General features: G+C 46.3%; 51 protein-coding genes (1 of these 51 running past the window's edge). 22 read left to right on the top strand and 29 right to left on the bottom strand.

From position 1 onward, the window contains the following. The 11 genes from RWM02_RS01680 to RWM02_RS01630 form a co-directional block, all read right to left on the bottom strand. A protein-coding gene (locus tag RWM02_RS01680) for an energy transducer TonB (RefSeq protein WP_314068717.1) crosses the window boundary here: on the bottom strand, nt 1-67 show its beginning. The gene continues 707 nt to the left of window position 1, outside the view; 67 of the gene's 774 nt are visible here — the first part of the coding sequence; its start codon is at nt 65-67; its stop codon lies beyond the left edge, outside the window. Beyond that, the gene (locus RWM02_RS01675) at nt 67-888 is read right to left on the bottom strand and encodes an ABC transporter substrate-binding protein (RefSeq protein WP_314068716.1); all 822 of its coding nucleotides are present in this window, start codon (nt 886-888) and stop codon (nt 67-69) included. The genes RWM02_RS01680 and RWM02_RS01675 overlap by 1 nt, the downstream gene beginning before the upstream one ends. A 31-nt stretch (nt 889-919) precedes the next feature. After that, the gene (locus RWM02_RS01670; RefSeq protein ID WP_314068715.1) at nt 920-1,687 is read right to left on the bottom strand and encodes an ABC transporter ATP-binding protein; all 768 of its coding nucleotides are present in this window, start codon (nt 1,685-1,687) and stop codon (nt 920-922) included. 1 nt (nt 1,688) lies between these two features. Further along, nucleotides 1,689-2,669 carry a FecCD family ABC transporter permease gene (locus tag RWM02_RS01665; protein WP_314068714.1) on the bottom strand — a complete coding sequence of 327 codons (981 nt, stop codon included), beginning with the start codon at nt 2,667-2,669 and terminating at the stop codon, nt 1,689-1,691. Continuing rightward, a complete protein-coding gene (locus tag RWM02_RS01660) occupies nt 2,659-4,728 on the bottom strand; it encodes a TonB-dependent receptor (protein WP_314068713.1) in 2,070 nt (689 codons plus the stop codon). Before RWM02_RS01660 ends, RWM02_RS01665 begins: the two co-directional genes overlap by 11 nt. 50 nt (nt 4,729-4,778) lie before the next feature. Next, entirely contained in the window at nt 4,779-5,201 is a 423-nt protein-coding gene (locus RWM02_RS01655; protein ID WP_314068712.1) for an ExbD/TolR family protein, read from the bottom strand. Further along, complete coding sequence (locus tag RWM02_RS01650) at nt 5,179-5,808, bottom strand: MotA/TolQ/ExbB proton channel family protein (protein WP_002949594.1); 630 nt, start codon at nt 5,806-5,808, stop codon at nt 5,179-5,181. Before RWM02_RS01650 ends, RWM02_RS01655 begins: the two co-directional genes overlap by 23 nt. 175 nt (nt 5,809-5,983) lie before the next feature. Next, nucleotides 5,984-6,403: a TonB-dependent receptor domain-containing protein gene (locus RWM02_RS01645; protein ID WP_314068709.1), complete on the bottom strand. Its 420-nt coding sequence runs from the start codon at nt 6,401-6,403 to the stop codon at nt 5,984-5,986. Beyond that, the gene (locus tag RWM02_RS01640) at nt 6,390-8,075 is read right to left on the bottom strand and encodes a TonB-dependent receptor (protein WP_314068707.1); all 1,686 of its coding nucleotides are present in this window, start codon (nt 8,073-8,075) and stop codon (nt 6,390-6,392) included. Before RWM02_RS01640 ends, RWM02_RS01645 begins: the two co-directional genes overlap by 14 nt. A gap of 289 nt (nt 8,076-8,364) precedes the next feature. Then, the gene (locus tag RWM02_RS01635; RefSeq protein ID WP_002949591.1) at nt 8,365-8,634 is read right to left on the bottom strand and encodes a DUF2470 domain-containing protein; all 270 of its coding nucleotides are present in this window, start codon (nt 8,632-8,634) and stop codon (nt 8,365-8,367) included. A 55-nt stretch (nt 8,635-8,689) separates the two neighbouring features. Further along, a complete protein-coding gene (locus RWM02_RS01630; RefSeq protein WP_314068706.1) occupies nt 8,690-10,273 on the bottom strand; it encodes a cyclic peptide export ABC transporter in 1,584 nt (527 codons plus the stop codon). Nucleotides 10,274-10,369: 96 nt separating this feature from the next. Between RWM02_RS01630 and RWM02_RS01625 the strand changes: the two genes are divergently transcribed. Further along, complete coding sequence (locus RWM02_RS01625; RefSeq protein ID WP_314068704.1) at nt 10,370-10,990, top strand: IMPACT family protein; 621 nt, start codon at nt 10,370-10,372, stop codon at nt 10,988-10,990. Between the two features lie 562 nt (nt 10,991-11,552). Further along, a complete protein-coding gene (gene msrA, locus RWM02_RS01620) occupies nt 11,553-12,665 on the top strand; it encodes a peptide-methionine (S)-S-oxide reductase MsrA (RefSeq protein WP_314068703.1) in 1,113 nt (370 codons plus the stop codon). Between the two features lie 287 nt (nt 12,666-12,952). Here the strand turns inward: msrA and RWM02_RS01615 are convergent, their stop codons facing one another. Both RWM02_RS01615 and RWM02_RS01610 read right to left on the bottom strand, forming a co-directional pair. Then, nucleotides 12,953-13,201, bottom strand: a complete 249-nt coding sequence (locus RWM02_RS01615) for a chemotaxis protein (protein WP_314068702.1) — start codon at nt 13,199-13,201, stop codon at nt 12,953-12,955. Between the two features lie 315 nt (nt 13,202-13,516). Further along, entirely contained in the window at nt 13,517-15,106 is a 1,590-nt protein-coding gene (locus tag RWM02_RS01610) for an ABC-F family ATP-binding cassette domain-containing protein (RefSeq protein WP_314068701.1), read from the bottom strand. Nucleotides 15,107-15,254: 148 nt separating this feature from the next. Between RWM02_RS01610 and RWM02_RS01605 the strand changes: the two genes are divergently transcribed. The 5 genes from RWM02_RS01605 to RWM02_RS01585 all read left to right on the top strand — a co-directional run bounded on the left by RWM02_RS01605 (nt 15,255) and on the right by RWM02_RS01585 (nt 19,407). Continuing rightward, entirely contained in the window at nt 15,255-16,421 is a 1,167-nt protein-coding gene (locus RWM02_RS01605; protein ID WP_314068700.1) for a GGDEF domain-containing protein, read from the top strand. Continuing rightward, nucleotides 16,411-17,478, top strand: coding sequence for a GGDEF domain-containing protein (locus RWM02_RS01600; protein ID WP_314068698.1), 1,068 nt, complete (start codon nt 16,411-16,413; stop codon nt 17,476-17,478). The genes RWM02_RS01605 and RWM02_RS01600 overlap by 11 nt, the downstream gene beginning before the upstream one ends. Next, nucleotides 17,462-17,590: a hypothetical protein gene (locus RWM02_RS01595; protein ID WP_314068697.1), complete on the top strand. Its 129-nt coding sequence runs from the start codon at nt 17,462-17,464 to the stop codon at nt 17,588-17,590. Before RWM02_RS01600 ends, RWM02_RS01595 begins: the two co-directional genes overlap by 17 nt. A 123-nt stretch (nt 17,591-17,713) precedes the next feature. Beyond that, entirely contained in the window at nt 17,714-18,571 is an 858-nt protein-coding gene (locus tag RWM02_RS01590) for a radical SAM protein (protein ID WP_314068696.1), read from the top strand. Continuing rightward, complete coding sequence (locus RWM02_RS01585; RefSeq protein WP_314068694.1) at nt 18,568-19,407, top strand: alpha/beta hydrolase; 840 nt, start codon at nt 18,568-18,570, stop codon at nt 19,405-19,407. Before RWM02_RS01590 ends, RWM02_RS01585 begins: the two co-directional genes overlap by 4 nt. A gap of 137 nt (nt 19,408-19,544) precedes the next feature. On the opposite strand, the gene RWM02_RS01580 is transcribed toward RWM02_RS01585, so the two are convergent. From RWM02_RS01580 to thiC, 6 genes are all read right to left on the bottom strand, one after another. Further along, nucleotides 19,545-22,814, bottom strand: a complete 3,270-nt coding sequence (locus RWM02_RS01580; protein WP_314068693.1) for a S8 family serine peptidase — start codon at nt 22,812-22,814, stop codon at nt 19,545-19,547. A gap of 362 nt (nt 22,815-23,176) precedes the next feature. Beyond that, nucleotides 23,177-23,869 carry a cytochrome-c oxidase gene (locus tag RWM02_RS01575; RefSeq protein ID WP_314068691.1) on the bottom strand — a complete coding sequence of 231 codons (693 nt, stop codon included), beginning with the start codon at nt 23,867-23,869 and terminating at the stop codon, nt 23,177-23,179. A gap of 110 nt (nt 23,870-23,979) precedes the next feature. Further along, on the bottom strand, nt 23,980-25,317 hold the full coding sequence (locus RWM02_RS01570; RefSeq protein ID WP_295144131.1) for a PFL family protein: 1,338 nt from the start codon (nt 25,315-25,317) through the stop codon (nt 23,980-23,982). 9 nt (nt 25,318-25,326) lie between these two features. Next, nucleotides 25,327-25,593: an ACT domain-containing protein gene (locus tag RWM02_RS01565; RefSeq protein ID WP_004321567.1), complete on the bottom strand. Its 267-nt coding sequence runs from the start codon at nt 25,591-25,593 to the stop codon at nt 25,327-25,329. A gap of 77 nt (nt 25,594-25,670) precedes the next feature. Then, nucleotides 25,671-26,771 carry an Mrp/NBP35 family ATP-binding protein gene (locus RWM02_RS01560; protein ID WP_314068689.1) on the bottom strand — a complete coding sequence of 367 codons (1,101 nt, stop codon included), beginning with the start codon at nt 26,769-26,771 and terminating at the stop codon, nt 25,671-25,673. Then, complete coding sequence (gene thiC / locus RWM02_RS01555; RefSeq protein ID WP_314068688.1) at nt 26,761-28,095, bottom strand: phosphomethylpyrimidine synthase ThiC; 1,335 nt, start codon at nt 28,093-28,095, stop codon at nt 26,761-26,763. The genes RWM02_RS01560 and thiC overlap by 11 nt, the downstream gene beginning before the upstream one ends. A gap of 99 nt (nt 28,096-28,194) precedes the next feature. Between thiC and RWM02_RS01550 the strand changes: the two genes are divergently transcribed. The 4 genes from RWM02_RS01550 to RWM02_RS01535 all read left to right on the top strand — a co-directional run bounded on the left by RWM02_RS01550 (nt 28,195) and on the right by RWM02_RS01535 (nt 32,502). Continuing rightward, nucleotides 28,195-29,325 (top strand): bifunctional 2-C-methyl-D-erythritol 4-phosphate cytidylyltransferase/2-C-methyl-D-erythritol 2,4-cyclodiphosphate synthase, encoded by a 1,131-nt coding sequence (locus tag RWM02_RS01550; RefSeq protein ID WP_314068686.1) that lies wholly within the window; start codon nt 28,195-28,197, stop codon nt 29,323-29,325. 17 nt (nt 29,326-29,342) lie between these two features. Further along, nucleotides 29,343-30,269 carry a response regulator gene (locus RWM02_RS01545; protein ID WP_314068684.1) on the top strand — a complete coding sequence of 309 codons (927 nt, stop codon included), beginning with the start codon at nt 29,343-29,345 and terminating at the stop codon, nt 30,267-30,269. After that, entirely contained in the window at nt 30,247-31,431 is a 1,185-nt protein-coding gene (locus RWM02_RS01540) for a sulfate adenylyltransferase (protein ID WP_314068682.1), read from the top strand. Before RWM02_RS01545 ends, RWM02_RS01540 begins: the two co-directional genes overlap by 23 nt. A gap of 573 nt (nt 31,432-32,004) precedes the next feature. Then, on the top strand, nt 32,005-32,502 hold the full coding sequence (locus tag RWM02_RS01535; RefSeq protein ID WP_314068680.1) for a phosphatidylglycerophosphatase A family protein: 498 nt from the start codon (nt 32,005-32,007) through the stop codon (nt 32,500-32,502). 147 nt (nt 32,503-32,649) lie between these two features. Here the strand turns inward: RWM02_RS01535 and RWM02_RS01530 are convergent, their stop codons facing one another. From RWM02_RS01530 to RWM02_RS01520, 3 genes are all read right to left on the bottom strand, one after another. Beyond that, entirely contained in the window at nt 32,650-33,081 is a 432-nt protein-coding gene (locus RWM02_RS01530) for a fatty-acid--CoA ligase (protein WP_314068678.1), read from the bottom strand. Next, entirely contained in the window at nt 33,081-36,158 is a 3,078-nt protein-coding gene (locus RWM02_RS01525) for a cytochrome c biogenesis protein CcsA (RefSeq protein WP_314068676.1), read from the bottom strand. The genes RWM02_RS01530 and RWM02_RS01525 overlap by 1 nt, the downstream gene beginning before the upstream one ends. 85 nt (nt 36,159-36,243) lie before the next feature. Then, nucleotides 36,244-36,807, bottom strand: a complete 564-nt coding sequence (locus RWM02_RS01520; RefSeq protein ID WP_314068674.1) for an RBBP9/YdeN family alpha/beta hydrolase — start codon at nt 36,805-36,807, stop codon at nt 36,244-36,246. 300 nt (nt 36,808-37,107) lie between these two features. On the opposite strand from RWM02_RS01520, the gene phsA reads away from it, so the two are divergent. From phsA to RWM02_RS01495, 5 genes are all read left to right on the top strand, one after another. Then, on the top strand, nt 37,108-39,396 hold the full coding sequence (gene phsA / locus RWM02_RS01515; protein WP_314068673.1) for a thiosulfate reductase PhsA: 2,289 nt from the start codon (nt 37,108-37,110) through the stop codon (nt 39,394-39,396). 10 nt (nt 39,397-39,406) lie between these two features. Next, a complete protein-coding gene (locus RWM02_RS01510) occupies nt 39,407-39,976 on the top strand; it encodes a 4Fe-4S dicluster domain-containing protein (RefSeq protein WP_122871089.1) in 570 nt (189 codons plus the stop codon). Then, the gene (gene nrfD, locus RWM02_RS01505; RefSeq protein WP_004321539.1) at nt 39,969-40,940 is read left to right on the top strand and encodes an NrfD/PsrC family molybdoenzyme membrane anchor subunit; all 972 of its coding nucleotides are present in this window, start codon (nt 39,969-39,971) and stop codon (nt 40,938-40,940) included. The genes RWM02_RS01510 and nrfD overlap by 8 nt, the downstream gene beginning before the upstream one ends. Nucleotides 40,941-41,064: 124 nt before the next feature. After that, complete coding sequence (locus RWM02_RS01500; protein ID WP_314068672.1) at nt 41,065-41,733, top strand: response regulator transcription factor; 669 nt, start codon at nt 41,065-41,067, stop codon at nt 41,731-41,733. Beyond that, nucleotides 41,717-42,841, top strand: coding sequence for a sensor histidine kinase (locus RWM02_RS01495; RefSeq protein WP_314068671.1), 1,125 nt, complete (start codon nt 41,717-41,719; stop codon nt 42,839-42,841). Before RWM02_RS01500 ends, RWM02_RS01495 begins: the two co-directional genes overlap by 17 nt. On the opposite strand, the gene RWM02_RS01490 is transcribed toward RWM02_RS01495, so the two are convergent. Both RWM02_RS01490 and RWM02_RS01485 read right to left on the bottom strand, forming a co-directional pair. Then, nucleotides 42,838-43,689: a cache domain-containing protein gene (locus RWM02_RS01490; protein WP_314068669.1), complete on the bottom strand. Its 852-nt coding sequence runs from the start codon at nt 43,687-43,689 to the stop codon at nt 42,838-42,840. The two genes, RWM02_RS01495 and RWM02_RS01490, sit on opposite strands and share 4 nt — an antisense overlap. Then, a complete protein-coding gene (locus RWM02_RS01485; RefSeq protein ID WP_314068667.1) occupies nt 43,682-44,053 on the bottom strand; it encodes an HIT family protein in 372 nt (123 codons plus the stop codon). The genes RWM02_RS01490 and RWM02_RS01485 overlap by 8 nt, the downstream gene beginning before the upstream one ends. A gap of 131 nt (nt 44,054-44,184) precedes the next feature. Between RWM02_RS01485 and RWM02_RS01480 the strand changes: the two genes are divergently transcribed. Further along, nucleotides 44,185-45,021, top strand: a complete 837-nt coding sequence (locus RWM02_RS01480; RefSeq protein ID WP_314068665.1) for a tetratricopeptide repeat protein — start codon at nt 44,185-44,187, stop codon at nt 45,019-45,021. A gap of 301 nt (nt 45,022-45,322) precedes the next feature. On the opposite strand, the gene RWM02_RS01475 is transcribed toward RWM02_RS01480, so the two are convergent. The 5 genes from RWM02_RS01475 to RWM02_RS01455 form a co-directional block, all read right to left on the bottom strand. After that, on the bottom strand, nt 45,323-46,381 hold the full coding sequence (locus RWM02_RS01475; protein ID WP_314068663.1) for a hypothetical protein: 1,059 nt from the start codon (nt 46,379-46,381) through the stop codon (nt 45,323-45,325). 83 nt (nt 46,382-46,464) lie between these two features. Next, the gene (locus RWM02_RS01470) at nt 46,465-47,604 is read right to left on the bottom strand and encodes a cytochrome C (RefSeq protein WP_314068661.1); all 1,140 of its coding nucleotides are present in this window, start codon (nt 47,602-47,604) and stop codon (nt 46,465-46,467) included. A 101-nt stretch (nt 47,605-47,705) separates the two neighbouring features. After that, a complete protein-coding gene (locus tag RWM02_RS01465) occupies nt 47,706-48,128 on the bottom strand; it encodes a DUF6678 family protein (RefSeq protein WP_314068659.1) in 423 nt (140 codons plus the stop codon). A 145-nt stretch (nt 48,129-48,273) separates the two neighbouring features. Beyond that, nucleotides 48,274-50,109 carry a glutamine--fructose-6-phosphate transaminase (isomerizing) gene (gene glmS / locus RWM02_RS01460; RefSeq protein ID WP_314068657.1) on the bottom strand — a complete coding sequence of 612 codons (1,836 nt, stop codon included), beginning with the start codon at nt 50,107-50,109 and terminating at the stop codon, nt 48,274-48,276. A 2-nt stretch (nt 50,110-50,111) separates the two neighbouring features. Beyond that, a complete protein-coding gene (locus tag RWM02_RS01455; protein WP_314068655.1) occupies nt 50,112-52,568 on the bottom strand; it encodes an HD domain-containing protein in 2,457 nt (818 codons plus the stop codon). Nucleotides 52,569-52,679: 111 nt separating this feature from the next. Here RWM02_RS01455 and mqnE point away from each other — a divergent pair, with 111 nt between their 5' ends. The 5 genes from mqnE to RWM02_RS01430 are packed head-to-tail and all read left to right on the top strand — an operon-like array spanning nt 52,680 to nt 57,405. Then, entirely contained in the window at nt 52,680-53,750 is a 1,071-nt protein-coding gene (gene mqnE / locus RWM02_RS01450; protein WP_314068654.1) for an aminofutalosine synthase MqnE, read from the top strand. Between the two features lie 10 nt (nt 53,751-53,760). Next, on the top strand, nt 53,761-55,053 hold the full coding sequence (locus tag RWM02_RS01445) for an NCS2 family permease (RefSeq protein ID WP_314068653.1): 1,293 nt from the start codon (nt 53,761-53,763) through the stop codon (nt 55,051-55,053). Between the two features lie 9 nt (nt 55,054-55,062). Then, nucleotides 55,063-55,503, top strand: coding sequence for a phosphoribosyltransferase (locus tag RWM02_RS01440; RefSeq protein ID WP_314068651.1), 441 nt, complete (start codon nt 55,063-55,065; stop codon nt 55,501-55,503). Nucleotides 55,504-55,518: 15 nt separating this feature from the next. Further along, complete coding sequence (locus RWM02_RS01435) at nt 55,519-56,718, top strand: glycosyltransferase family 39 protein (RefSeq protein WP_314068649.1); 1,200 nt, start codon at nt 55,519-55,521, stop codon at nt 56,716-56,718. A gap of 12 nt (nt 56,719-56,730) precedes the next feature. Further along, complete coding sequence (locus RWM02_RS01430; protein ID WP_122862775.1) at nt 56,731-57,405, top strand: prepilin-type N-terminal cleavage/methylation domain-containing protein; 675 nt, start codon at nt 56,731-56,733, stop codon at nt 57,403-57,405. The last annotated feature ends 266 nt before the right edge of the window (nt 57,406-57,671 follow it).

Raw genomic sequence — 57,671 nt, 5'->3', positions numbered from 1 at the left:
GGCGCGAGTTTAACGGCAAAAAAAGCAGAGCTAAATTTAAGACGAGCGAGACTAGAAAATAGCGCATTATTTGCTTAGCATCTCGTAAAATTTATCTACGGCTTCGCCTATGCGAGGCGTTCCTCTAAGCAGCAGCGAGGAGGGCACGGTGAGCACTTTGCCGTTTTTGGCGGCGTTTGTTTTTTTAAGCACCGGATTTTGTTTTAGGAAATTTTCGCCGTTGCCGCCCATGCCGCCGATAACGACGATGAAGTCCGGATTTTGCGACAAGATAAACTCGGTCGAGACGATCGGAGTCGAGCCCTCTACGCTATCGGCGATGTTTTTTAGCCCGAGTTTGGTAAAGATATCGCCCGGTAGCGTCTTTGAGCTAAAGCCCGTAAGCGGCGTCGAGGAAAATACCGCTAGTATCTTTTTGCCCTTTACCTCGCTGTTTGCAAAAGAGTCGAGTTTGGATTTTATCTCGCTTACGACTTCGCTCGCTTTTTGCTCTTTGCCCGTTACTTTGCCGATTTCTTCGATATTTTTGTAGATATCGCCGACGCTATCGGCTTTTAGCGTGAGGGTTTTTAGGTTAAATTTAGCAAGGCTCTCGTTTACGTTTGCCGAGTGAAAGCTAGTGACGACGAGATCAGGCTTTAGCTCGACGATCTGCTCGATATTTGGCTTCGTGTAGGTGCCCACGCTTTTTAGCTTTACGGTTTGATCCTCGGGCCAAATTTTAGAAAACTGAAGCGTAGCGATGGCCGCTAGCTGATCCTGTGCGCCTAGCATATAGACTATCTCGACGACCGAAGGGTCTAGCACGACTAGCTTTTTGGGCGCGTTTGCGGTTAAATTCGTCAAAAGACAACTGATAGCGAGTAAAAATGCCGCGACTTTTTTCATAGAAAATCCTTTCAAATTTTGATTTATAAATTTATCTCTTTACGGGCACTACGAACGGCATGCCGTCGTGTTCTAAAATTTCGCAGTTTAGCCCGTAAATTTCATATAAAATTTCTTTCGTATAAAGCTGCCTTGCCGTGCCTGCGTAGCGTATCTCGCCGTCTTTTAGCATCACGAGTTCGTCGCAAAACATAGCGGCTAAATTTAGATCGTGCAGCACGGCTACGGAGAGTAAATTTAGCTCTCTAGTTAAATTTTCGCAGATCTTTAGCATCTGAACCCCGTAGTTTAGATCCAGCGCGCTCGTAGGCTCGTCAAGAAGCAAAATCTTTGGCTCGCTAACTAGCGCTCTAGCTAGCAGAACTCGCTGAAATTCGCCGCCGCTTAAAGAGTGGGCGCTGCGTTTGGCAAACCGCTCTACGTCAAGTAGGCGCATGATCTCGTAGGTTTTTGCTACGTCGTTTGCGTCGTATCCGCTAAACTGGCTTTTTAGATGGCAAAAGCGCCCCGTTAGCACGATGTCCTCGACCGTAAGAGGCATGCTTAAAACCGTTTTTTGCGGCACGAAGCCTAAAATTTTAGCTAGCTCTTTTAGCGAATAATCCTCCAGCTTTTTGTTTTCCAGGGTTATTACGCCGCTATTTGGCGATAAAATTCTTAGGATATTTTTTAAAAGAGTGGATTTGCCGCAGCCGTTTGGGCCCAAAATCCCTACGAACCGACCGTTTTTGAGGCTTAAATTTACGTTTTTTAGTATCTCTTTTTTGCCGTAGCTAAAGCATAGTTTTTCTACTTTCACCTTATATGCTCCTGCTTGAACGGATAGCTAAAAATAGAAAAAACGGAGCGCCGAAAAACGCCGTAACTACGCCTATAGGCACCTCGGTCGGGCTTAGGACGCTTTTACCTATCGTGTCGCAGGCTAGCAGGAAAAACCCGCCCGCAAAGGCGCTAATCGGTATCAAAACGATGTTGCTCGAGGTTTTTAGTATCATGCGTAGCGTGTGCGGGATGATGAGCCCCACAAAGCCTATCATACCCGTAAACGCAACCGAAAACGCCACGGCCAAAGACGAGACGATGAGCAGGCGTTTTTTCATCTTTTCGACGTCCACGCCTAGGCTTTGAGCCTCTTCGTCGCCGCTTAGGATGACGTTTAATTCAAATCGCTTAAAGTAAAAATACGCCATAGATAGCACGAGGGGAGCGCTGATGTAGGCGATCTTTTCCCAGTTGGCAGAGCCTACGTAGCCCATCATCCACGCTACTATCTTAAAGCTATCCTCGCCGATGAGGTAGGTAGCAAAGCTCGTAAATGCGCCCAAAAACGACGAAAACGCGATACCGATGATAAGAAGCGTGGCGATGGATTTGCCTTTTTTAGAGAGTTTAAAGATCAGCACCGAAAGTATCGCCGCGCTAAAAAAGGCAAACACTCCGTAGTAAAAATCGGGCAGCTTTAAAAGATAAGCCGCCACGGCGCCAAAGGTCGCGGCGGAGGCGATGCCGATGATGTAGGGATCGGCTAGCGGATTTAAAAACACGCTTTGCACGACGACGCCAGAGCTTGCTAAAAGCATGCCGATTAAAAAGGCCATTATGACGCGCGGCAAGCGGATTTCTAGCAGGATCGTTTCCTTTATCTCGTCTATCTCGCTGCCGCTTGCAAATTTGATTATATCTTGCCACGAGATATCGGCTCCGCCGAGACTAAGCGAAAATATAAAAAGCAGCGCCGTAAGCACCGCCAAAACCGCCGTAACTCCGTTTTTAGTAGGCATACTTAAACTCTACGTAGTAGTTTCTCTCGTCGGCGGGCTCGTATATGTCCTCTAGCACGCTTTGGTAGGCGTTATATTTTTTGTTGAATAAATTTTTAACTCCCGCAGAGACCGAAAATCCGCCTTTAAATTTATACTTCGCCCCAAGATCCACTAGCGTTCTAGACACGGTTTGCGTCTCGTAGCCCGAGATATCGGTCACGCCCGAGTAGATCGCTCTTTTTAGCTTTGATAGGTATTTGACGTCAAGGAGTAAATTTAGATCCTTGATCGGCTCGTAGTCGAGGCTAGCGACAAATTTGCTCTTTTGCACGGTCGGCACCTCCATGCCTTTGTTGCTGCCTTTTTTAAATTCGGCTTTTACGTAGGAGAAGGTCTGGCTGGTTTTTAGGTTGTCTAAAATTTGCTGTTCGGCGTAGAGTTCGGCTCCGTATCTCCTGACGTCGTCTAAATTTATAAAAAACCAACCGTCGGTTATGTTGTTAGTTAGCGTCCTAGTGTAGATTTCGTTTTTGGTATCGGTTAAAAATACGGTCGCGCTTACGAAGCTATCATAGATCATATCTCTAACGCCAAGCTCGTAGGTTTGGTAGGTTTCGGATTTTAGATTGTTTACTACGTAGTCGGTTCTGTTTGGCTTATCTACGAACTGAACGGGCGATGGCGAGACGAAGCCGCGTTCAAATTTAAAATAAACGTTGCCGGTGTCTGAGTACTTAAAGCTAGGCGTTATCTCAAAGGCGTGGTTGTCCGAGTTTTTCTTGCCTTTAAAGGACGAAGCGCTAGTTATCGTTCGGCCGGGCGTCATGATGGCGGATTTTGAGCGCCTATCCATATCGTTTCTAGCTAGCTCGAATCTATACCCCGCGCTCAAAGAAAACTGATCGGTGAAGTCGTGTTTTTCTAGCACGTAAAACGAATGCGTTTTCTTTTCTACGTCAAATTTGGTCGTGACGTCGGCGCTTACCGTGATAGGGCCGCGTCTGCTCGTAGATTTTGAGTGTATAGATCTTTTGGCCTCTTGCCTTAAAAAGTCGTAGCCGAATATAAAATCTCCGCTGCCGTAGCCGTATTTGCCCTTAAATTTAGCCCCGGCTTGCTTGTCGGTTAGCCCTAGCGCTCCGCTGCCGCCGTCTTTGTAGGCGCTATACGAGTCCATAGTTAGCTTTTGATAATAAGGCGATAGATTAAACGTCAGCGCGTCGTTTAAATTTATAGAGTAGTCGGCGTTTACGCTAACTCTTTTGTTTAGAAAGTCGGTTTTGCTTGATCCCGCTTGCCTTCTGTCCTGCTCTAGCTGAGCTTTGCTTAGAGCGCCGGTGGTGCGGCTTTTGTCTTTAAAATAGCTTGAGTCGATAGATAGCGCCTGATCGTCCGTTATTTGATAGGTTAGGCCGCCCGAGACGTAGTCCTCTTTGATTTTATCCCCGCGTCTATATCCGTTTGAGTCCGATTTTTTCGCGTTTAGTTTTAAAGATAGCGCGTCGGTTACTCCGCCGCCGACGTTTAGGGCTACGTCTTTATACGAGTAGGAGGCGAGCTTGCTAGAGACGCCGGCGTAAAATTTCTTTTTGCTCTTTTTGGTGATGATATTTATCACGCCTCCCATTGTGCCGCTGCCGTATAGCACGGTGCCGCCTCCCGGGACTATCTCTATCCTATCTACGTCCTCGATAGGTATCATATCTACGGGGATTCTAGTAGGCGTAGTGTCGATCATGTTTAGCGCGACGCCGTCCACCATCACCTTTACGGTTGTGGTCGATCTAGCCGACGAGCTCCTTCTGGAGCCTTGTCCTCGCATATCTACGTTGTTGCCGTTTAGGCTGACGCCCGGAGCTTTTTCTAGGGCTTCTTTGATATCGCGGTATCCTCTATCCTCTATCTCTTTGGCGGTTATTACCGTTACGTTTCTAACCTCGTCTTTTAGCGCGCTCTCAAAGCCAGTCGTGGTTATGACGGTGGCGTTTAGTCTAGTGGAGCTATCCTCCGCGGCGTATAAATTTAGACTTGCTATCAGCGAAAGCGCGATAGCTCCTTGGCTTGATTTAGCAATCATAGTTGTTCTCCTTGGTTAAATTTACAGGGAGATAAAACTAGGCTCATTTTCTATCCTTTGGGCTTTTTCTTGATATTTAGTTCGACGTTTTGCGTGCCATTATCTTTTAAAATAGAGATCAAATTTACGACCTCGCCGTAGTTTATCGCTTCATCTGCGTTTAGTTTGACGCTCTCTTTTTGCTTTGGGGTCAAATTTGCTATTTGAGCGGCTAGATCCGCCAAATTTAGGCTCTTTTGCTCGCCGCCAACGCTTAAAAGCACCTCGCCGTTAAGCAGATAAAAAACCTCGACGTTTTTAGTATCTTTTTCGTCTAAATTTGACGCGCTTTGGGGTAGGGCGATGTCGATGTGGGCAAATTTATTAAAAGAGGTCGTAACCATAAAAAACAGCAAAAGCACGAATATCACGTCGATCAAATTTAGCATCGAGATGCCGGCGTATCTGGCTTTATCTCTGCGGACATACTTCACAGCTTCTCCTTTCAAAACTGCGTCCAAATAGGCTCATAATGCGGTTTAGATCGTTTAGGATGAAATCTATCTTTTTGCTAATCATGAGAAAAAATATCACGCAAGGAATCGCCACTATGAGCCCAAAAGCCGTCGTATAAAGCGCCTCAGAGATGCCGACTGCTACGAGCGGAGCGTCCACGCCGCCGCTAAGTCCGCTAAAGGCCTTTATCATACCGACTATCGTACCAAGAAGTCCAAGCTGCGGGCTCGCGCTAGCGCAAAGACCCAGTATCCACGTACGCCGCTCAAGCGAGGTTAGCTGCATGGATACGGCCTCCTCGGCGATGTAGTCGATCTGCGTTTTGCTCGCGCCTTCGCCCAAATTTTCCGCGACGAAAAGCGCGGTTTTGGCAAGCGAGTTTTTGTAACCTTTGCAAAATTCTTTGATTTTTGCGTAGTCGCCTTCTAAAATCAGATTGCAAAGCTTGATCTTAAACGAACTCGTCGCGTCTATCTCGGTAAATAAAAAATACGCTCCCTTTTCAAGAAGCACCGCAATACCGAGCACCGAGAGGCAAAATATCGGCCACATAAATATGCCGCCGACTTCTATATACTCAAACATTTTAATCCTAATATTAATTATCAAAAGCTGTTTATTATATCGCCGCTATCATTAATCGGTAATAAAATTCGGCAAGATTTCATAGCGTTAGATAACAAAATCCAAATAACGTTTCGCAGAAAAGTAGAGCGTCCAAAAAGGCAAATTTAGGGCATAAAGCCCTAAATTTAGCGGTTTAGTAAGTGTATTTAAACTCTACGTAGTAGTTTCGCTCGTTTGCCGGGCTATACTCGTAGATGCCGGTTTGGCTGTTTTTGCCTTGATAGTCGTAGTATTTTTTGTTAAAGAGATTTTTTACGCCACCGGTTATGCTAAGTCCGTTTTTAAATTTATACGAAACGCCTGCGTCCACGATGCTGCGAGAGGAGATGTCGTCGTAGTTTAGGTCCTTTTTCTTGGAGTAAAATTTATAGTCCGCAAACAGGTGCAAGTCGCTCACGATCTCGTAGTCCTCGCCGAATATAAATTTGTGTTTTGAAACGTAGGGCACCTCTTTGCCCGCGTTATCGCCTTTTTTGATCGTCGCGTTTACGTAGGCGTAGGACTGGCTTAAAATCAGCCTATCAAAGACGTTTTGCCTGCTAAAAAAACTCAAATCCGTAGCGTCTGGTTTTTGCGATGTTGTAGTATTTCCAAGCGTCTCCGTGATTGGCCCCTAGCTCGGCGTAGGCTATCTCGTCGCTAGTATCGGTTAAAAACACGGTAGCGTTTACCGGCATGCTTGCGACGTGATCTTTTAGTCCGATCTCGTAGGTGTTAAATTTCTCGGATCTTAGGTCGTTAAATTTGTACTGTTTGGTCACCTGATCCTTGTCGGTTAGCTGAGAAGGCGAAGGCGAGATGTAGCCGCGCTCAAATTTAAAATACACGTTTCCCGTGTCTGAGTATCTGAAATTGGGCGTAAACTCAAACGCGTGGTTGGTAATATCTCTGCCGTCGCTTATGGCGTTGTAGCTAGTCATCGGAGGAAAAGGCATGCCGTTTCTAAAGCCCTTCATATCAGAAACTCTGCTCGCCTCGTACTGCGCGAGCTCAAATCTATACCCAAAGCTTAGATCGAAAAGTTTGGTAAATTTATGCTTTTCCATAAAATAAAACGCGTGCGTGGTCTTTTCTAGATCGAGCGTCGTATCGTGCTTCATACTCATCACTGGCGGCATTTTCACGGCATAGTGCGACTCTCTTTCGCCCTTGTTTTGCTCGTAGTCGTAGCCAAAGATAAACTCGCCGCTACCGTAGTCGAGCTTGTTTTTAAAATTTATGCCGTATTTTTTATCGCCGAAAAGTCCCTCCATCGGATAGCGCACGCCGCGAGCCAACTCGGTCGATGAGGTTTTGATTTTGATTTTTTGATAATACGGCATCAAATTTACCGAGTAAAAGTCGTTAAATTTGCCCTCATAAACAGCGTTTACGTCGATTTTTTCGTTTTCAAAAAGCTTTGTTAGGCCGTTGTTGGCGTTTTGTCTGCGGTTTTGCGAAGCTTGATCCTGGGTTAGAGTGCCTGGATCGTTTCTTTTTGATTTAAATATGCTAGGCGTCAAATTTAGCGAGTGAGAGTCGTTAAATTTGTAGTTTAGTCCGCCGCTTAGGTAGTATCCGCGCTCCTTGTAGTCGTGTCTGTAGCCTTTTTGACCGAAGGCCTTGCCGCTAAATTTTAAAAACAGATCCTCGCTCGCGTTTCCGCCGACGGTTGCTGCGGCGTCGCGGTAGCTATATGAGCCGATTTTTGAGCTTACGTTTGCGAAAAAATCTCGCGGTCTTTGCTTGGTGATGATATTTACCACGCCGCCTCTAGTGCCGCTGCCGTATAGCACGGCTCCGCCTCCGGGCATCACTTCGACCTGCTCGACGTCCTCGATGGCTATCATCTCAAGCGGTATGATGCCGTGCGCCGCATCGACCATATTTATCGGCACTCCGTTTAGCATGATTTTTACGGCCATAGTAGGCGTCGCGCCGTCTCCGCGCATGCCTTGTCCGCGCATATCTATGTTTTCTCCCAGGCTTGAAGTGCTGACGAAATCGACGCTAGGGATCTTTTCTACGAGCTCTTTTATCGTGCGGTAGCCGTAGGCTTCGATGTCTGTTTTGGTTACGACGAATATATTTCTGGTCTCTTCTTTTAGCGCGCTTTCAAAGCCCGTCGCCGTTACTATGGCGGCGTCAAGCGTGACGTTTTGGGTTTGGGCGTTTAGGCTCGCGGCTGCGGCTAGCGACAAAAGTATAAATTTGACGCCTTGTGCGTTTGATCTTTTTTTACTCATTTGAACTCCCTTCGATTTTATCATAATTAATAATGATAAAAATTCTCGTTACCTTACTATTTTTGGTATTAATTAATAATTAAAATCAGTTTTTATAATTTTGATTTATTAATGCGTAAATTCGAGCGGGATTTCGGGTTTAAATTTGCAGACGATTTTGCGCGTTTAAAGCGTAAAATATAAAAGGTTTTAAAATAAATTTGACGCGAAGTAAAATTTGAGGGTTAAATTTGGCGTAAAAGTAAGCAGACGCGGTAAATTTGCGCTCCTGCCAATGAGCAGAGGAGGTTTACCCCTCCATGCTGTTTACGATGTTTATGACCTCGTCGCGTAGGCTCTCGACCGTTAGTTCGGCTTTTTTCTCAAACGGTACAAACACCTCGCCCTCGTCGCAGGCGATATGCATGCCGTCCTCGGTGATATCGGTCATTTTGACGTTTTGCGGGTTCGTAAAGCCGCCGAATTTTGCACACATATCCTCTGTAAGGCCGATGAAGTTATCGTTCATCATGCCTAGCGCCATCTCTTTAGCTTCTCTTGCTTCCTCGCTCAGCTGCATTATGTCTCCTTATTTAAAAATGATATCCGTTATTTTAACCATCTTTAGCTGAATTTTATCCCTTAACGAGTGCGATCTGCCCGTTTCGTATCTCGTAAATTTTATCCGCCGCGTCAAAATACGCATCGTCGTGGCTGATCGCAAAAATCGTGTATCCTTGCGCCTTTAACTCAGGCAAAAACTCTACGTAAAAATGCCGTCTAAACTCCGGGTCTTGATCGGCTGCCCACTCGTCAAGGATCAAAAATTTGCGCCTTTCAAGTAGCGCCGCGACCATAGCGAGGCGTTTTTTCTGGCCTTGAGAGAGATTTAGTGTGCTAAAAATCCCGTCTTTGACGCTTACTTTGTTTTCTATCGACATCTTTTTTAGCAGCACCTCTATCAGCGCCTCATCGTCGCTCATTACCTCGTCAAAGAGATAAAAGTCGCTAAACACCGCGCTGATCGTGTTTGCGTAGCTTTTTAAATTTGACTCGGTGATTTTGACGTCATCTGCAAACATCTCGCCGCTTTTTGGCGCTAGAAGTCCTGCTAGAATCATAAATAGCGTGCTTTTACCGCTGCCGTTTTTGCCGATCAAAAACACCGTCTCGCCGCGCTTAATCTCTAAATTTATATCCTTTAGAGCAAATTCGCTCCCCTCGTCGTAGGCGAAATTTATATCTTTTAGGCGTAGTTTTTGCCAAATTTGCGGAGCCGTCTCGCCCAGCGTAAATTCAGGCTCAAAGGGCGCTAGGTCTAGCTTTTTTAGCCGCTCGTAAGCGATGCGCGCGCGAAATACGCTAGGCACCGAGTAAAGCAGCATCATGAGAGGCGCTCGCAAAAAAAGTATCGCTAGCGCAACCGTGATCGCGTCTTGCAGGCTCGCAGCGTCGTAGGCTAGGCAAAAATATATCTCGATACCCACGGCGCCTAGCATCACGGTGTTTAGCCAGTTACTCATAAAGGACTGATGGATCTCGGCTTTTACGATATTTTCGCGCAGGCTTTTTGCGTTTGGGATAAAGCGGTCCCAAAAAAGCCGCTTTGCGCGGGCTAAATTTAAGCTAAGCTCCCTATGCCCCTCGATGCAGGTCTGATAGTCGCGATATAGCGCATCCTCGCCGTTACGGCATTGTTCGTAGTATTTGTGGATATTTTTGATGAAGTATCGGCAAATCCATGTCGCCGCGCTCATCCAAAGCACCAAAAACACGAAAATCTCGGCTGAGATATAAAGCACGTAAGCGCCCGTAGCGCCGATGATGAGCACGCCTTGGATAATGCTTGGCACCTGCATAAAGCCGTCGGTTAGGCTACGCACGTCGCTTGAGAGCGAGGCGATCAAATTTGACTTGCCCGCGGCTACGATTTTTTGGTTTGAGGTATCGAGTATTCTTTTTATCGTTTTGGCTCGCAGCTCGTAGACAAAATCGTTGCCGATCACGCTAAGAGCGATGCGCGAGAGCACCGAAAAGCCCAAAAACAAAATCAAAAGCGCGAAAAACGCGAGCAAAATTTGAGCGTCTTGTTCTTTTAAATTTAAGAGGTATTTGTTGATAAAGGCTAGTATTAAGATCCCAGAGCCGCTAAAAACGGCGCTAGATACGATCATAGCGATGATTTGCCAAAGCATTTTTTTTGAGATTTTTTTAAACATTTTCATTCTTTTTGAGAGCTTATTTCATTTTAGCCGCCATTTTATAAGAATATTTTTAAAATTTCGCTAAAATCGGGCTTTATTTAAAGGAGAAATTTGCAAACGGTTTTGCAGGTCGTATCGACCAAAACTGAAGCCAAAAAATCGACGTTTTTATGTTTTTTGTGTCCTATTTGCGAGTTTAAGGCCTTGCACGAGCGCCTAAAGGCCGAGCATCCAAAGGCCGCGCACGTCGTGTGGGCGCTGCGCGAACGAAACGGCTACGGCCAGATAGTAGAAAATCAAAGCGACGACGGCGAGCCAAAGGGCACGAGCGGGCAACCCTCGCTAAACGCGCTTAGAGGCGCCCAGCTCGTAAACGTGGGCGCGCTAATAGTTCGGTATTTCGGCGGGATAAAGCTAGGCACGGGCGGACTCGTGCGAGCTTACGGCGCAGCGGTAAACGCGGCGATAGAGGAGGCTGCGGATTGCGGTGTGCTAGTTAAATTTGAGATAAAATCGCTTTGCGTGTTTTTTACGCCATATACGCTGGGATCGCGCTTTGAGCACTATTTTGAAAAGCGAAATTTAAGCTTTGAGCGCGAATTTAACGAAGAGGGTGTGATCTGGCGAGCGGAGTTTAACAGCGCCGAATTTGAGGAATTTCAGGCATTTGCGAGCGGGTTTGAGCAGGAGGGGTTTAAGTTCTACGCCTTGCCGTTAGTCGCGAAAGGGTAAGTTAAGAGGCGAAATTCACGTTGGGTTTATGTTAGACGGTTATAATTTCGCCGATTTTGGCTAAGGCTTGTCTCGCGAGCGCTTTTCCGAGATTTCGCAAAATTTTCGCTCCGCAGGCTATATGCCTAGCGCACGCTCAATTTTGCTTCAAAACTTGAAAAATCATCTCACGATACTTCGCCTTATCTTTTTTGCGATCAAATTTGAAGTCAAATTTGTAAATTTTACCCACCGAGATCTGCATCTTGAAAATGCAAATTTAAAATTTGAAGCGCGTAAGCGCTGAAATTAAACCTGCACGTAGTGCAGCAACCTCTCACGTCGTAGGGGTTGGGGGATCCGTTAAGGGGGAAGGGAGCGACTTCGTAATTCAAGCCCCTTCCCCCTTAACAAGAAAGGTTAATTTACGCAAGGAAGCCAAACTCGCAACGCTAAATTTAACCAAACCAAATTTAGCATTTTCAAGATGCAGGTCTCGGTGCGTAAAATTTAAAACCGTCAAATTTGAAGTCAAATTTGCCAGAATCAAATTTAGTCTAAATTTAAGCCACAAGGAGCGAAAATGCTTGGCAAAACGTTAAAAACAGCAGGAATAGTCGGCGCTTTGGCGCTATTTTTAGGTATATTTTTAAATTTACAAGGAGAACAGATGAATCATAAAGCAAAAGAGTCTGCGACCGCGAACAAAACGATCGTGCTAGCGGGCGGGTGCTTTTGGGGTACGGAGGCCTATCTCAAGCAGCTTCCGGGCGTAGTTAGCACCTACACGGCCTACGCGAACTCAAAGGTGCCAAACCCTAGCTACGAGCAGGTCTGCACGGGCGACACGAACGCCGCCGAGGCCGTCTGGGTCGAGTACGACGAGTATGTGATTGATTTGCCGCATTTGCTCAAATTTTATTTTAACACCATCGATCCCACCAGCCTAAATAAGCAAGGCGGCGACCGCGGCACGCAGTACCGTACGGGCATCTACTACACCGATACAGCGGACGAGCCGGCGATCAGAGCCTTTATCGCCGAACAACAAAAAAACTACAAAGCACCAATCGTAACCGAGATCGCGCCGCTAGAAAATATCTACAAAGCCGAGGAGTATCATCAGGACTATCTGGACAAAAATCCGCACGGCTACTGCCACGTGACCTTTGAGAGCCTGCCTAAAAAGGGCGAAATTTTGAGCAACAAAAAGCGCGATATGAAGCAAAATTTGCAAAACTACAAAAACAAAGACGACGCGGCGCTAAAAAATGAGCTAAGCGCCATCTCATACGACGTTGTAAAGCACGCCGCGACCGAGCGCCCGCACAGCAGCGAGCTAAACGCCGAGGAGCGCATCGGCATCTACGTCGATATCACCAACGGTCAGCCGCTTTTTAGTTCGTATGATAAATTTGACGCGGGCTGCGGTTGGCCAAGCTTTACTAAGCCGATAGATGCTAGCCTGATCGCCGAAAAGTCCGATCTATCGCACGGCATGGTGCGCACCGAGGTCAAAACCGCGATGTCGGACTCGCACTTGGGGCATGTATTTGACGACGGTCCGCGCGATAAAGGAGGGCTAAGATACTGCATAAACGGCGCTGCGCTGAGGTTTGTGCCAAAGGAGGAGATGGGGGAGCAGGGGTATGGGTATTTGATACCGTATCTCGACGCGCAGTATTCTAAAAAATAGAGGCTTGTCTTTTTGCCCTATACGTCGTTACTTTTAAATTTGGCTCGGTCATTACCGATTAGGTAACTCCCGTCGCCAAATTTAAAAGTGCCTCGTCTAGAACAAAAATACCTCGCCTTAACTTTTACTATTCAAATTTGAAGTCAAATTTGTAAATTTCGGCTTCAAATTTTACTCGCCGAGACCCGCATCGCAAAAACGTTAAATCTTGTTTTTATTCCTTATTGTGAGTAAAATTTTTCTCGTCCTTAAAGAAAGAATTTAAGAGATTTAAATTCGGCGGAAGTTTATTCTTTATGCTCTTTTAGTGCTTTTATTCCCTCGCACTCTTTTAGTTCCGCAAAATCAGCGTGTAGTTTTTCGTGGATTTTAAAAATTTGCACGCCGACGTCGGTAAAATCGCGGTAATAATCCTTAAAATTGGGGTCGCTTTTTGATAGCTCGATAAAATTTTTAACCAGCTCGCCCGCCTCTTTTACCATATTTACTATCAGTTCATCGCTTTTTTGTAGTAAATTATTTACGCTTTCACCCATTAGCATTCTCTCCTTGTGCTGCTACATTCGCATCTATTTGCTTTTATATTTGGCTGTTTTTTCGCAGTAGTAAATGATATAGATAAATGTTATCATAGAAATATTTATCTCATTCTTAAGAAACGATACGCGGCAGTAAATTTGAAAAATATGTCGGCATTTTCGTAGCGCAAGCCTTATAAATAGTCGCTAAAAAGATAAGCGGTAAAATTTAAATCCAAGCAGTAAAACGGAGTTAAATTTGCCGCTTGGTTTTACTCTCAAATTCGGCGAGCATCAAATTTGCCCGCCAAATCAAAAGCCAAAATCAAAAACTTAAGCCGTCGCCCCTTCGTTCATCGCGGCGTATTCTTCAAAGGTTCCCTTAAAATCGACGACCTCGCCGTTGCCTTTTAGGTGGATGATGCGGTTAGCAAAGGCGTCGATGAGCTCTCTGTCGTGGCTCACGCAGATGACGTTGCCGCCGAATTTATACAGCGCCTCACCTAGGGCGATAATGGCTTCGAGGTCGAGGTGGTTGTTTGGCTCGTCTAGTACGAGCAGATTGCCGCGCTCTAGCATCAGGCGGCTTAGCATCAGGCGGTGTTTCTCGCCGCCGCTTAGGCTGCCGACGGATTTTTCCTGCTCGGCGCCGCTAAATAGCATCCTGCCTAGGCACTTGCGGATCTCGTCTAGGTCCTTGTTGTTTTCGTCTTGCAGCCACTCGTAGAGCTTTAGCTCGCCGGTGATTTTATTCGTCGTGTCCTGCGCAAAATAGCTAGGCTCTATCGTCGCGCCCACGTGCACTTCGCCGCTATCTGGAGCGACCTCGCCGATGATGATTTTAGCCAGCGTGCTTTTGCCTACGCCGTTTGCGCCGATGATAGCGACTTTGTCGTTCTTTTCGAGCTTGAAGCTAAAATTTTCAAACAAAACCTTGTCGTATGTTTTGCTGATGCCGCGCACCTCTAGGATCTCGTTGCCGATGTCGCGCTTGGTGCGGAAAAGTATGCTAGGATCGCGTCTGCTTGATACTTTGATCTCCTCGATGTCGAGTTTGTTTAGCTGCTTTTGGCGGCTTGTGGCTTGGCGAGCCTTGCTCGCGTTTGCCGAGAATCGCGCGATAAATTTCTCCAGCTCTTCTTTTTCTTTTAGCTTTTTGTCGCGCTCCATCTCGTGCTGTTTGGCAACCAGCGTCGAGGCGATGTACCAGTCGTCGTAGTTGCCCGCAAACTGCCTAATTTTCTTAAAATCCACGTCTAGTATGTGCGTGCAAACCGCGTTTAAGAAGTGGCGGTCGTGGCTGATTAGCACCATCGTTCCCTCGTGGCGGTTTAGCTCGTTTTCTAACCACTTTATGCTATCGATATCAAGGTTGTTGGTGGGCTCGTCAAGGAAAAGAATGTCCGGCTTTGGAAATAGTACTTGAGCGAGCAGGACTTTAAATTTATCCGAGTTTTCGACCTCGCTCATCGGCTTTTCAAAGTCGCTAAAGCCAAGCGAGCTTAGGATTTTTTCGATGCGTACCTCGTACTCGTAGCTAGGATCCTCCTCGGCGCTTATCATCTCAAGCTGCGCCAGACGGTCGTTTACGGCGTCGGTAAACTCTTCGCTCATATAGAGGCGCTCTTTTTCTTTTACTGCGTCGTAGAGGCGTTTGTTGCCGTATAGCACGGCGTCTTTGACGCTAAAGTTTTCAAACGCAAACTGATCTTGACCTAGTACGCCTACTTTTAGCCCGTTTTCGATGACGATCTCGCCGCTGTTTGCTTCGATCTCGCCTGCAAGGATTTTTAAAAACGTCGATTTTCCCGCGCCGTTTGCGCCGATGAGACCGTAGCGGTTGCCGCGAGTGAGCTTTAAATTTACGTCCTCAAATAGCAACTGCGCGTTAAATCTCATTAATAAATTTTTGACTTCAAGCATATTTACCCTTAAATTTTACTTTTAAAATTCTAGATTGTGCCAAAAAATCGTTTAAAATTAGTATAAACACTTATCTAAGATCAAAAAACTTTTAAACAAAAATGTGATAAAATGAGCAAAAATTTATAGAAACGGAGCTTTTTTGCTTATGGCCGAAACGGCGCGAAAAATCTTGCGAAAAAATTCGCATGACGAGAGAGAGTGCGAAAAAAACGGTAGCAGATTTAAAGAGCTAAAAGCTCGGATACAGATGGCGAAATTTGAGCAAAGCGCCGAGCAAAAGGCGCTTGCGGCGATTGCTCTTCCTCTACTTAGATTTTTTACTTGCTTGCAGATTTTTTTACTATTTTTCGCTATTTATGCGCGAGTGCCGGCGCCGTTTTTGGCTGCTTATATTTTCTTGGCGACGGTTAGCATTTACGTGGTTCTTTGTTATGGCGATGATCCGAGCTTTGCGGCAAATTTTATCCATCTCACGGTCATATGCCACGGATTTTTGGGGGTATTTTTATACGGCTGGGGTTGCGGCAACGAAAATTTCTTTATTTGGGGCATCGCGACTAGCTATTTGATTTTTATCGGTAAAAACCGAACCGTGCTTGCCATCATCATCGCCGAAGCCGCAGCTTACGCGGTTTTGTATATCTTAAGGGACAAATTCGGTATCGTAAATTTAGGCGCTAGCGGAGGCGTAATGTTCGTGGTGACGTTTGCGGCAATATTCGTATCATTTTCGCGCCGCACGAATACGCTAAACTCGGTTTATGCCAAAAGTATAAACGAGGTCGCCTCGCAAAACGATAAACTCGAGTCCGCATGCAAATTTGACTTTCTAACCGGCCTTGACAATCGCCGTTACGCACAGGAGCAGTTTGACGAGATAGCGGAGCATTTTCCGTATGAAAAGGTGCTGGTCGCGCTTGGCGATATAGATGATTTTAAGGTGATAAACGACACCTTCGGGCACGACGTCGGAGACGAGACACTAAAAGAGATTGCGCAAATTTTACGCGAAAACTCGCGCGGCGAAAAAGATATCCTGTGCCGCTGGGGCGGGGAGGAGTTTTTGCTCGTGGCTTTAGTGCACGACGACGTTTCGGCGCAAGAGATGGTAAAAAGAGTTCTCAAAAATGTAAATACCCTCACTGCTCCAAACGGCAAAAAAATAGGCATAACATTTGGCGCTGCGGTGTTTGAAAACGCGCGCGCGATGAGTCTAAACGAGATGGCAATCGTCGCGGATAAGCTTTTATACGAGGGCAAGAGAAGCGGTAAAAACTGCGTAAAATTTAAGGGATGCGGCGATGCTGCTTAACCTTTTTGCGAGGTACGGCTTTTACGTCAAGCTTCGCGCGATGTTTGCTGCGTTTGGGCTCTTTCACGCGGTATATTTGGCGCTGTTTATCTACATAGATCAGCCTTTACTCGCATGCTTAAATATCCTTAGCGTCGCTCTTTATGCCGCTTGCGTCTATGCGGCGAAGGATCTAAAAACGGCCGCCATAGCCGTAGCGGCGGTTAGGATTGAGATATTTGCTCACGCTTTTATCTGCACGCTCGTTCTTGGCTGGGATTACGGGTTTCAAAATATCATCTTAGCCCTCATGTCTATCGTGTTTTTCTCGAGTTTAGCGACAAAGGGCGTAAATAACTTTTTTGCGTATGCCAAAGGTGCGGCGTATTTGTTTTTGTATTTTTACGCAAAGACTCCGCCGCAGCTTGCCGGAACGCAGGCAGAGTTTTTTTATGTTTTAAATTTTATCATCATTGCTACGATTGTCATCGTTTTGGTTATTGATTTTTCTAGAACATTTAGCGCAAAACTGCGCCAAGATATGCTCGAGCGCCAAGAGAGGCTAAGCGAACTAGCCAACAAAGACCCGCTCACCGGCCTTTTAAATAGAAACGCATTTTACGAATTTGCCGTGCCGCGCATGCAGTTTTTGAGCTGCGATACCAGCATCGTGCTGTGCGATATCGACGACTTTAAAAAACTAAACGACGCCCACGGGCACGCCTTTGGCGACGAGGCGCTAAAGATCATCGCACACGCGATAAAAAGCAGTCTGCGCGAGGGCGATCTGGTGTATCGCTGGGGCGGCGAGGAATTTTTGATATTTTTATCGGATATAAATCTCGAAAACTCGGAGCATACTTTTGAGCGTATCAGGCGTAAGATCGCCGAGACGGAGCTAGAGTTTGAAGGCAAAAGCGCTAAAACGTCCGCGACCTTTGGGCTAGTTAACTTTAACGTCAAATCCGTAAAAGACGTAGATACCGTGATAAAGCAGGCTGATAAACTGCTCTACGAAGGCAAAAATAGCGGCAAAAATAAGGTCGTCGCTCGGGCTTTCGGTGGAGATTATCTTTAAAAACCTACGCCGGGAGCGGATCAAATTTAAATTTTTATCGTTTGGACTAATCAAATTTGAGTCAAATTTAGCGGTCAAAGTCAAATTTGACGAGTTTAAATTTGACCGCTGAAGGCAAAAACCTAGCTTTCAAAATTCTTTCGTAGCCGCTCAAATTTGAACAAATTTGAGTTGAGCCCATAAAATTTCGCTAAAATCCCTCATAAAATCCACGCAATCAAAGGCCGAAACAAAAATGCGCATCGCAAAAATCCGCGCCAAAAATATCCTCTCGCGCTCCAAAATCGGCAGCGGAGGCTACGCGATCAACCCGTACGTAGGCTGCCCGCACGGCTGCATCTACTGCTACGCCGAGTTTATGCGCGGCGTCACCGGGCACGAGGAGGTGTGGGGCGAGTTTTTGGACGTGAAGGATTTTGATACGGCGAGCCTGGTTAAATTTGCGAGCTCGTACGGCGGCGAGCGCGTATTTATGAGCTCGGTTACGGACTGCTACAACCCGTACGAGGCGCGCTTTGGAGCTACGCGTAAAGTCCTTGAAGCGGTTGCGGGCTCGGATATAAACCTGCAAATTTTAACCAAATCAAACCTCGTGACGCGCGATATAGACCTGCTGCAAACCACGCCAAACGTCCGAGTGGGCGTAAGTTTGAGCGTGATAGATGAAAAACTGTGCCGCACGCTGGAGCCTCGCGCAAGTTCCGTCGCGGCACGGATCGCGGCGATAAAAAAGCTGCGCGCCGCGGGAGTGAAAACATATATCTTCGTCGCGCCGATTTTCCCGCAGATCACGCCCGTTTTTGATATCATATCCCGCTACGGCGATGCGGCGGACGAGATGTGGTTTGATAGGCTAAATCTCTATCCAAATTTTAGGGATAAAATTTTAGCTTTCATCGGGCGAAATTTCCCCGCGTTTTTGCCGCTTTATAAGCAAATTTATCTTTTCGGCGAGGACGATTATTTTAAGCGGCTAGCGGATGAGATCAGGCTGGCGGCGCGGGAGAAATTCGGAAGCGAGAGCGGCGAGAGAGTTAGGATATTTTTTGAGCGGAGAAAATCCGGCGCAGATAAATTTGAAAGGCGAAAATGAACGTAATTTTACGGCTCGGCATTATAGTTTTGATCCTATATATCGCGCTTTTGGCGCTGCTTTATTTTTTTCAAGGGCGGCTGATATTTTTCCCGAGCAAGCTAGAGCCAAACCATGATTTTAGCTTTGATCAGCCGTTTGAGGAGATAAGACTAGACGCGGATGGCACGTGGATAAGCGGGCTAAAATTTTTAGCGCAGAGTAGGGGCAGCGAGCAAATTTATAGCGACGCGAACGGTGAACGTAAGGCAAAAAACGGCGCGGCGATATTTTTCCACGGCAATGCGGGCAATCTGCAAGGCTGGGGCAATTATGCGCAGCATTTTACGGATTTGGGCTATGATTTTTACCTGTTTGACTACCGAGGCTACGGCAAGAGCGGCGGCGAGATAGGCTCACAGGAGCAGCTTTATGCGGATGCGGACGCGATGATGCAGCTGGTTTTGCGGGAGTATGACGCGGGCGAGGTCACGGCGGTCGGCTATTCTGTAGGTAGCGGGCTAGCGGCTCGCGCGGCGCAGAAATACCGCACTAAGCGGCTAGTTTTGATCGCGCCTTATTTTAGCCTAGAGGAGCTAGCGCGGGAGAAAATGCCTTTTGTGCCTAAATTTTTGATCAAATACAAAATCCCTACTTTTGAATTTGTCGGCGGTTTTAGCGGGCCGGTGACTATATTTCACGGCGAGCATGACGAGCTAATCGGCGTGAATAACTCGCGCTGGTTGCTTAAATTTCTAAAGCCTGGAGATAAAATTTATGAGCTAAACGCCGGACACAACGATATCCTAGGCCTAAGCGAGCTTTGGGAAAAATTAGCGCAGAAGCTTAGCGAGTAGGGCGGGGCTGCAGATAATTTATTGGTGCCGATTAGGCGATGTTTCGCAGGACATCATGCACTGCGGCGAGGATATGAGTATTGAAATACTTTAGCTTAAGTTATCCGCCAAAAACTTTGACGGATAACTTGTTAAAATTAAAATGAAATTTCAATCTTGGCGTTTACGCTATTTGATTTTACGTCGTTTCCGAATGCACCGATGTATGATAGCCTTAGGCTTGTGTTTTTAGATATCATAGTTTCCACGCTGGCACCCACGGTGGTGAAATCTTTAAGCTCTTTGCCTTCCAGATCCACATATCCAGCACTCGCGACGTTTACTCCTGCGCCCGGTCTAGTGTCGCCGAAAAATCTATTATAGGCTAGATCAAACTGTGCAGACGAATTCATGTTGCCTATTTTAAACGGCACGCTCGGACTAATGCCCGCTGTTAGGATATTCATATTTCTAGATTTTTTGTCCGTGCTCATCACGAACGGACCCACGTTTTCGCTCATGCCGCCCGCTCTAGCATAGATACGGGAAACACCTAGATACGGATTTATCTCAAAATTTTCGCCGTTAAAGCCGCCGTATGTCGCGCTAGCAAACATGTTGACAAGTTTTTCGTTGCTTTTAGCGGCATTGTTTGCCGTGTATTGAACTATCGTAGAGCTGCCGGTTTTTTTGCGCTTTATGTCCGTATATACGGCACCTAGATCAAATTTGACAGATTCTAGGCTAATTTGCGCATAAAGACCAACGTGTTTATTTGTATGGTCAAACTCCTTACTGCCGTCTTCTTTGGTCTTGCTTTTTCCTGCACCCAGCACGGCTCCCAGCCTTAAGCTTTCATTTAGCGCACCATCTAATCCGAAAAGTTGCGTCACGGATGTGGATTTAAATTCTCCGCTTCCTTCGTCTGAGTCAAATTTCATGACGTTTCCTGCGGTGTTCGACCAGAAGTTAATTCCCGTCTCTTTATCGTCCATGTTTAATGCATTAAAGTCTCTTTTGCGGTTTAAAACGGCGTTTCGGATCAATATATTATCAATCACGGCTGCGTTTTGAGCGGCAAAATTTGCTTCGTTTGCAAATGTTTTGAGTGTATCGGAGGCTTGCTGCGGCGTAGCGAAGATGAAATTTCTATACAGATCGCTCGTTAGTACTGCAGGCCTACTTCTAAAGGCGCTCAATAGGGCAGGTTGATTACTTGAGCCTTCGATTGCGGCGGCGATAAGTTTTTGATTTTTACTCTTTGCGAAATCCACCATGCCCTTACTGCTCTTCTTGACGGTGAGCTCTAGTTTGGAATCGTTAAAATTTTTAACTAAATCAAAAAACGCATATTCTCTTAATATCGTTTGATCATAGCCTTGGAAGCTACCTTCAACCCAATATTTCTTTGATTTTGTAGGATCCTTATACATCTTTTGTGCGTCTTCAAAAAGAGGATTTTCTAGATCTACGATAGAGTTTTTTTCAAACGTAAGGTTTAAATTCGTAGCTCCTGCCGAAGACATGCCGACTATGCCGGGATGTGATATGACGTATCTGCCGCCTTGCTTTATCGTCGCCGTGACGGTATCTGAAGTAGCGGCTCTAGTTTTGTTTATGAATTCTTTCGGCTTTTGGAGCATATCGGTTTTGACCTCTTGGACGGTTAGGCTCTTTTTTATCTTTAAAGCGCCGCCGTTTTCTACTATCACTTTGCTATTTTTTAAAGACTGATTTAGCGCCGTGATCTGCCCATCTTTTATGACGGTGTCGCCGCTATAGGTGTTATCGCCGGCAAGCGTAAGCGTGCCGCTACCTCTTTTTATAAGCATTCCTTTATAGCCCTCCGCTGCCCTATATGCTCTTGCTTGTTCTCTGGCTAGCTCTACGTTGTATTCGGCTCTTTCTTCTGCGGTCAAATTTCCACCCTTGGCATCGAGCTGTGCTTTGCGCGCCGCCCAAACCGCCGCATCCACATCGTCCTCGGTTTTTCTAAATTTTATAGCTTTATCAGAGATGTCGTTAGACCAGACATCATCTACGTCCATATTTACGTCAAATTTACCTAAAAACTGACCTGGTCCAAACATTGCTCTACCGATATCTACTATGCCCCAACCCCATCTCTTATCAGGTACTCCATGCTCGCTCGTCCAGCCCGAAAGCTTGCTGGTATCATTCTTTTTGAACGAGTACTTTGTTTGTCTTGCCGTCGTTAGTAAGACATCTCTTGCCTGCTCGTTGGTCATGTAGCTATATCTAGACATTATGACGCCCAAAGCTCCCGTTACATGGGGCGCTGCCATCGACGTACCGCCCCAGGAGTCATATCCTGCCTTGCCGGTTTTTACGTCTACGACAGGTGATTTTATCTTTGTTCCGGGTGCTGCTATAGTCCACCACTTGGAGTGTCCAGCAGTGTTAAACCTTTGAGTGCTGTTCTCAGTTTGTCCTGTTACGTTTAGCCATAGTTTTTCAGCATCGGGGCGAAAATACGGCAGCATCGCTCTTGTGTAGGATTCTTCCATACCGTCTCTGTTACCTGCGGTAAAAACTTGGATTATTCTGTATTTTTTTGCTACTTCGTATGCGGCGTCCATAAAATTTTTTTGGCCGTCCGCTACGAACTGATAATAAGCTTTTTTGGCTGCATTTAGATCTCTTAAATATAGATGATGTTTAGGCTCAGTAGGATTTGTTGCCGTGCCGGGGGTGCCGCTGTAGCCCTCTGCTCCAGGGTAGGAGGAATTTACTCTTCTGTTTGACCCCCAGCTATTATTTATCGCTCTTACGCCTGATTTAGCAAGCTCGTTATATACGGCATAGAAGTATCCGTAGCCTTGATTTGGGCCGTAGGTCATGCCGTCGTTTCCGCCCGTATTTCCAGAGTATAATCTTGATTCCCATGCTACTCCATGCGTGCCGCTTCCGTCGCGGTTTGCAGCTATCGTACCTCCTACGTGCGTGCCGTGAGAGTCATTTACGCCCGCTATCCAATCCCCGTTGGTTTCAAATTTTTGCCCTTTTTTAAATTCACCCTTATTTGTCCTATCTTTTTCATCGCTATTTTTTTGTTTAAAGGGCGCGTTGCCGTATTCTGCATCTGGATAACGCATACCGTTTTTGGAGTATTCGCCCTTCGCGGTCGTTCCTGTAATCCTGCCGCCTGCGAATTCTTGATGGCTTAGAAGCATACCAGAATCTACCACTCCTAGTTTTACTCCTTTGCCAGTGGCGCCTTTGGCGTAGGCTACCGATGCGTTCATGCCACCTAGACCCCAGTACGCTTTATACTCGTCTGTTTCCCAACTTTTTATGTCGCCTATTTTACCAGGCTCTATATATTGCGCTTCGCAAATACTTGGTAATAAAAGGCCGCATGTTACCATCGAGAGCACAAATGCCTTCTTAAAATTAGAACAATACATCTTACTCCTTTGTATAAAAGTATGAAATTATAAAATGTTTAAACTAAAATATTAATTAAATATTTAAGATTATTATTATATTGTATTAAATATATAAGTATTTGTTAATAAAAGTAGATTTGATATAGTCAATAGTAAATATAATTTTTAAATGTAGCCTTATTGAGTTTGATTAAGTATTTATATGCAGGTATTGAGTATTGTTTTGATTATTTATACGGCTTTGGTATTGATGGTGTTGGGGTGATATATTGCGGTCAATTGAGGCGATTTGTGATAGTTTGGCGTAATTTGTTTAAACAGACTATAGAGGCAGTCAACATACAAATCTGTGCCGTTTTAGTAAAATCTAAAACGGCTTTTTAAAAACAAAATCTCTCGTCGGTTCTATTTTGCTTGCGTATGGCTTTAAATTTAGCCAAATTTTCCTCGTCCAGAAAATAATCTTTTTCTTTTTGCGCGCGTGCCTCTAGGGCTTCTATTGCTTTTGCAAGAGCTGCTTTTCTATCTGCGTGAGGCGACGCAAACTCCGGTAAAAACATAGCTTCATAGGCGTTTGCCTTGCTCCACTCTAGCGATTTTGCGGCGATATCTTGCTGCTTTTTGATATCGCAAAACGCGTATGGATTTACCACGTCGCCAACTAGCTTGATAAACGCTCCTATCGCACTTTTGACCTCAAAAAATCTACCGTCGTCCAAATTTATAATCTCTCTTAGTAAGATCGCGCGATTTTTGGCGTTGTAAAACCAAAACACCGCCTCATCGCGCAGGCCAAGATCGTAAGCGCGAGCCGAAAGTACGAAAAGAGTCATCGGCGTAACCATCTGCGGAGCGTCCTGCACGATCTTTTCTGCGCTTTTAAAGTCTTCTAGCGTGCCGCTTTTTAGTAGGCCGTCGATCTTGTCGTAAACCTTTACATGTTCAGCCTTGCCGGCATTTGCCGAGTAGTACGGCGTCACGTAAATATCGATGCTCGTTACCTTGTCGTCACCAGCCGCCGATGCTACCGCCGCGCCAAAACAAAGCGCCACTAAAAAACGTAAAATTTTCATTTATAGATCCTTGACGTAAATTTTCGATGTTATTTTAACTAAAAGTTATTTAAACGTCGCGTATAAATTTGAAAGTATAAAGTCCGCAAATTTGAGCGGACTTTATAAATTTAGTTCTTAAAACTATGAATAGGCGCGGGTATTTGGCCGCCGCGGGCGATGAAGTCAGCCGATGAGTTTTTATTTACGCTCATCACGGGCGCGCTACCGAGCAGGCCGCCGAATTCCAGCGTGTCGCCCTCTTTGCCTTTTGGGATGATGCGCACAGCGGTCGTTTTTTGATTTATCACGCCGATCGCGGCCTCGTCGGCTATGATCGCGGCGATCGTCTGCTCGGGCGTATCCTGCGGGATCGCGATCATATCGAGCCCCACCGAGCAGATCGCAGTCATCGCTTCGAGCTTTTCCAAATTTAGCGATCCTGCGCGCACCGCGGCGATCATGCCCTCATCCTCCGAGACGGGAATAAACGCGCCGCTAAGCCCGCCTACTTGGTTGCAGGCCATCACTCCGCCCTTTTTGACCGCGTCGTTTAGCAGTGCCAAAGCCGCAGTCGTGCCGTGCGTACCGACGCGCTCTAAGCCCATCTCCTCAAGCACGCGCGCGACCGAATCGCCCACGGCAGGGGTCGGAGCTAGCGAGAGATCTACGATGCCAAATTTCACGCCCAGCCGTTCGGAGGCCATTTGACCGACGAGCTGTCCGATGCGCGTGATCTTAAACGCCGTCTTTTTTACGGTCTCCGCAACCACGTCAAAGCTCGCTCCGCGCACCTTCTCAAGCGCGCGCTTAACGACGCCGGGGCCGCTGACGCCCACGTTTATGACGACCTCGGCCTCGCCCACGCCGTGAAATGCGCCCGCCATAAAGGGATTATCCTCGACGGCGTTGGCAAATACGACGAGCTTTGCCGCGCCAAGATCGGAAAGCCGCGCCGTCTCTTTGATCACGCGCCCCATGTCGGCGACCGCGCTCATATTTATGCCGGTTTTGGTCGAGCCGATATTTACCGACGAGCAGACCTTTTGCGTCGCGGCGAGCGCGGCAGGGATGGAGTCGATTAAAATTTTATCGCCCTTTGCGTAGCCCTTTTGCACGAGCGCCGAAAAGCCGCCGATAAAGTCGATACCGACCTTTTGCGCCGCCTCGTCCATCGCTCTAGCAAGCGGGACGTAGCTCACGGCATCCGTCGCAGCGCCGATGATGGCGATAGGCGTTACGCAGACGCGCTTATTTACGATCGGGATACCGAGCTCTGCTGAAATTTCATTACCGACCTTTACTAGATCGCGCGCCTTATCGGTGATCTTGGCGTAAATTTTCTCCGCTGCCTTGTCAATATCGGGATCGATGCAGTCAAGCAGGCTGATGCCCATTGTGATCGTGCGGATGTCGAAATTTTGCTCCTCGATCATCGCGATCGTTTCGGTTACGTTTTTGATGTCCATATCGGCGCCTTAGATGTTGTGCATGGCGTCAAATATCGCCGAGCTTTGGATGTTGATCTTTACTTTTAGCTTTTCGCCTAGCTCGTTTAGCTCCCCCTTTAGAGCCGTGAAGTCCTGCTTTTCCTCGCTGGAAACCACCGCCATCATCGTAAAAAACTCATCCAAAACCGTCTGGCTGATGTCGTCTATGTTTAGCCCAAGCTGCGCGAGCTTAGCCGAAACGCCCGCCACAATGCCAACCTTGTCCTTACCGATCACCGTTACGATCGCTTTCATCGTCGTTCTCCTAAATTTGTAAATTTGCGAGAGTTAAAGCCCAAATTTGAGTAAATTCGGGCTTTAGATTTTAAATTTTACTTCGAGCAAGCGCTCTTGCCGTCCATCACGGGCTGGATAGACGAGTTGTCCGCGCCGCCGTCATCGTTGATATTTTCGATTATCTCCCATAGCCTAGCCGCCGCTTTTTCGTAGCGTTTAGCCGTGACCGAGTTTGGCTCGTAAAAGCTCACCGGCTTGCCGCTGTCACCGCCCACACGAACAGCTGGCTCGATAGGTATCTCGGCTAGCACCTCGGTGCCATAGGCTTTTGCCACTTCCTCGGTCGTACCTTTGCCAAATATATCATACTCCTTGCCGCTTTCAGGGCAGATAAATCCGCTCATGTTTTCCACGATGCCGGCGATCGGGATGTGTAGCTTTTCAAACATATCTAGCGCTCTTTTGCTGTCATCAAGTGCGACTACTTGCGGCGTTGTGACGCAGACACCTGCAGTTACCGGCACGCTTTGAGCTAGAGTTAGCTGCGCGTCGCCCGTTCCCGGAGGCATATCGAGGAACAATACGTCCAGTTCGCTCCAAAATACGTCTTTTAGCAGCTGCTCGATAGCTTTCATGATCATCGAGCCGCGCCAGATGAGGCTCATGCCTTCTTCCATTAGCACGCCCATACTCATCATCTCGACTCCGTGAGTTAGGATCGGTTTTAGCTTGTTGCCGACGACTTGGGGCTGCGTGCCCACTTCGCCGAGCATTCTAGGGATATTTGGACCGTAGATGTCGGCGTCTAGGATGCCTACTTTTTTGCCTAGTTTTGCCATAGAGATAGCTAAATTTAACGTCGTAGTGCTTTTGCCCACGCCGCCTTTGCCCGAGCTTACCATTACGAAATTTTTGATCTGCGGAGCGATGTTTTTACCGCTTTGGCTGTTGCTTTTTTCCTCTGGGATTTTTGGTTGGATGATATTGATGACGCACTCGTTTGAGCCCATCACGCGCTTTATGTCGGTTCGCAGCTCGTTTGCTACGTCCGGATTTGAGCTTACGATCTCGACCTCGATTAAAATTTTCTCGCCGATTTCGACTTTTTTTACGAATCCAAAGCTCACGATATCTTTCTCAAAGCCCGGATATATCACGCCTTTTAGTCTATTTAAGACATCCTCTTTAGTTAGCATTTTTCTCCTTCATTAGATTTTTTGAAATTTTATACGCGCAAAATTTAGGCCCGCACATCGAGCAAAATTCCGCCTTTTTAAACGACTCTTGCGGCAAGCTCTCGTCATGCAACTCGCGTGCTCTTTCTGGATCTAGGCTTAGCTCAAACTGCTTGTTCCAGTCAAAAGCGTATCTAGCGTCGCTCATCGCGTGATCGCGCTCTATCGCGCCTGCCTTGCCTAGCGCAACGTCGGCTGCGTGAGCGGCGATTTTATGCGCTACGATGCCCTCTCTGACGTCGTTTGCGTTAGGTAGGCCCAGGTGCTCTTTAGGCGTCACGTAGCACAGCATCGAGGCTCCGTAAAAGGCCGCCATCGTCCCGCCGATAGCCGAAGTGATGTGATCATACCCCGCGCCGATGTCCGTAGGCAGCGGCCCTAGCACGTAAAAAGGCGCGCCGTGGCACAGCTCGCGTTCGATTTTCATATTATACTCTATTTGGTTTAAAGGAATATGACCCGGCCCCTCGATCATAACCTGCACGTTTTTCTCCCATGCGCGTAGCGTTAGCTCGCCTAAAACCCGCAGTTCGCTAAGCTGAGCCTCATCAGTCGCGTCGTATAAGCAGCCAGGACGCAACCCGTCGCCAAGAGAGAGCGCGACGTCGTGAGCGGCGCAAATTTCTAAAATATCGTCAAAGGCTTCGTAAAACGGGTTTTCTTTGTGATGGTGCATCATCCAGCTAGCAGTTAGGCTGCCGCCGCGGCTAACGATACCCATCTTGCGTTTTGCGACTAGCGGCATAAATTTGAGCAAAAAGCCCGCATGTATAGTAAAGTAGCTAACGCCTTGGCGCGCCTGTTTTTCGAGCGTTTTTAGGATGTCATCCGTCGTCAAATTTTCCACTTCTTTTATATCGTGAATGATCTGATACATCGGCACGGTGCCTATGGGGACGCTCGAGTTTGCGATTATAGCGCTTCTAATCGCATCTAGATCGCCGCCCGTGCTTAGATCCATGACCGTATCGGCGCCGTATTTTAGGCAAATTTGCAGCTTTTCAAGCTCTGCGCAGATATCGCTGCTTAGGCTTGAGTTGCCGATATTTGCGTTGATTTTGGTTTTTGCCTCTCTGCCGATCGCCATCGGGAGCAAATTTTCGTGATGGATGTTGGCGGGGATTATCATCTTGCCCTCGGCGACCTCGCTTCTAACGAGCTCGGGATCTAGCATTTCAGCTTGCGCTACGTAGTTCATCTCGGGCGTTATAACACCCTTTTTAGCGTAGTACATCTGCGTCGGAGTTTTGTCGGCGGAGTCAAATTTGACCCGAAATTCTTTCATGTTTCGCTCCTTAAAATTTTGGTTCTAATCTTACTCAAAAAAGATAAAAACAAGCTTTTAGGATGTATAATATCGTAACACTTTGCCAAAGGAGAAATTTTGCTAGACGTTACGCTGATAATGCTCGGAGCTGGAAGCTCTAGCCGTTTTGAGATGCCCGTTAAAAAGCAGTGGTTGCGCGTCGGAGGCGATCCGCTATGGCTCTTTGCCGCTAAAAATTTAAGCTCGCATTATGCTTTTAAAGAGATAATCATTGCCTCAAACGAGGAAAAATATATGAGCAAATTTGCCCCAACGTATCGCTTCGTAAAAGGCGGTGCGACCCGTCAAGAGAGCCTAAAAAATGCTCTTAAACTCGTCCAAAGCGAGTATATTTTGGTTAGCGATATCGCTCGTCCGATGATTAGCGCCGAGCTTTTTTCTCGCATAATAGGTGGCATACAAAACGCCGACTGCGTCGTGCCTACGCTAAAGGTGCCCGATACGGTTTATCTGGGTGCGGGTGTCGTAGATAGAGAGCAGATCAAGCTCATCCAAACTCCGCAGCTCTCGCGCACGGCGATGCTAAAAAGCGCGCTTGAATCAGGTCAAATTTACACCGACGATAGCTCGGCGATAGCGGCTGCGGGCGGTAAAATTTGGTACGTGCAAGGCGATGAAAACGCTAGAAAAATAACGTTTAAAGACGACCTAGCCAAAATTTGCGGCCTTGGCGCGCCGTCAAGCGAAATTTACGTCGGCAACGGTTTTGACGTGCATGCCTTTGAAGAAGAGAGAAAAGAGGGAAGTTTCGTAACAATCGGCGGCGAAAAAATACCTTTTGAAAGAAATTTAAAGGCCCACTCCGACGGCGACGTGGCCATCCACGCGCTCATAGACGCAGTGCTAGGAGCGGCCGGGCTAGGCGATATAGGCGAGCATTTCCCAGACACCGACGATAAATTTAAGGGCGCTGACTCGGCTATGTTACTAAAAGAAGCATATAGGCTCGTTCAAAGCGTCGGTTTTGAGCTTATAAACGCCGACGTCACCGTTATCGCCGAGCGGCCAAAGCTTAGTAAATTTAAATCCGCGATGGAAATAAACATCGCAAATGCGCTAAATTTAACCCCGAGCCGCATAAACGTAAAGGCCACGACGACCGAGAAGCTAGGCTTTACGGGGCGGGGCGAGGGCATAGCCGCCACGGCGTCTGCTAGTCTAAAAATTTACGACTGGACGCAAAAATAAAACGACGAAAGTAAAAAATGAGAGTTTTGATAATAGAAAACGAAATCTACCTAGCCCAAAGCATCGCATCAAAGCTAGAAAATCTAGGCTACGAGTGCGAGATCGCAAGGAGCGCGGCGGAGGCGATGAAAAGCGAGCCCGAGCAGAGGGCAAAGGAGGGCGCCAAGGACGTACACTTTGACGTGGTGCTGCTCTCTAGCGCGTTTGCGGGCGACGACACGCTAAAAATCATACAAAAATTTAAAGACTCCGTCGTCATCCTGCTCATCACTTATATCAGCAACGACACCGTCTCGATCCCGATAAAAGCGGGCGCTAGCGACTACATACAAAAGCCGTTTATGATCGAGGAGTTGGTGCGAAAGATCAAGCATTTCGAGGAGTTTAGGCGGCTGCAAACGTTTATAAAAACCTATCAGGACTATCTAAACTATCATTTTAAGGCCGTCTCGGCGCTAAATTTCGACTTTAAGCGCATAAAGCTGCCGCTTCTCATCAAATGCAATAAAATGATAAACGCCGATAATTTCGTTTTCGAATACGCAAAGGCGCTAAATTTGAGCTTCAAATACGTTCCGCTAGAACCCGGCATCGACGTAGAGGCCATAGTCGCGGCAAATCCGCGCACGCTTTTGTATTTTTCAAATTTTCAAATTTTACGCCAAGAGACTAAAAATCAGATCGTATCTCTCGCCGCCAAACGCAAGCTCATCGCAAGCTCGACCAATCCGAACGAAGAGGCGCCGATGGAGACGCTAAACATCGCAAGCGACGAGAAAAATTTCCAAATCGACGAAATTTTGACGATCGACGACTACATTAAGCACATCATCGTAAACTATCAGGACAAATACCCTGACACCGAGCTTAGCAAAAAGCTAGGAATCTCGCGCAAATCGCTTTGGGAAAAGAGGAAAAAATATGACGTCGTCAAGAAAAAATAACGCCGTTTGGATAAACGACGAGGCTTTCGGCGCGCTTGATCTCATAGAAAATCAAATTTTTAGCAAATTTAACCGCCTGATGAATGAAAAAGAGGCGAACGAGATCTACGAGACGGGCTTTTTAGCCGGCGAGCCGATGCCATATACTTTCGTCTTCGCTCCGCACGGCAAGCGCAACCAAGAAACGATAAAAAACGCCTCAAAAGGCGATCATATCGAGCTTATCAACGGCGGCAAGGTCGTGGGATATATCGAGGTCGGCGAGGTATTTAAATTTAACGCCGAAAAAAGCTCGCAAAATATCTTTCGTGCAAACGAAGCCGCGCCCGCGCAGCAAAGCCAAAGCGGCGAACTAGCCGTGAGCGGCGAGATAAAGATCTACGACGACAAGCTAGCCGAGGTAAGAAAGCTCATCGAAGAGGTCAAAAGAGAGCAAAACGTCCGCAAGGTCTCGGCGATCATGCTAACCGCGGAGCCTTTTAACCGCGCGCACGAGCGCCTGATCAGGATGACGATAGATAAGTCCGATCTGGTGTTGCTATTTTTGCTAAAAAGCCACGGCGCGGACGAGATGATGAGCTTTGCGCTCAAAAAAAGCGTGCTAGAGTACTTCATCCAAAACTACATCCCTAAAAATCGCCTAATCATCGTGCCTTTTGAGAACTCAAATCTCTTTAGCTCGCACTTAAATCCGACGCTGGAGTGCATCGCGGCGCATAGGCTGGGTGCGGATAAGCTCATAGTCGGGCAAAATCACGCGGGCATCGGGATGTTTTACGATCACAACGTCGCTCACACGGTACTGGAGCGATACAAAAACGATCTAAATTTAGATATCGTCGTGCTGCCCGAGCTCGTCTACTGCGACGAGTGCAAGACGCTAGTTAGCACCAAGACCTGCCCGCACGGCCAGCACCACCACATCAAATACCACGCCCAGACGCTAAAAACATTGCTGCTAGCGGGTATCTTGCCGCCTGCGATCCTCATGCGGCGCGACATCTCGGCGATGATACTGAGCGAGCTTTTCCCGAACCGATTTGAAAATATCCAAAAGCTTTGCGACGATCTTTTCCCTAGTAATGGACTGCTCGAAAAGCAGACGGAGAGAGAGTTTTACGAAAATTTGATGAAGCTTTATCAGACGACGTCGCTGACTTAAATTTGCTTTCGGCGGCTTTAGCAAAAGCGGCCCAGCCATCAGGCATTTTTAACGGAGTCGGTAAAATTTAGCGTGCGTCTTATATTCGCTAAATTTGAGCCGTAGGCGAAGTAAGGCATTTAAATTTATATCACGATACTACGCCTAAAATTCTTGCGCTCAAATTTATAACCAAGTTTTTGTAAATTCTGGCTTTAAATTTACTCGCCCAGACCCGCACCGTAAAAACTCAAAATTTAGTATTGTTTATTTATGGTGTTAGGCGGCTGCGGCTTTGTTTGCAAGAGACGTCGTGCCGTATTTGGCGTCAAATTTGACGTTTTAAAAGTGCGGGTTTTGCGCAGGGCGTGGGTATGCTTGCAGTCAAAATTTGAGGGCTAAAAAGCCTGGATAAAATTTGCGTTTTTGCTTCAAATTTAGCGGCTCGTGCCTCTAAATTTGAAAATATCCGAGCTTGGTACAAATTTGACGTCCGAATTTTGAAATTTGCAAGCTAAATTTGCTAAAATCGCACTAAAAATCGGCGAGTAAAAATGCGCCGTTTATGATTTAAATTTGATTTCAAGGAAAATTATGCAAAGGTTATTTTTAACGTTTTTCGGCGCCGGCCTAAGCCCCAAAGCTCCCGGCACGGTGGGCTCGCTAGCGGGCGCGGTCGCGGCATTTGGGATTTTGACGATCTTGCCCGCTTCCACGCTATTTTTGGTTTCGATTTGCCTTTTTTTATATAGCATAAAGATTATCGACGACTACGAGGTAAAAACCGGCGTGCACGATCACGGCAGCATCGTGATAGACGAGGTTGCGGGCGTTTGGTTGGCGATATCTATCAGCGGCGCTACGGCGGTGCAGTTTGCGCTCTCGGTGGCTTTTTTTAGACTCTTTGATATCTGGAAACCCTCTGTGATCGGGCGCATCGATAGGGATGTCAAGGGTGGGCTTGGCGTGATGGGCGACGATATGGTCGCTGGGCTTTTTGCGGGGCTTCTTAGCGCGATTTGCTACGAGGCCGTGACGAAGATCGGACTTGACTACGAGTGGATTAAATTTGAGCTGCCGTTTGTGAAATAAAATCGTAGCGGCTCTCAAAGCCAAGGCGCTTTTTTGATTCTTGGCTTAAATTTGCCTTTTAGCGCTACTTTTGCGTCAAATTTGTTTGGGTAAAAATAAAATCGTCTGCTTAAAAATCAAACGGCGACGTTAAATTTGACGCCTGATTTACTTCTTTCTTTGCGAGGTTCCAAGCTGTTCGTAGTAGTCTATCTCGGCTACGTATTCGGGATTTTTCTTTTTTAGCTCGTTGCTCATAAAGGCTATCAGTTTTGCGTCGGCGTTTTTGTGAGAGGCCAAAATCGTGATGAAATTTAGATAAGCTTTTGCATCGCTTGGGGCTTTGCCGTTTTGTTTGGACGGGATTTTAAACGAAGCGGCGAAAATTTTTAAAGCTACAAAAAGATCGTTTTTATCGCTTTTTGGATTGCCGGCGATGTCGATTAGATCTTGCAGGGTGAGCTCTTTTTCCTCTTTTGCCGCGGGAGCATTTTGAGTGGTTTTGTCGCCGTGTTTAAATTTGACGACGAGAAAAATTAGCGCGGCGACGATTATTAAAAAAATCGCCGCCAAAATCGCTATTATGAGGGTTTGATTCATTATAATTTTACTGTTTTATCGGGCTTTCTAAAATACGCCAAAACCGTGATCAAGACCATCAAAAGCGCGCCCACCCATACGAAAGTAGGCACCGGTATCGGCTCGCCCGCAGCATACGAGTGCATGCCGCTTAGGTAGAAGTTGACGCCAAAATAGGTCATTATGATCGACCAATAAGCAAACATCGAAGTAACGGCAAATGCGTACTGGCTGTTTAGCTTAGGGATAAATCTGATGTGTAAAACCGCCGCATAAACTAAAATAGAAACAAGCGCCCACGTCTCCTTGCTATCCCAGCCCCAGTATCGACCCCAGCTTTCGTTCGCCCAGACGCCGCCTAGGAAGTTGCCCATCGTAAGTAGGCTAAGACCCAGTATCATCGCCATCTCGTTTATACGCGTGGCCTCTAGGATATTTCGCGAAATTTCCTTATGCTCTTTGCCGCCTTGCAGAGCAAAGAGCACGAGCGTAAACATACCAAGTAGCGAGCAAAGTCCCAAAAATCCGTAGCTAGCTGTTATGACTGAAACGTGGATCGTTAGCCAGTAGCTCTGAAGTACCGGCACTAGAGTAGTGATCTGTGGATCCATCCAGCTAAGGTGTGCGACAAATAGCGTAACGCCCGCTAAAATCGATGTTAGCGCCATGGCTATCGGGCTTTGGCGAGAGAACACGAGACCTGATAAGCTAAGCGCCCAAGCGATATATATCATCGACTCGTAGGCGTTGCTCCACGGTGCATGCTCGGCGATATACCAGCGTATGCCGATGCCGAAAGTGTGTAGTAAAAACGCCAAGATATTTACGCCGTAAACGATACCAAAAAGCCATTTGATGTTTAGTTTAGGTTTTGCCATCTTGGCAAACACGAAGCATAAAAGCCCAAACCCTGCCAAAAGATATATCGGCGTTAGCGACTCGAAAATTTTATATTCGTTAAAAAACAGCTCCATCTCGACGCGTTTTTCACTTGGGATGACCGCTTTGCCGTGCTCTTGTTGATAGGTTTTTATCTCGGCTAGAGCTTGATTTGCACGGCGCCAGTTGTTGTTTTCTGTAGCTTCGGCAACGCTAGTGAAGTAGCTTCTTAGCATCCTGCCGATCGGCTCGCTCTCGTTTTTAGGAAGATATATCATAGCCGAAGCTATACCGTACCATTTGTTGTTTGGATCATCCATCTTTGGAAACATCGTAAAGACTTCGCCTATAAACACCATATAAAGGATATTTAGACGCTCGTCCACCTTTTGCAGGTCTTTATCGAATGTTCCGCGCTCGCCCGGAGTTTTGCGGTTTGCGGCTTCGGCAAATTTGTTGAGTTTGTAGATGATTTTACCGTCTTTATCGCTTGCAAAAAAGTCGTTATAGCTTGCGTATTTGGCCTTTTCGTCTATGCCGATTAGCTTTTTTAGCTCTTTATTTCCGACGTAGATTATCGGCACGTCGCGCCAGTACGGGGCGTTTACCATCATCGAAAGTATGGCTTGGTTTGCATTTAGGCCGTCTAGTGTATCGCCGCGGTGGATTTTGTTTAAAATTTCCCTTGCTACGGTGTCAAAAGGCTTCATTCTGCCGTCGGCGCTTTGGATGATTAGCGTCGAAAGCTCTTTAGCATGGTTTGCGTCGATATTTCTAGCGTTATCGACCGCATAAGTTTTGCTTGGGGTAAATGCCGCAAAACAGGCGATTATCGCGAAGCTGGCGACTTTTTTCACGGCGTCCTCGTTTATCATTTTAGCTAGTTTTCTAAAGCGCGAGCGTGGATTTACGACGTTAAAAAATAGTCCTAGTCCTAGCAAAAAGTAGCCGACGTAGGTCGGAATCTTGCCTGGGTCGCGGTTTACTGATAGTACTGTGCCAAGCTCGTCTTGATCGTAGCTGCTTTGGAAAAATCTATATCCGTCGTGATCTAGTACGTGGTTCATATAAATTTTATACGGGTAGTTTCCGGTCCTAGAGTCCTCGACGATGACGTCGCTAGAGTAGCTCATCGGCGAATTTGAACCCGGATAGCGTTTAAGTTCAAAGTCCTCAAGTTTTAACGAAAAAGGAAGTTCGACCATCTTTGAGCCCCAGTAAACGTTAAAAAGCACGCCGTCGATCTTAGCTTTAGCAGGTATGTAGCTGTTTTCATAGAGCATGAGCTGCTGAGTTTGTCCGTCAAACGTCAAATTTGCCACCAATGCGTCGTATTCGCCGTTTTTGCTCACGACTCGCTTGGCTGCTTTGGTTAGCAATGATTTTGGAACGAAATTTACGTCCGTGACCGTATAGAGCTGCATCGGTAAAAACTCGGTCGCTTGGTCTTTTTCGTACTCGCCTTTTTCATTTGTCGCCATCGTAAAGTAGCCGATATTTTGGTTTGAAGTTAGATAAAATTTGCCCTCTTTTAGCTCGATTTTGACGAAATTTTCAAGTAGTGGCTGCGCATCGAATGCAAAGCTAACGCCGCCCACCTCGCGAGTTTCGCCGGCTTGCAGGCTTATTTCTTCTTTTGAGTCCGGGCTTGAGACCGCAAGCCTAACGAGCGGCTCACCTTTTTCGGCTTCGTAGTACTCGGTTTCGGCCTTTTTATAGTATCCGTCAAAGGTTAAATTTGCTTTTTTCCCCGCGATTTCAAGCGGCAAGTTAAAGTCGTTTGAGCCGACGGAAGTGATTTGTTTTGGGATTGAGTTTGAGTAAATTTGACCGTCTTTTTCGGCTGCGATTTCTATTCTAGAAACGGATCCGAATACCGCGTTTGAGGTTTCGTTTTCTCTGATGTGGATGTTGCCCTCAAAGCCTAGATATCGCGTCATCGCCGCGCCTAAAAGCATAAACAAAAAGCTAACGTGAAATATCAAAACAGGTAGTTTTTCTTTTCTTAAAAGGTTGTATCTAAAAATATTGTAAGCCAAATTTATGCCTAAAAGCACCTGAACTAAAGCAAACCAACTCGCTCCGTAAACCGCCGCCCACGCGCTTTTTGTGTCGTAGTAGCTTTCTATTATCGTCGCTGCGCCGCTACCGATGGCAAATATAACAAGTAGCACGACGGCCGACGTCATACTGAAAAATAGGGATTTTAACTCGCTCAAAACAGATCCTTGAACATAAATTTAGTAAATCAAAATGCACATTATAGTAATTTTTTTTAAATAATCTTACTTTTTAGTTATTATTTTATGATAATTTTTCGTCTTTAAGTTTAAATAAATTTAATATAAACTCAAATTCGCTAAAGCCGTCCGCACCCAAAAAGTGCCCGCCATTTTCAAAGATATCTGGCGTTACGCCTAAATTTCGAGCGACCTTTAGGCTAAGCTCGCAAGGCACGATATAGTCGTCTTTTGCGGCTATTACTTTTATAAAATTCGTCGCCGATTTTATCTTTTCGTAGTCGATTTTGGGCTCGCAAAATTCATTTAATATAGCAAATTCCTCAATCGGCTCGTCAAACGGCGAGATAAGGACTAGGCCGCCGAATTTGGGCAAATTTGTAAAATCGCTGAGGAAATTTAGGCTAGTTATCGTGCCCAGACTGTGAGCGATGATGAATGAATTTTCGCCTAAATTTACGTTTTGCTTCATCGTTTCTAGCCACTCGTTTAGCTTTGGCGTTTGCGGGTCTGGCATCTTTAGAATTTCTACCTCGGCAAGTCCGCGCATCTTTTCTTTAAACCAAGAAAACCAGTGGCTTTGCGGCGAGGCGTCGTAGCCGTGAATGATGTAAATTTGCTTTTTCATTAATTTTGCCTTTTTAAAAAAATACGCGAATTATATACAAATAAAATTAAAATAATTTTTTGGCGAAAATCGCAAGAATTATTTTTAAATTACAAATTTAAGCAAACGACGGCTCAAATATCATCATACGTCAAAATTTGATATTTGTAAATTCGACAAATTTGAAGTTAAATTTAAATTATTTCCCTAGAAAACGGATACTTGTTATCAATTAAAATTTATATTGATATAAAAATTTTACGTATAATTTACATTGATTATTTAAGATTTCATCAAATTTATTTCAAAAAGGGAGAAAAAATGGATACTTCGAGGCGAAATTTCTTAAAAGCGTCCACCGCCACGGGCTTGCTTGCTATGACTTACGCGCCCGGTACTTTAGGCGCCGTCGGCGCCAAAGCGCTAGAAGGCGGCGATAAGACCGTTTATAGTTTTTGCGAGATGTGCTCTTCTCGCTGTCCTATCGAGGCCAAGGTCGTAGACGGCAAAACCGTCTTCATCCAAGGCAACGGCAAAGTAGGCGGTACGGCGACATCCGTATGCGCTAGAGGCGGCAGCGGACACAGTCAGCTTTACGATCCGCAGCGTCTTGTTAAGCCTCTCATCAGAGTAGGTGAGCGCGGCGAAAACAAATGGCGCGAAGCCGGCTGGGACGAGGCGCTAGATCTAGTCGCTAAAAAAATGCTCGAGATCAAGGAAAAATACGGTCCCGAGAGCTTTGTATTTACGGCAAAATCAAGCCAAACGCACAAGCTAATGACGACCTTTGCTAGCGCATACGGTTCGCCAAACTGCTTTTCCCACTTCTCCTGTTGCCCGATCACTTATCAGATGGTTTGCGAGCATATGTACGGCGATGCGAAGCTAAAAAGAGACTTTGGTAATGCAAAATATATCGTAAATTTCGGTCACAATCTTTTTGAAGGCATCGTAATAGGCGACACCAAAAAGCTAGCCGCAGCAGCTGAAAAAGAGGACGTGAAGCTACTGGTACTAGATCCGCGCTTTAGCGTCGTGGCGGGTAAGGCCGACGAGTGGCTACCCGTAAAACCGGGAACCGATTTGGCATTTGTTTTAGCCCTCATCCATACGTGGATAAAAAACGACGCGTACGATAAAGAATTTATAGAAAAATTTACGATCGGATTTGACAAAGTCGTAGAAGCGACCAAAGATACGACGCCGCAGTGGCAAGAAAATATCACGGGCATCCCCGCCAAAACGGTTGAACGAATCGCTGGCGAAATCTGGAAAGCCGCGCCTAAGGTCATCATCGACTTCGGTCACAACACGACTACTACTAGAGCCGAATATATCCGCACTAGAGCTATAATGACCGCAAATGCGATGATGGGCAACTGGGAGAAAAAGGGCGGAATTTTCGGCGGCAAAAAGGCTAAGCTATATAATACTTTAGCGGGAGAAGAGCTAATCCCAGAGATCACGAACCCGGATGCCGCGATAAAAGTGCCTAAAACCCCTAGGATAGACGGTGCCGGCGAGGACGGGGTAAATAAATTCGTAGGCAGGAGTCACGGCGTTTTGATGCAAATTCCGCAAGCTATATTAAGCGAAAAGCCTTATCCGGTAAAAGGCTGGTTTAGCATAAGATTTAATCATCCTATAAACGTCGCAGGTACGCAAACTACGATAGAAAGCCTTAAAAAGCTTGACTTTATCGTTTGTTCGGACATTTATATGAGCGATTTCGCGATATGGGCGGACGTGATACTACCTGAGAGTACCTATCTGGAGCGCGACGAAGGCATCGAGGATAAATCCGGCCTAAAACCCGCATATATGATAAGAAATAAGGTCGTAGATCCAGTCGGCGATACTAAAAACGGCTACGATATCTTTAGGGAGTTAGCCCGCAGGATGAAAATAGACGAGCTATATACTTCAAATACGATGGATGAGTGGCGAATGCGGCAAGTAAAGGGAAACGCCGAGCTTTTGGCTAAGCTGGTTAAAGACGGTTACGTCACTTGGAAGGTGCCGGGGATTTTGTTTAGAGAAAAAGATAGTGTAAAAGAATTTACTAAAAAATTTCCTAGCGCGGCGCAGTTTGTGGGCGAAGACGGGCTTATGGAGTCGCAGGTAAAATTTAAAACCGAAAGCGGCAAAATAGAGCTTTTTAGTGAAAAAGTGGAAAAACAGTTTCCTGGGTACGGCTGTCTAAATTCCGAGGGCATGGATGTATTTTTCGGCGAGGAGCTTTGTCTAATGAGCGGCAAAACGCCGATACATACCAACGGACACACGCAAAACGTCGAATTTTTAAACGACCTGATGAGTAGCGCGCCCGTCTGGATACACCCTAATACCGCGAAAAAATACGGGCTAAAAGATGGCGACAAAATAACCCTGCAAAGCAAAACCGCAAAAGAAAAAGCAAGCGTGATGCTGACTGAAGGCATCAGGGAGGATACGCTTTTCGTCTATCACGGTTTCGGTCACGAAAGCGCGGGACTAAAGCGTACGAACGGCGTGGGAACTAATCAAAGCAAGTTGCTAGATCCCTCTGTGATCGGCCCCGTCGCCTCTACGATGGTACGAAACGTCGGCGTCAAGATAATAAAAGCGTAAAGGAAAAAAGATGAAAAAAGCGTATAGAATGATACATGACGAAAACCTCTGCATAGGCTGTCAGGCTTGCTCGGTGGCTTGCAGGAGCGAAAACGAAGTGCCTAGAGGCGTTTTTAGACTTCAAGTCCATTCGCAGATAAAGGGCAAATTTCCAAATTTAAAAACCGACTTTAGCAGACACAGCTGCGTGATGTGCGAGGACGCTCCGTGCGTGGCGGTTTGCCCTACTGGAGCTAGCTTTCAGACGGCTGAGGGTATCGTGCTGCTAGATCACTCTACCTGCGTATCTTGCAAATACTGCATCCTAGCCTGTCCTTACGACGCTCGCTACGTCGAGCCAAAAACCGGCGAGATAGGCAAATGTACGTTTTGCTTTGAAACTAGAGTCAGCGTAGGCGAGCAGCCTGCGTGCGTGACCGTTTGTCCGACCGATGCTTTGGCGTTTGGCGATATAAACGATCCAAACAGCGAAGTAAGTAAAATTTTAAATACCAAAACTCACTACTATCCTAAAGCCGAGCTTAAAACCAAACCTAAGCTTGCTATGATAGCTAACCGCAAAGGAGGAAGCCATGAATAATATGTGGGGAAGCGTAGCGCAATATAATGAAATTTACTGGCCGTGGCCGATAGCGGTTTATCTATTTTTAGCGGGTTTGTCCGCAGGCGCGATGATGGTTGCATTGCTTGTTAAGTGGAACTACCACAAAAAACAAGACGGCAGTATCTGGGACGCGATGGTAAAGGCGGGCGCTCTAGTGGCTCCTATAACGATTACCGTGGGCCTTGCGCTTTTGGTGCTTGACCTTGGCAAACCGCTTAGTTTTTACTGGATTTTGATTAAGTATAACTTTGGTTCGGTTATGTCTATCGGCGTTGCGTTATTGCTACTTTATACGCCGCTGGCTTATCTTTTTGCGGTGATTATTTTTGAAGAAGAGATAGAAAAGTATAAAATTCTAGCGATTTTACGTCCTATTTCTAGGCTGATTCGCTCTTTCGCGCCTCTTTCAAAGATAGTCGAGATGGCGCTTTTCGGCCTTGCGATCGGCGTGGGTATATATACGGGCTTTTTGCTTAGCGCGATTACGAAGCTTCCGCTTTGGAACACGCCGATTCTACCGATCTTGTTCCTAACCTCAGGCTTTAGCTCGGGTGTAGCGACAAACATCTTGGTCGGACTTTTGTGCTTCAAACACCTTCTTAACGAAGACAACGTGAAGTATCTTTTGGTTATGGATTTGCGCGCCGTACTTTTCGAGATACCGCTTATAGCTATACTATTTTTGGGACTATATTTCGAGGGCGGAGCTAGCGCGGTCGCCGCAAAACAAGCTCTAAGCACCGGACAATATGCGTTAATATTTTGGATAGGCGTCGTGGGTATCGGACTTTTGACCCCTATCACCATAGCGCTAACGGCTCTTAAAAATCACGCTTATAGAGTGGGCTACATCATAGCAAACTCTCTTGTAGTTATCTGCGGCGTCGTGATGCTAAGATACTATATAGTTTATGCCGGTCAAGTTTTCACGGGCGCGTGAAATTTAGGCTAAACTATACGCATTAGGCTCGGTAAACTCGCCGGGCCTTTTTAAATTCAGACGATCCAAAATCATTTTTAGCTATCATCTCCCTTAAAATATTGCGATAAAATTCGGAGAATTTATGAAAATTTTACTGCTTGAAGACGACTTCGTATATCGTGAGAGCGTTAGCGAATACCTAGAAAGCCTAGGCTACGAGGTCGATGAGGCGCCAGACGGCAAAGTAGCCTGCGATAAGATAGCGGCGGGCTTTTATCACCTGCTGATCCTTGATATCAAGGTCCCGCATATAAGCGGACACGAGGTGATAAAATACGCCAAAGATATCGGCTATGACGCGCCTATCATGATAATGACCTCGCTCGTGGATATAGACGATATGGCGGTCGGATACGAGCTGGGCTGTAACGAGTATCTAAAAAAGCCCTTTGAGCTAGCCGAGCTAAAATTTAGAGTAAACGAGCTAATGCGAAAATATCACGGCAGAGACGATAAAAACTTGATCGCGATCGATGAAAACTTTAGCCTCGATACCGCCAAAAAGCGGCTTAAATTTAAAGGCGAGCCGGTTGAGTTAAGTATGAGAGAATTCGACATCATCGAGTGTTTGCTGTTTCATAAAAATAGCTTTGTCGGTATCGAAAGGCTGCGCGCCGAGGTGTGGAACGACAAGGAGATCGACCCCGCCGACGTGCGCATGCACATACTAAAAATCCGTCAAAAAACGACTCCCGAGTTTATAAAATCATCGCGCGGACTAGGCTATAAGATAGATGTTTCAAAATCTTAAAATCCCTATTTTAGCTACTTTTATCATCATGGCTTTGTTTATATTTCAAAGCTACGAGATTATAAATTTAAGCTCCAAAGACGAATACTCAAAAAATATGTTCGAGCTACTGGAGTACGAGGGTAAAATCCGCAAAGCGCTCGATAAAAACGAGACTTTGCCTATTTCGCTCACATATAGATACGGCGTTTTTGATCTCAAAGAAAAGCAAATCGTCTCAAATTTAGACGCGCGCCCGAGCGATTTAAAATTTATCACCCGCCAAGAAAACGGCCATCTTTTTTACAAGACCTATTTTAGCGCGGACGGCGAGTTTTATTATCTCGTGCTAGCCAAAAAGCAAAACGCGGCTAGGATTTTATTCGTCGCGGCTCTAACTCTAGCGTTTGCGCTCGTGGTCGTATTTTTTGCGCTTTATTTGTCGTTTGTTAGCGGGATAAAGCCATATAAAGACGCTAAAAAATATATGAATAATTTTTTTAATGACGCGATGCACGAGCTAAAAACGCCGCTGGGCGTCATCGGTATAAACCTTGAGATGCTAGGCCTTGATAACAAATACGTCACCCGCATGCGCTCGGCTCTAAAGCAGATGCAAGTTACATACGAGGACACCGAGTACTACATCAAGCGCGGATATATTTTATTTCCGCCCGAGATTTTAAATTTGAGCGAATTTTGCCTCGAGCGAGCGCGGTATATGCGCGGTATCGCGATGGCGAAAAATATCAAAATTTACGACTTCATCGAGCCTGATTTGCAAATTTTCATGAGCAAGATAGAGGCGGGCAGACTAATCGACAACAACCTAAGTAACGCCGTAAAATACAGCCGCGAAGGAGGGATAATAAATTTGCGCCTTTTTGAAAAAAGCGGCAAAATCGTGCTCGTAGTCGAGGATGAGGGCGAAGGCATAAAAGATACGAGTAAAATTTGGAAACGCTACGTTAGAGACGAGGGCGTGCAGGGCGGCTTTGGCTTGGGGCTAAACATCGTGCAAAGCATCTGCGTGAAAAACGGCGTAGAGTACGGCGTTAAAAGCGAACTGGGCAAAGGCAGCGTCTTTACCTACAAATTTTCGCCATACTCAAAAAGCTTGCTTGACTAATCAAACCAAACGCCGAGTTTTGCTAAATTTCGCTCTTTTGAGTCCGAGTTAAAATAAATCACGAAGTAGCCCACGCGCTCGCCCTTTGCGTCGTTCATCGGCTGGACGGTAAAGGCGTGCGAATCCGTCTGATAAAATCCGCCGCTTTTAAATTTGATATCTTTTAGCATCGGCAAGACGTTTAAATTTGCGTAGCTCTTATTTACGAAATGAAAGCCTTCGATGATGCCCTCGTCGCTGCTGTTTTGATAGGGCAGATCGCCGCCGGCGTCGAGCAATACGAAAAGATCAAGCCCTTGCTGCGAGAAAAAGTCGCTCAAATGCTTAAAATCAAGCAGCACTTCGATACTGCCGAGCATCTTTTTATCCTCGAATATCGGAGCGACCGACCTAATGAAAACTCCCGCGCGACCGACCTCGATGCCTGCGGCTACGCCGTTTTTAGCCTCGGCTAGCAGGTGGCGAAAGTTCGTTAGATCGTCGTCATACATCGGTATCCAGCTCCTAGCAAAACTCCTCATTTCGGGCGTATGGATGTGAAATTTGGCATTTTGGTAAATCGGCACCTTGCTTAGCGTTTTGGTAAATTCGCCAAGCGTCTCTAGGCACATCCGGCGGTCGTTTTGGCTCATGCATTTTTTTACGTGCTCGTTTTGCGCTAGTAGCGCCGCCACCGTCATCGCGGAGAGTTTTTCCTCTTCGATATTTTTATTTAAAATTTGCGTTTGAAAGTCGAGAAATTTTTTGATATTTTCCGTCTGCGTCTGCTCGTCCCAGCGCGCTTTATAAACCGCCAAAACGCCTGCTACTACGATGATCGCGAGCGTTAGAAGTATTTTTTTATTCACGTGTTTTGCCTAGCTCGCGTGCTAAAATTTGAGAAAATTCTGCAAAATCTGGCAAATTTAGCTCGCCCTCGCGCTGCTTTTTACCCCACATGGACTCCGGGAAAAAGCTATCGCTCTCAAACCTCGCCATCACGTGAAAATGCACGCGCGGCACGTAGTTGGCAAAGCTTGCGATGTTTATTTTGGTTGGATTATAAAATTTTCTCATTACTTTTTCGGTCGTCAAAACCGCTTCAAAAACCCTTTTTTGCGTCGCTTCGTCGCAGTCTGTTAGCTCCTTAAACGGCGTTTTGGTAAAAATTTTTACCCACGGTATCTCGCTTGTTTCGCGCTCGATAAAAATCAGCTCGTCTTCAAAAATCATTTTACGCTCCTTTTTGATAGCGATTTTAGCTAAATTTGAATTTTAATCTTTTTAAATTTATACTTCAGGCATTTTGGCTTCGACGCTTTACGGCGGTAAATTTATAAAATTTTGAAAGGAAATTTGAGCTTATGAGACGTTTGGTTTTGTTCATATTTTTTGCGGCGCTGTCTTTTGGAGGCGAGCTAGCCGATCTGCGCGATGAGTGCGAGAAGGGAAACAAGGAGGTTTGCAAGAGTTTGTCAAACGCGATTAAAAATTTAGAACTCGCTTGCAAGAAAGGCGGTGAGGAAAACGCGATGGCGTGCGCTGGACTTGGCTATTTTTACGAATTTGACAAAGAATTTACAAAAGCCGTGCGATACTACGACAAGGCTTGTGGGCTGGGCACTGACAAAGCCTGCGTGTATCTGGGGTTGCTTTATCAAAACGGACAAGGCGCGGCGCAAGATCACAAAAAGGCCAATGAGCTTTTTGCTAAAGCTTGCGAAAAAGACGTAGGCGAGGGATGCGCGAGCCTAGCGTATAGCTACGGCAAGGGACTTGGCGTCTATCCCGACGGCAAAAAGACGAATGAGTTGTTTAGCAAGGCCTGCAAACTAGGCGAGGAAACGGCGTGCTACAATCTAGCTCTAAGCTACGCACTAGGCGACGGCGTAGAAAAGGACGCGGCAAAGGCGGCGCAGATGTATGCGGCCTCTTGCGAGCGCGGACACGTTGGCTCGTGCGCCGACCTTGGGGTTTGCTATTTTAAGGGCGAGGGCGTGGAAAAAGACTACGAAAGAGCCGCTTTGCTTTTTACTCGGGCTTGCTCGGGCGCTAGCGCGCTAGCATGCGCAAATTTGGGCTTTGCGTACGAAAAGGGCATGGGCGTAGAAAAGAATAAAAACACCGCCAAAGAACTTTACGACAGGGGTTGCAAGCTCGGAGAATTTAACGCGTGCCAGTATCTAAAAAATTTGCGTTGAGGCGAGCGGGCAAATAAAGCTTGTTGCTTTAATGGGCGTTGAGACAGAGTAAGCTTGCGATTAAATTTGAAAATTGCGCACGGCATAGCAGGTAGCTAGGGCAGGGCGTGGCGAAAAGCTCATCTAAAGCCCGCACCGCTCGTGTGCCGATCTATGCCTGCCGTGCTGCCATTTTGATGATAAGCTGACTTAAGTAAGAAAATGGCCTGCTACAACTGATAGCAAAAGCAAAAATTTAGCGTCAAAATTAAAATAGCGTGGGCGCACAAATCCAAAATAAATTTGACGCTCGCAACTAAATTCATCTTTTAAAGTCATGGATTTCGATATTTACGCCGTATTTTTTGCAAAGCTCGCTTACTTTCTCTTTTAGTCTTTCCTCGTCATAGCAGATTAGATCGATGTATGCGTGCTTCTGCCCGGTTGCGCCGCCGATTATCTCCAAAAACGAGCCGCAGCTTTCTAGCTCATCGTCCTCGATTTTATTTCGCAGATCAAAGCCCGCCTGCACGTCGCCGCCGTTATCAATGCTAAGAAAGCAAAATTTGATACCGAGCTCGAAGGCTTCGTTATAGATGTCGCGCTCGCCATTTAGGTACTGATTTACGATGGCCGTTAGGCAGGTGGTGCCCACGATCACGTCCTCGCGCACTCCATTGCCACGCGGCTCCATCTGATAGCTGAAAAAATTTTTTAGCGGTTCGCGCGCGGCTTTTTCGCCGAATTTCTCATCGATCAGATCGGCGAAATCGCTTAGCGGCACGCCGTTTTCCTGTGGCTTATCGAGCACCTCAAGCTCGCCTAGCGTATTTATGATTGCCGTTTCGCCGATCATATTGTCAAGCAGGATAAAACTAAGATTATAGGCCTTGCCCTCGTCCTGCGCAAGTAGAGCCGCTAGGTTTTCGTTGTAAATTTTAATATCCACGTCGCTTTCGTTAAACTGCGCGTAGATCATCGACTCCTCGGCGTTTACGTGCGTATCGTACATCTCGATCCCGCCGATACCTCGCGGCGCGCGCGGCTTTCCGAGCGTGCAGCGCATTTTGGATTCGAGCTGCTTGGGCATAGCGTTTTTGATAAAGCTTAGCCAAAATAATCGGTGTCTCATGCCCTCGGGAGTCAGCACCAGATCGAGCTTATCGCCCGCAAGTCCCGTCATAAAATATGGCTCGGCAAGGCAGATACGAAGCTTCTCGTCGGCCTTTTGCATCGCCTTTTCAAACTCCTCCGCCGCCAAATCAGCCTTGATCTCATCTATCACGCCGCTAAATTCCGCCCAAAATTTATCCACTCTGCCGGCAAAAGTGCTTGGAATTTGCGCCTTTTCAGCCTTTTTGCCAAAACCGAATAGCCCCATATTTTCTCCTTAAATCAAATTTTGCTTGCATTATAGCTAATTTTTTGCGCAGGCTCGGGGCGCAAATTTCAAAAGCCCCGCCCTCACGTGCACTGAAAGCAGCCGCCCAAAACCTCGCATTTCTCGCAGATCTGCACGTATATGACGCCCTCGCCCTCTATCATCTCGCCAAACGGGATCTGCGCTAGATGCTTCATCGTCCCGCCGCAGCTAGGACAGGCTAGATACTCGGCGTCCTGCACCCACTGCGGATAGCCTCCCACGGTCGTATCAAGCTCGCCAAAGCAGCCGTAAAATGGCGCAACCTCGCCGCCTAGCTTAAATTTCATATCGCACAGTCGCGCCATGTCCTCTTGCGAAAAACAACTCTCCGTAAATCCTTCGCCTTTATAGCTTAGCTCCGGCTTGCCGTCTGCGCCTCTCTTGCAAAAATAAATGACCGAACCGATACAGGTCGGGCAGCAGCGAAAGATCGCGTCGCGCTTTAAATTCAGAAACGCAAGCCGCGGCTCATCGGCCTTAAGACGCAGCATATCCAGCATCTCGCATCCGCAAAACTCGCACTTTTGCCCTGTAGGCCTGCCGATTTGTACGGGCTCATCCGCGTTTAAATTTACCCAGCCGCTCGCGCGCTCGCCGTTTTTCTCCTCGCCGTCTTTCACGCGCACCGCAGTAAGGCATTTATCAAAAACTAGCGATTTGCGCTCGCCCGTCTCGTCAAAGCTCCAGCCGCCGATTTTCGCGTAAAAATCTGTGCCTACGTAGAGCTTTTTGCGCCACGGCCTCGGATTTTTATACAGCTCGTAAAAGAGCTCCGCCGTTTTTTCGTCGCCCTGCCACGCAAGCGAGCACAGAAGGTGATTTAGCGCGTTTTTGGAGTTATCTTGTAGCGAGTCTAGTTTGGCTATGAGCGCGTCTCTTACGTCATTAGGCGCGCCGAAGTAGAGCTCGGGCGGATAGTAGACCTGCTTCGCCGCCGCAGCTCGCGCGATCCTTGTATCATGGATATCCAGCAGGCTAAAAAGCGCCCAAAAATCGTTACAAATCTCATCCCATTTTTCGATCTCGTCGATTCTGTCCACGATTTTTAGGATCATAGCCTCCACTTCGTCCGCGCTTAGGTTTAAAATCTCCTCTCGCCTCTGCTTTTGGCGGCATGAGTGGCAGATGCCGTCAAAATAGATCGTGTTTTCTCCGCATTTTGGGCATAGATGAGCGCTCATTTTTGCTCCTTTTAGTTAAATTTCGTCAAATTTTATCAAATTTCGCTACATTTGGCGAGCAAGCGCGGCTTTAAATTTGACTTCGTTTGCCTGCGTCAAATTTATCTATATCCGCAAATTTTTAGCCCGCTTTCATCTATTTCATAGTCAAATTTACCTGCCTTTGTCATGGCCTCTAGCACCGTTTCAAGCGGATTTTGGATAAATTTAGAAGCGAGTTTTTCGGCTCTGTTCATACGCGCCCGCTCGTAAAATTTAGGCACGAAAACCCAGCGCAAATCCTTAAATAAAATCGCACCGTTGGCGCAGTCAAAATACCCGTCCCCTAAGCAACCAAAGCCGCAGACGATCGCGATCTCCTCGTCGCTTGATAGCAGCTTTACGCTTATGTCCTTGCAGCCCGAGGCCTCTAAAATTTCGCAGAGTTTAAGCCATTTTGCGTCATTCATCAGCGACGCGAGACGGCGCGCTTTTTTATCAAGTCTTTTTTGATAAATTTCGTATTTTTCGTTTAAATTTTGCATGATACTCCCGGCGCCTATGAATTTATATTTAAATTTAGAATAAAGTTTGAGAGAAATTTAGGCGAGAGGTCTACTCGTCTAAATTTACAGATTGGGATTAAAGGCGAAATTTAACGTCGCCGCTCGTCAAATTTCGCCTATTAATTTACTCTACCGTCACGCTTTTAGCGAGGTTTCGCGGCATATCCACGTCGTTGCCCAGCCTCACGGCGATTTCCAGCGCAAAAAGCTGCAGGATGATCATCATCTCGAAAAACTCGCTCATCGGGTGAGCTTGCCTGCTCGTTTTGATAAAATCGTCGCTAAGCTCGAACTCCTCGGGGCTGATCGCAAGTATATAGGCGTCGCGGGCGGCGAGTTCCTCGACGTTGCTTTTGGTTTTTTCGTAAAGGACGGTTTGCGGCATCAGCGCGATCGTAAAGAGCCTTTCGTCGGCAAGCGCGATAGGGCCGTGCTTCATCTCGCCCGCAGGGTAGCCCTCGGCGTGCAGATAGGAGATCTCTTTGAGCTTTAGCGCGCCTTCTAGCGCTAGCGGATAAAATATATCGCGCCCGATAAAAAAGAAGCCATGGCCGTGCAAATAGTGCTTGGCTAGGCGGCGGATACGCTCTTGGGGCTCTTTGCTGATGTTTAAAATTTGCGGAACGTGCAGGAGTGCCGCGATCTCGCTTTTTAGCTCTTCTTTGCTTATGGAGGCTTTAGCCTGCGCGATTTGCAGCGCTAGCATCCACAGCGTTACTACCTGCGTGGCGAAGGCTTTGGTGCTGGCTACGCCCTTTTCGATGCCCGCGCGAGTTAGCAGCGTGTCGTCCGCTAATCGCACGATCGATGAGTTATCGACGTTGCAGATGGCTAGCGTCTTTAGCCCCGCTTGCTTGGCGATTTTTAGCGCTTCTAGGGTGTCGGCCGTCTCGCCGCTTTGCGAGATGACGATAAAAAGGGCGTTTTTGTTTAGCTTTGGGCGTCTATAGCGAAATTCGCTCGCGATCTCGACCTTGGCTCTAGTGTCTGCTAGCCGCTCAAAAAGATAGCTAGACGTAAGGGCCGCGTGATAGCTAGTGCCGCATGCGCAAATCACTATATCATCGATATTTTGCAGGTACTCGTTCGTTAAATTTTCAAGACCTACCGCATCCTCTTTGACGCGTCCCATTAGCGTTTCTGAGACTACCGCGCTTTGTTCGTAAATTTCTTTTTCCATGAAAAAGCGGTAACCCTCTTTTTGCGCGTAGCTTTTATCGGCAGGCAGAGCGGCAAAGCTCGGGCTTAGTTTTTTTGCGTCTTTAAAAACTGCGATCTCGTCTAGGCTTACAAATCCGTAGCTTTTGTCGTCTAGGTAGCACACCTCTTTGGCTAGGCCGATTAGCGGGGCGTCCGAGGAGGCGAAAAATACCTCTTTCTCCTCGCTTTTGCCGATAGCTAACGGTGCAGCGTCCTTGGCGAAGAAAATTTTGCCCGGAGCCGTTTTGGTGATAAGCAGCGTCGCGTAAGCACCGTGCAGACGCGCTACCGTAGCCTCGTATGCTTTAAACGGCTCGCCGATAGTTTTTAAATTTTCCTCAAAAAGATGCACGATAACCTCGGTGTCGGTTTGACTGAGGAAGTTAACGCCCTTTGCCTCAAGCTCCTCTTTTAACTCTTTGTAGTTTTCGATGATGCCGTTATGAACGACGAAAGAGTGCTCGCCAAGGTGCGGGTGAGCGTTGATCTCGGTGGGTTTGCCGTGCGTAGCCCAGCGCGTGTGCCCGATCGCTACGCCCTCGCCGCTAGAGCTAAAGCCCTCTGATTTTTTGGCTAAATTTTCAAGCTTGCCGATGGCTTTAAAAAAGGCGATTTCTTGCGCGCATTTGTCGCAACCGCCCTCTAGGCTCATCACAGCCATGCCTGCGCTATCGTAGCCGCGGTACTCAAGCTCTTTTAATCCGTTTAAAATAAACTCTCTTTTTTCTCTATTGCCGACGTAACCGACGATTCCGCACATGTTTACTCGCTTTCTAATAATTTTAAAATTTCGCCCAAATCCACGCCCTCGCGCTTTTGTATAAGCAGCAAATTTCGCGTCCTGTTTTTTACGGTTTGGATTCTAGCGTTGGCTATTTTTACATCAAATTCCTTAAAAACTCCCAATACGTAAGCCATCAGCCCGCGCTGATCTTTCGCGTTTATGCCAAGCTTCGCGTACTCTTGCGAGTGGTTTGGGTCGAAATTTAGCTCGCCTTTTAGTATGGTCGGGCGATTTATCTGCGCCGAGGCACCGCTTTTTAGAGAGATCTCGATGAGGTTTTTTAGGGTTTCTAGTTCGCTTGATTTTACGTTTTTGTTAAACTCCAGCTTGACGTAAAATTTACCGTCAAACAGCTCGAAAATCTCCATAAATCCAAGATCAAGGTGAGCCAAAGACGAGAGCAAAACCGCTAAATTCGGGTAGTTTTGCGCGTAAATTTCGATGCTTAGGCTTTGGTGATTTTGTATCTGCACGCTTAGTTTATCGGCGTTTTGAGCGGCCCAGGCGATGCCGATGATGTCTGCTGGTTGGTATTTGGCAAAGAGTAAATTTGAGCGGATGGCGAAAATTTTTTCTTTCAAATTTTCGTTTAAGGCTGCAAATTTAGCGTTTCGCCTGATGCTAAGCTCCTTTTTTACGCGCCTTGAAGCTTCATCGAGCAGATTTTCATCCTCGAAGCTTTGCAAACAAATGCCGTAAAGCTCGCGCAAAAGTCGCGCCAGATAGGGCGTATAGAGCTTTTCGTCGGTTGCGTTTATCACGCAGTAGGCGACGATATAGGAGAGTTTTAGGGTTTGCGGGTCGCCTAGCTTTGAGATAAAGCTAAAAATCGTGTGCTGATCGTAGATATCCTCGCGGTTTGCCACGTCGTTCATCAGCGTGTGGTAGCGTACGAGCGTAACGCCGATATTTACGGCCTTTGCGCTCAAATTTAGCTTTGCGGCGTAGGCGCGAAAGATATTTGAGCCCACGACCGAGTGATCGCCGCCTAGACCCTTGCCCGCGTCGTGCAGCAGTAAGGCTAGCTTTAGCAGCGTGCGCCCCTCGATACAAAGCTCGTCGTAAAGCGATTTTACGAATTTATCTTTGATATTTTCGGCAAATTTGACGCTTAAAACGCAGTGCTCGCCGACGCTAAATTTATGGTAGCCGTCAAATTCGGCCAAATTTACGGCGTGCTCGAGCGGCTTAACTAAAACTGGCAAAATCTCCGCGTCCAAAAGCGCCTTAATGATGCAGTGAGCGTGGTTTCGCATCAAAATTTTTCTAAAAAGCGCGAGCGAATCCTCGGCGTCTTCTTTGCTGATTTGCGCGCGTTTTAGGTAAAAAATCGTCCCGACGTCAAATTTATACTCCGCATCGCCGAGAGCTACAAGCTGCTTTAGTACGGCGTTTAGAGGGCGAGGGCGGACGTGTAGCGGTACGTAAATCGTGTTTTCAAATCTATAAAATCCGTTTTTTAGCCGAGCAGCTCGCAGCTGGCTAAATTTAACCCCGCTCGTAAATTTACTCCTGTAAAAGCTAGCGACCAGATAGCGCGAGAAAACGGCGACCGAGTGCATGCAGAAAAAGAGTTTTTGGGATATGACGCTACTGTTTTCTTGCGTTTTTTTGGACTTGGTTTGCATGAGCGCGGTGATCTCGTTTAGCTTGGCGGGATCAAAAATGTCGGAGTCGGAGGTTAAATTTTGCGCCGATTTTACGCAAAGGATAAAATCAGCCGCCAAATTTAGCGCGCTAAGTTCCTTTTCGTCGATAAATTTTAGAGCCTGCGAGCGCATGCTGATCTCGTTTTCAAAGCCGTTTAGAGCGCAGTTTAGGTAGTAGATGTCGTTTGTGCCGCCAAGGTCGTTTTTTAGATCGGGCTCTTGCCTAATATTTGGGATCTCGTTAAAAGCGCCTAAATTTTTGGCGTAAAATTTGAGATTTTCCTGCGCGTTAAATTCGCGAGTTTTATAAATCTCCGAGCGAGCGGCCTTATAAAGCGTCCGCGAGCCGCAGATATAGCGGATGCGGCTAAACGCGGCCTTTGCTTTGTGGTCGTTTTTGTGCGATTCGAAAATCTCGTCCAGCTCGCAAATTTTAATATTTAGCTTTAAATTTGAGCCCTCCAGCGCGGCGACTAGTTTTTTTAGGATAAATTTGACGTTAAAGCCGGCATTTTCTTTAAAGACGAGTAAAATCTCTAAAACCGAGCTCGTGGAGATGAGGTTGTCGGCGTACTTTTCGGTAGCGATGACGCAAAACGGGATAAAATCTACATCTGGGTTAAAGTCAGCGAAAATCTCGTCCAAAACACGCGCGCACAGAGCTTTTATGAGCTCGTCGCTTTGCTTTGCGATGAAATTTGCAAAGCCCTTGCCCTGAAGCTTTTTTAGCTGCGAGGCTAAATTCGTGCCTCCTAAAACGCCGTTTAAATTTCCTTTTAAAGCCACTTTTTACCGCCGTCTTTTTGTGTAAATTTTATCCGATGATACTAAAATTTTGCAAAAACAAAGCTTTTTTAACATATAATCGCCGTTTAATATCTATTTTCGGAATAAAATTTGACAAATTTAATAGAAAAACTCCAAAGCGGCGAACGTCTGGACGCGGACGAATGCGCCGTCTTGTACGACCTGGACCTTTTTACGCTGGGTAAATTCGCAAACGCCAAACGGCGAAAACTGCATGGCAAAAAAGTATTTTTTAACGTAAATCGCCACATAAATCCGACAAACATCTGCGCGGACGTGTGTAAATTTTGCGCGTTTTCGGCAAACCGCAAAAATCCTAATCCATATACGATGAGCCACGATGAGATCCTAAAAATCGTCGAAAAAAGCGTCGCCGGCGGTGCAAAAGAGATACACATCGTCTCGGCGCACAACCCCGACACATCGTGGCAGTGGTATTTGGAAATTTTTAAAAAGATCAAGGAAAAATACCCGCAAATCCACGTCAAGGCGCTAACTGCCGCGGAGGTTGATTTCCTCTCGCGAAAACACGGCCTTAGCTACGAAGAAGTCGTAGAAAAGATGCTCGAATACGGCGTAGACTCGATGCCCGGCGGCGGAGCGGAGATCTTTGACGAAGAGGTCAGGCGTAAAATCTGCAAAGGCAAGGTAAGCTCCGAAAACTGGCTCAAAATCCACCGCCTTTGGCACGAAAAGGGCAGAGAAAGCAACGCCACGATGCTGTTTGGCCACGTAGAAAGCAGGCAAAACCGTATCGACCATATGCTGCGAATCCGCGATTTGCAGGACAAAACGGGCGGATTTAACGCCTTTATCCCGCTGGTTTATCAGCGCGACAACAACTATCTAAAAGTAGAAAACTATCCCGGTTCGGCCGAAATTTTAAAAACATTTGCGATCTCGCGTCTGGCGCTCGATAACGTCGCGCACATAAAGGCGTACTGGGCGACATCGACGATAAATTTGGCCATGGTCGCGCAGGAATTTGGCGCTGACGATCTAGACGGCACGATAGAAAAAGAGAGCATCCAAAGCGCGGCCGGAGCGAAATCGGCAAGCGGTATGAGTCTTAGAAATTTTACCGATCTCATTCAGACTTCGGGCTTTGTCCCCGTCGAGCGAGATAGCTTGTATAACGAACTAAAAATTTACGATAACTAAGGAGGCGGAATTGGATTTTTTTAAACTCAAGCAAAACGGCACTAGCGTAAAGACCGAGTTTAGCGCAGGACTCACGACCTTTTTAACGATGATGTATATCGTGCCCGTAAACGCGATAATCATGAGCAAAACGGGCATGCCGATGGACGCACTCATCACGGCTACGGCGCTCATTACGGTGATCGCTACCGTGCTAAACGGCATATGGGCGAACACGCCTGTGGCTATGAGCGTGGGAATGGGGCTAAACGCGTATTTTACCTTTGGACTAGTGCTAGGTATGCAAATACCGTGGCAGACGGCTCTGGGCGTGGTTTTCATCTCGGGTATAATTTTCGTCGTGCTATCTTTTACAAATTTTAGAATCTGGGTCCTAAAGTCTATCCCCGATGACGTCAGACGCTCGATAAGCGCGGGCATAGGCGCCTTTATCGCCTTCGTCGGACTTCAGCAAATGGGCGTAGTCGTAAACAACGACGCCGTACTGGTCGGGCTTGGAAATTTAAAAGATCCAAACGTTGTTTTGGGCTTTGTGGGGCTATTTTTCGTTATACTTTTTTGGGCGTGGAAGGTTAAGGGCGCCTTCATCATCGCGGTATTTACGACCTCGGTAGTCGCTTGGATTTTCGGTATCGCGCCGTATCCGAAGGAGTTTATCTCGCTACCGGCTTCGATCTCGCCGATATTTTTAGAGCTTGACATCATGGGCGCGCTATCTTTTGCGCTGATTCCGGTGATCGTTACATTTTTCGTGACCGATCTTTTCGACTCTATCGGCACGCTAGCGGGCGTGGGAAATAGAGCGGGAATCTTTGACGAGAGCAATCAAAAAGGCGTCGAAAAACTAGAAAAAACCCTCGAAGCCGACGCGGTAGCCACAATGGTTGGCTCGCTAGTGGGCGTTAGTACGACGACGTCGTTTGCCGAGAGTGCTAGCGGCGTAGAGGAGGGCGGCAAGACGGGACTAACGGCGGTGTTTTGCGGACTATGTTTTGTACTTACGATTTTTATGCTGCCGCTTTTTAAAGCGATACCTTCAAACGCGATATATCCGATACTCGTGATGGTCGGCGTGCTGATGTTTAGCGAGCTTGGAAATATAAATTTTAAAGATCCCGCTATCGCCGTATCGACATTTTTGATAGTTATTTTGATACCGCTTACGTATTCGATCACGACGGGACTTTCGTTTGGATTTATGGCGTATTTGCTGGTTCGTATCATGAGACGGGAGTGGGAATACGTAAATATCGGTGTTATCGTACTTGCGCTCATTAGTTTTATAGTATTTTTAGTGCATTAAGGAGAAAACATGTTAAAGTATCCGTTTGAGGAATTTCATAAAGACGTAAAAGTAATGGTGCGGGATATCAAAGAAAACTTCGAGCCAGAAGTGATTTTAGCAGTCGCTCGCGGCGGTCTTACTTTGGGGCATTTTTTAGCGAGCCTGCTAAATAACCGTAATCTTTTTACGCTAAACTCAATCCACTACGAAGAGACTAAAAAGCTCGATACTATCGATATCTTTAACATCCCTGATCTATCTAAATTTAATAAAATTTTGATAGTAGACGATATGATCGATACTGGCGAGAGCATGATAGCTATCAAACAAGAGCTTCTAAAACGCTTCCCGCATATCGAGCTAAAGATCGCGACTATCTTTTATAAGCAAAAAGCGCTTTTACTGCCTGACTTTACGGTGAGAGAGGCGCACGAGTGGATAGAGTTTTTCTGGGAAGAGCAAATTTAAGCCCTAAATTTAGCCATGTTGCGCTCGGAAACGTTTTTACTTTTTATCATCTGCCTTATTGATTTTTGCTTTTTGTCGTATGCGATTAGCACGATTAGCATCAGCTACTATGAGGCGGATGCGTTTTATAACTCGCCTAAAATTTCAGCCGTTTTGGCTAGATTTTCGGTTGAGGTTTTCGGGCAAAACGACTATGCTTTGCGGCTTCCTTTTGTTATTTGCCATATTTTTAGCGTCGCGCTGCTCTACAAGGTCTCAAAGCAAATTTTAAAACGCAAATTTGACCGAGTAGTAAGCGCAGTCGTGTTTATATTGCTTCCTGCGACGATGGCGTCGGCGATCTTGGTAAACGACGCCGGCATCATAATCGCGCTTTCGCTTTTAAGTATTTATCTTTATCAACTACGCAAAATGCTAGCCTTTTACGCGCTTTTATGCGTGTTGCCTTTTGTTAGCGGCGCATTTTTGGTTTATTTTTCGGCTATTTTTGCATTCGGCGTTTATAGGCGCGACGCTAGGATGGCTTGGGTTGCGGCGCTGCTTTTTGCGCTTTGCTTTTACTTTTACGGATTTGACTCGGGCGGTAAGCCTAGTGGCCATTTGCTTGATACCGTGAGTATTTTTGCCGCCGCGTTTTCGCCTTTTATTTTCGTCTATTTTGTCTATGCTATGTATAGAATTTGGATAAAAGAGACCAAAAATTTACTCTGGTTTGTCTGCATAACGGCGTTTTTGTTTTGCTTGGTTTTATCGATCAGACAGCGGCTTGAGCTCGAAAACTACCTGCCTTTTTGCGTTATTTCGGTGCCGATTTTGGTTCGGGTATTTTTTAGCTCGTACCGCGTGAGATTGCCGATGTTTAGGCGCGGGTATAAAATTTTAGCTTCTTTTGCGGCGGCTTCTTTGCTCGTTGGGTTTTTGTTCGTACTTTTTAATGAGATGCTTTACGGCATACTAAAAGACCCGACCAAACATTTTGTTTACAGATATCATGTAGCAAAAGAGCTTGCAAAAGAGCTAAAAAATGAAGGCGTAGAAAAAATTTTTACGGGTGATAAAAAGCTAGATTTGAGACTTAAATTTTACGGCGTAGATACGCGTCCGGACGCAAATTTGCAGCTAGCAAATTTGGACTTAAAAGATAATTATGGTAATATAGCGGTCTATAAATTCGGCGTAAAAATCGTAAATTTTAAGATTATAAAAGATGATTAGAGGATAAATTTGATGAAAAAAGCTTTTACTATGCTAGAGCTTGTCGTTGTGATCGTGGTAATAGGAATAATAGCCGCCGCTGCGTTACCGAGAATAAACGACGATCATATCGCAGAGGCTGCCGACCAAGTGATGTCGCATATCCGCTATACTCAGCACCTAGCTATGCAGGATAGTAAATTTGATCCTACTGATGCTAGGTGGTTTAGAAAGAGGTGGAGTATAACTTTTACTAGGGCTGCATTTTGCGACGGTGCAAACGAATGGAGATATAGCGTATACCATGACGATGGAGATGCGACAGGTAATTTAAATTCGGCAAACGAAGTTGCAAGAGACCCATTGGATTCGAATAGATTTATGAGCTCAGGATGGGCAGGCATTTCGAGTGCCAATTGCGCAAACGCTAGCAGTAAATATAATTTGGCAAAAAAATTTGGCATAACTGATGTACGTCTAGGTGGGGTATGCGGAGGCAATTTGCAAACTATCTCTTTTGACGAGTTTGGAAGACCTATGAGAAGCGTAAGTACTCCTGGTGGAGGTGGTGCAGCTAGGGGATATGATAGACTGGTTCATAATGGCGAAAATTGTCAAATAGTTTTGAGTACGGCTAAAAAAACAGCTACTATAACCGTAACGCCAGAAACTGGCTTTTTGCAGGTTGCTTTTGCTGATCGTTCGTAAAATTAAAAAATATACGAATTTGGTTTATTTATTCAGCTTTTTTTAAGCATCCTATCTGTATAATTCGAGCTCACGAATTGAGAAACCACCTTTAACTTTCACGTTAATAAAGCCTTTTCTTTTAATATCGTAAGTTTTAATTTTGAGTTAAATAAACCATTCTCTAATTTTAGAGAATCTTAAAATTAACTTTTAAATTATGTTTTTTAATTTAACACTGTTAAACTAATTAGTCAATCTTTGAAATCTAAACAAGTGATCGATTG

The sequence above is a fragment of the Campylobacter showae genome (assembly GCF_963515975.1).
Lineage (GTDB): Bacteria > Campylobacterota > Campylobacteria > Campylobacterales > Campylobacteraceae > Campylobacter_A > Campylobacter_A showae_F.
The sequence above is the reverse complement of the archived record's forward strand: the minus strand, read 5'-3'. Positions and strand labels throughout refer to the sequence as shown.

What these genes read in the sequence shown, in the direction of transcription:
- RWM02_RS01675 (WP_314068716.1), bottom strand. Translation starts at nt 888, where the DNA reads ATGAAAAAAGTCGCGGCATTTTTACTCGCTATCAGTTGTCTTTTGACG.
- RWM02_RS01665 (WP_314068714.1), bottom strand. Translation starts at nt 2,669, where the DNA reads ATGCCTACTAAAAACGGAGTTACGGCGGTTTTGGCGGTGCTTACGGCG.
- RWM02_RS01660 (WP_314068713.1), bottom strand. Translation starts at nt 4,728, where the DNA reads ATGATTGCTAAATCAAGCCAAGGAGCTATCGCGCTTTCGCTGATAGCA.
- RWM02_RS01650 (WP_002949594.1), bottom strand. Translation starts at nt 5,808, where the DNA reads ATGTTTGAGTATATAGAAGTCGGCGGCATATTTATGTGGCCGATATTT.
- RWM02_RS01640 (WP_314068707.1), bottom strand. Translation starts at nt 8,075, where the DNA reads ATGAGTAAAAAAAGATCAAACGCACAAGGCGTCAAATTTATACTTTTG.
- RWM02_RS01635 (WP_002949591.1), bottom strand. Translation starts at nt 8,634, where the DNA reads ATGCAGCTGAGCGAGGAAGCAAGAGAAGCTAAAGAGATGGCGCTAGGC.
- RWM02_RS01630 (WP_314068706.1), bottom strand. Translation starts at nt 10,273, where the DNA reads ATGTTTAAAAAAATCTCAAAAAAAATGCTTTGGCAAATCATCGCTATG.
- msrA (WP_314068703.1), top strand. Translation starts at nt 11,553, where the DNA reads ATGCTTGGCAAAACGTTAAAAACAGCAGGAATAGTCGGCGCTTTGGCG.
- RWM02_RS01615 (WP_314068702.1), bottom strand. Translation starts at nt 13,201, where the DNA reads ATGGGTGAAAGCGTAAATAATTTACTACAAAAAAGCGATGAACTGATA.
- RWM02_RS01610 (WP_314068701.1), bottom strand. Translation starts at nt 15,106, where the DNA reads ATGCTTGAAGTCAAAAATTTATTAATGAGATTTAACGCGCAGTTGCTA.
- RWM02_RS01605 (WP_314068700.1), top strand. Translation starts at nt 15,255, where the DNA reads ATGGCCGAAACGGCGCGAAAAATCTTGCGAAAAAATTCGCATGACGAG.
- RWM02_RS01600 (WP_314068698.1), top strand. Translation starts at nt 16,411, where the DNA reads ATGCTGCTTAACCTTTTTGCGAGGTACGGCTTTTACGTCAAGCTTCGC.
- RWM02_RS01590 (WP_314068696.1), top strand. Translation starts at nt 17,714, where the DNA reads ATGCGCATCGCAAAAATCCGCGCCAAAAATATCCTCTCGCGCTCCAAA.
- RWM02_RS01585 (WP_314068694.1), top strand. Translation starts at nt 18,568, where the DNA reads ATGAACGTAATTTTACGGCTCGGCATTATAGTTTTGATCCTATATATC.
- RWM02_RS01580 (WP_314068693.1), bottom strand. Translation starts at nt 22,814, where the DNA reads ATGTATTGTTCTAATTTTAAGAAGGCATTTGTGCTCTCGATGGTAACA.
- RWM02_RS01575 (WP_314068691.1), bottom strand. Translation starts at nt 23,869, where the DNA reads ATGAAAATTTTACGTTTTTTAGTGGCGCTTTGTTTTGGCGCGGCGGTA.
- RWM02_RS01570 (WP_295144131.1), bottom strand. Translation starts at nt 25,317, where the DNA reads ATGGACATCAAAAACGTAACCGAAACGATCGCGATGATCGAGGAGCAA.
- RWM02_RS01565 (WP_004321567.1), bottom strand. Translation starts at nt 25,593, where the DNA reads ATGAAAGCGATCGTAACGGTGATCGGTAAGGACAAGGTTGGCATTGTG.
- RWM02_RS01560 (WP_314068689.1), bottom strand. Translation starts at nt 26,771, where the DNA reads ATGCTAACTAAAGAGGATGTCTTAAATAGACTAAAAGGCGTGATATAT.
- thiC (WP_314068688.1), bottom strand. Translation starts at nt 28,095, where the DNA reads ATGAAAGAATTTCGGGTCAAATTTGACTCCGCCGACAAAACTCCGACG.
- RWM02_RS01545 (WP_314068684.1), top strand. Translation starts at nt 29,343, where the DNA reads ATGAGAGTTTTGATAATAGAAAACGAAATCTACCTAGCCCAAAGCATC.
- RWM02_RS01540 (WP_314068682.1), top strand. Translation starts at nt 30,247, where the DNA reads ATGACGTCGTCAAGAAAAAATAACGCCGTTTGGATAAACGACGAGGCT.
- RWM02_RS01535 (WP_314068680.1), top strand. Translation starts at nt 32,005, where the DNA reads ATGCAAAGGTTATTTTTAACGTTTTTCGGCGCCGGCCTAAGCCCCAAA.
- RWM02_RS01530 (WP_314068678.1), bottom strand. Translation starts at nt 33,081, where the DNA reads ATGAATCAAACCCTCATAATAGCGATTTTGGCGGCGATTTTTTTAATA.
- RWM02_RS01520 (WP_314068674.1), bottom strand. Translation starts at nt 36,807, where the DNA reads ATGAAAAAGCAAATTTACATCATTCACGGCTACGACGCCTCGCCGCAA.
- phsA (WP_314068673.1), top strand. Translation starts at nt 37,108, where the DNA reads ATGGATACTTCGAGGCGAAATTTCTTAAAAGCGTCCACCGCCACGGGC.
- RWM02_RS01510 (WP_122871089.1), top strand. Translation starts at nt 39,407, where the DNA reads ATGAAAAAAGCGTATAGAATGATACATGACGAAAACCTCTGCATAGGC.
- nrfD (WP_004321539.1), top strand. Translation starts at nt 39,969, where the DNA reads ATGAATAATATGTGGGGAAGCGTAGCGCAATATAATGAAATTTACTGG.
- RWM02_RS01500 (WP_314068672.1), top strand. Translation starts at nt 41,065, where the DNA reads ATGAAAATTTTACTGCTTGAAGACGACTTCGTATATCGTGAGAGCGTT.
- RWM02_RS01495 (WP_314068671.1), top strand. Translation starts at nt 41,717, where the DNA reads ATGTTTCAAAATCTTAAAATCCCTATTTTAGCTACTTTTATCATCATG.
- RWM02_RS01485 (WP_314068667.1), bottom strand. Translation starts at nt 44,053, where the DNA reads ATGATTTTTGAAGACGAGCTGATTTTTATCGAGCGCGAAACAAGCGAG.
- RWM02_RS01480 (WP_314068665.1), top strand. Translation starts at nt 44,185, where the DNA reads ATGAGACGTTTGGTTTTGTTCATATTTTTTGCGGCGCTGTCTTTTGGA.
- RWM02_RS01475 (WP_314068663.1), bottom strand. Translation starts at nt 46,381, where the DNA reads ATGGGGCTATTCGGTTTTGGCAAAAAGGCTGAAAAGGCGCAAATTCCA.
- RWM02_RS01470 (WP_314068661.1), bottom strand. Translation starts at nt 47,604, where the DNA reads ATGAGCGCTCATCTATGCCCAAAATGCGGAGAAAACACGATCTATTTT.
- RWM02_RS01465 (WP_314068659.1), bottom strand. Translation starts at nt 48,128, where the DNA reads ATGCAAAATTTAAACGAAAAATACGAAATTTATCAAAAAAGACTTGAT.
- glmS (WP_314068657.1), bottom strand. Translation starts at nt 50,109, where the DNA reads ATGTGCGGAATCGTCGGTTACGTCGGCAATAGAGAAAAAAGAGAGTTT.
- RWM02_RS01440 (WP_314068651.1), top strand. Translation starts at nt 55,063, where the DNA reads ATGTTAAAGTATCCGTTTGAGGAATTTCATAAAGACGTAAAAGTAATG.
- RWM02_RS01435 (WP_314068649.1), top strand. Translation starts at nt 55,519, where the DNA reads ATGTTGCGCTCGGAAACGTTTTTACTTTTTATCATCTGCCTTATTGAT.
- RWM02_RS01430 (WP_122862775.1), top strand. Translation starts at nt 56,731, where the DNA reads ATGAAAAAAGCTTTTACTATGCTAGAGCTTGTCGTTGTGATCGTGGTA.